Consider the following 49221-nt stretch of genomic DNA (forward strand, 5'->3'; position numbering starts at 1 on the left):
TGGTGGCTGCGAAGAGACTTGAACTCCTGACACTCCGGGTATGAACCGAATGCTCTAGCCAGCTGAGCTACGCAGCCATATATATGGAGCTGATAACCAGATTTGAACTGGTGACCTCATCCTTACCAAGGATGCGCTCTACCGACTGAGCTATATCAGCATACCATGCTTTGGTTGCGGGAAGAGGACTTGAACCTCTGACCTTCGGGTTATGAGCCCGACGAGCTACCGACTGCTCCATCCCGCGATGATAAGATTAAGATGGTGGGCAGGGATGGATTCGAACCATCGTAGCCTACGGCGACGGATTTACAGTCCGTTCCCTTTAACCACTCGGGCACCTACCCAATCTTTACTTTAACAGCGCACTTCAGGACCCGTTTGATGTCCTTCGTGTTTCCCGCTGACAGGTATAGATAATACCATCATTTTTTTTATTTGTAAAGCACTTTTTTAAAAAATTTTATTTTTTCCCTTTAGCCCGGTCCCGCAGGCGACGGCTTCTGGTATTACGCCCCTTGTGGCTGCTCCCCTTCCGGTTGGCATATTTGCTCTTGGCCTGTTTAGCCTGTTTCTTTTCCTCCTGCTGCCGTTTCTGAGCCAGCTGCTGCTCCCGTTTTTCCCGCTTCAGTCGTGAAGCCAGGCTACGGGTAGACATATCCTTTTGAATATGATTTTTGATCCCCGCCTCTATCTTGCGCAGCATATTATACTGACGAGCATTGACGAAGGTGATGGCCACTCCCTGCTGACCGGCCCGGCCGGTTCTCCCTATGCGGTGAATATAGCTTTCCGTATCCTGAGGAATATCGTAATTGAATACATGGGTAACCCCTTCAATGTCCAGGCCCCGGGCGGCTATATCAGTGGTTACCAAAATCTGCAGCTTGGCCTGACGGAACTTTTTCAGCACATTGGTGCGCTGCAACTGGGTCAATTCACCATGCAGTTCATCCGCCAGATAGCCCCTTTTGGCCAGAGCCATAACCACCTGAGACACCCGGCTGCGGGTAGAACAGAACACCATAGCCAGATAGGGCTGCTCTTCGTTGATCAACTCGCACAGTTTATCCAGCTTGGAGCTTTCCACCGTGTCAATCACTCGCTGCTTGATGGTATCCAGCGTAATATGCTCTGCCTTGATTTCAATATGCTGTACCTGAGTCATATAGCGGTGGGCCAACGACTTGATCCGATCCGGCATAGTAGCCGAAAAGAGCATAATCTGCCGATCCTTGGCCATGGTGGATAAAATTACCTCCACATCCTCAATAAACCCCCGCCGCAGCATTTCATCCGCTTCATCCAGAACGATCTTATTGGCAGTGGTCAAATTCAGGGTACGACGCCGCAGATGGTCCAGCAGACGGCCTGGGGTTCCAATTATTACCTGGGGATCCCGCCCCAGCTTCTGCTTCTGCCGTTCAATATCCTGTCCCCCGTAAATGGCCAGAGAACGAATGCCGCTGACCTTATCCAATGCACCGGCCACTTTGGCAATCTGCAGAGTTAATTCTCTGGTTGGGGTAATGATAATAGCCTGCACATTATTGGCCTGAGTCTTTATCTTGTCATACAGCGGCAACAGAAACGCCAGAGTTTTTCCCGTACCGGTCTGGGCCTGCACAATGGTATCCCGCCCATTTCTAAGGGCTGGGATAGCTTCTTCCTGTACACGGGTAGCCTCCTTTATGCCCATCTTCTGCAGAGCACCGCACAACGCCCCAGAAACGCTTAATTCTTCAAAGGTTTTCATAACTTATCCCTTCCGATTATCTTTCTAATACAAAAGGGGATGTGACAAAATGATTTCTCACTTTATCCCATCTCCTTTCATTAAATTATTTATTCGCGTACATTTCCTTCAGTCTGGCCTGCAGCTCTTCATCCGCCAGGAAATCATCATAAGTAGTAAACTTATCAAATACCCCACCAGGAGTAAGTTCAATTATGCGGTCAGCAATAGTCTGAACAAACTCATGGTCATGCGATGTAAAGAGCAGGGTTCCCTTGAAGGCAATCAGGCCATCGTTAAGGGCGGTAATTGACTCCAAATCCAGATGGTTGGTCGGTTCGTCCATCAGCAGTACATTGGCCCCGCTGAGCATCATCTTGGACAGCATACAACGAACTTTCTCACCACCGGAAATTACTGAAGCCTTTTTTAGGCTTTCCTCACCGCTAAACAGCATTCGTCCCAGAAAACCGCGGACAAAGGATTCATCCGGGTCCTTGGAATATTGCCGCAACCAGTCAGTAAGGCTCAAATCACAGTTTTCAAAGTATTCGGTGTTATCATTCGGCAAATAGGCCTGAGAAGTGGTCACGCCCCACTTGAAGGTCCCCTCATCAGGCTCCATTTCCCCCATCAAAATCTGGAAAAGAGCTGTCTTTCCAGCACTGTTAGGCCCGGTGAAGGCCACCTTGTCACCCTTTTTCAGGGTAAAGCTTACATTGTCAAGAACCTTTTCTCCCTCTATAGTCTTGGAAATGCCCTCAACTATGAGCAGCTGGTCGCCAGCCTCCCGATCCGGAGAAAAGGCAATGTATGGGTAACGACGGGAAGACGGCTTGATGTCGTCCAAGGTAATTTTTTCCAACAGCTTCTTACGGGAAGTAGCCTGCTTGGACTTGGAAGCGTTCGCCGAAAATCTGGCAATAAATGTCTGAAGTTCCTTGATTTTTTCTTCCTTTTTCTTATTGGCATCCTTGGCCATCTGCAGGGCCAACTGGCTGGAATGGTACCAGAAATCATAGTTGCCTACATAAAGCTGGATTTTGCCAAAGTCCACATCCGCAATATGGGTGCAGACCTGATTTAGGAAATAACGGTCATGGGACACTACGATTACTGTATTTTCAAAATCGGCCAGAAAATCTTCCAACCATCTTATGGAAGCCAAATCCAAATGGTTGGTCGGCTCGTCCAGCAACAGGATGTCCGGATTGCCAAACAGAGCCTGGGCCAACAAAACACGCACCTTCAGATCAGGGTCCATTTCCGACATCATCTTGTTATGGAATTCCTCCGTAATCCCCAGTCCGTTCAGCAGCTTGGCCGCATCGGCTTCTGCATCCCAACCGTTGAGCTCGGCAAATTCAGCCTCCAGCTCACCAGCCCGTATACCATCCTCATCAGAGAAATCCGGCTTGGCATAAATAGCATCCTTTTCTTCCATAATATCTACCAGATGCTGGTTACCCATAATAACGGTCCGTAAAACATCATACTGATCAAAAGCAAAATGGTCCTGCTTCAGTACGGACATCCGCTCACCCGGAGTAATGTCAATGGAACCCTTGGTCGGTTCAATATCACCAGCCAAAAGCTTTAAAAAGGTGGATTTGCCGGCCCCGTTGGCCCCAATCACGCCGTAGCAGTTCCCCGGAGTAAACTTAATGGAAACATCCTTAAATAACACACGCTTACCGAACTGAAGTGTAACACCACTTGTTGTTATCATTGTAAATAAAAACCTCGCTATCTTCTTTCTATCTTAATTTATTCTATTATCTATCATGATTCCAAAATGGCATGATAATAATCCAAAATACTCTGGCCATAGCCAACACCCGGCACTGCCCAACGGCCATTCAAATCCTGCCACTCATCAAGGGTATTTTCCCCATAGGAGCTCCTTACCATCTCATAGCGGGGATCCACTACAGGCGTTGTGGGGCTCTTCGTAGACGCATAGGCCAATAAATGCTGAATGTGGGCCCTTACCCCTACTTGAGGAGTTTCAAAAAAAGCCCCCTTTACTGACGCACTGGTGGTACCAAGGCCACAATAATTGTTTTGAGCCGGAATAACTGTACCGCCATACCGGAAATAGCCGGTTTCCTTCAAGGCCTGGGCAAAGGCAATGTCCGGCCGTACCCCTTCCCGGGATGCCTCTTCATAATAGTAATCCACCAGCTTTTCCGGAGAAGTATTCAACAACGGGTGGGGATTATGCTTTAACAAATAGCGAACACACTGCTCACGGGTAGCCACAGCACCGCCCATAATGTTCATTTCATTATCGTCAGCCACCTGGACCGGCTGTTCAACAGGTTTGGCTTCCACCACTGGTTCCGGAGTTACTTCCGGCTGGGGATAAAGAATGTCGTGTATTCTCTCCTCCAGACTTTTTCGGCCGTTGGTATTAACATGGGTTGTCCCCCCCTTGGCCGTCCTTTCCACGGAAACCACCGTTTTATCCTGCGTATCCTTGGCCATGGCACTATGACTGCCAGTCAATATGGCCAACACACCTATGGCACAGGCTATGCCTAATCCCTTCTTGCTGAAATTCACCCCAAAGACCTCCCAATAGCACTATATTTTATATATTGTAGCAAAAATAAATTGCAAACATTCCTATGATGAGCCAGAACAATTTAGATAATTCCCGCCCCCGACCGGCCAAAACCATCAAAAAGCTGTATAATACAAGGCCAAAGCCAATCCCGGCAGTCAGATTCCCCCAAAGTGGAACAAGAATTATTGTAAATACCCCTGCTAAGATTGATATATTATCATTAAATGGAAAAAATTTCAAATCCATGAGGAGATAACAACCGGCCCCCATTACCACAGCCCCGGTAATTACCGGATATTTGGCCAATACCATAGCCAGGGGCGCACAAAACAGCAGCAATAACAATAAACCAGCTGATACCAAAGCCGGCCGGCCCGGATTATCGGCCTTAAATCGACAGGCTGCTGTAACCTCCGCCACGCTCAATGCTCCGCCGGAAATCATTCCCCCCAACAGGGCAGCCAATCCATTGATTTTGAGCAGTTTTTCCTCGCAGTTACCGCCCATTACCTTGCCCAAAGCCAAGCCTTCAAAAACCATGACCAAAAACACTACCAATATAGGACCAGATAAGCGAATCACTTCATTAAAGCTAACCTGAAATGCGGTATCCAACAGGCCTTCCGGCAAAGAAAACAAGTATTCCGGCAGGGAAAGAAGACCATATAAAACAGCCACCAATACCGCAGTCAGCAGTCCAGCTGACAGACCGTACTCTTTCTTATGGGAAAGAAGCCCTGTTACCACCAACAAGGATGGCAAAGCGACCCATATCAACGGATCATTCAGACTCCCCATACCGGTTATCTGGTCCGGTGCTGCAATTACCAAATGACTCATTATAAGCCCGCGGTATATCAGAAATACACCCAGCGTTGCCGGGATCACTGCTGCCAGATAATCCGGCAGGGACTCCTTCAGCCATCGGTATCTGCCACTAAAGCTCAGCAACAATACAGCCAGACCAGCCAACAATGGAACCGCCATAACCTCCTGCCAGGAAAACCCTTGCGAAATAACCAGATCGTAGCAAAGAAAGCTGTTTAAGACAATACCGGGAGCAACAACCACTGCCAGACGATAATAGGCCGCCGCAATGGTTCCCAGCAAAGCGCAAAGGACAATAACGGTAAAGGTCCCATTGTAGGGTACTCCGGCCATTTGCCACATTACCGTCGTCACCAGCACATTCACTAAAATCAGTGAAAAATTTATTATCCCGGCTATAACGCCATTGTCTATATGCTTGTCTGCAAATTTCTGAAAAGTTTTCATTGCACGCCTCAAAAATGGAAAGGAGTCAACCTACGCTGACTCCTCTTCGTCCAAATCCTTGTTCAGCACACTCTTGCCAAAGACGGTAATGGTGTAATAAAGACCAACAAAAAACGGCAGATATTCCGCTATAAAGCGCCAAGAAACGGCCAATATGCCCACCGTACCCGATGGCACACTGGAACTGAACAGATAGACAAAGCCGCCTTCGGCAATGCCGGATCCACCCGGTGTTGGCGAAAAATACAGCAGAATGTTCAAAAACATCATGCGTCCCATTACTGTCAGCCAATCCACATTGACACCCAAGCCCAGCATAAGAAACGGCACTATCATATAGATAAAAATCAGACTGAGACCTGATTCAAAGAACACCCTTACCATGGACAACGGAGATGAGGCCAACAGCTTAACTGCCGCCTTGCTGTCCCGATACATTTCTACAAATTTGCGGCTCCATTTCCGTGGCAGCTTCTTGGTAATTTTTACAGCCAGGTAATCAAAGGCATTTTTCTTGATGCCGTAAGCCAGCAATACCATCAGCACAGCCACTGAACCAGCCACATAAACCATCAGGTCGTTGGATACTCCCGGCAAAATCCCCTCGTCGTGAAGAAAAATAAACGGCAGACAACAGGCCAAAAACATTATAGATACCAAGGTTCGCACCAAAGCCAATACCGCGGCCTTTCCCCCAGGTATCCCTGCCTTACGCAAAAACATCACCTGAGCAATGGCCCCGGCCGCTGCCCCCGGCCCCAGCATAGCCAGAAAATAATTACCAAACACCACTTGAACGGCTTGTTCCAGAGTAATATTTTCGTCTGATATCCGCACCATATGCATCAATCTTGTGCCGTCCAATACAAGCCCAATAACCATGGCTAATATGGCCATAATAACCGACCATGGTTTAAACATATACAAGTTGGTAATGGTATTTATGTCAACAGTGAAATAAATAACTGCACTTGATATGAGCACAATCAGCAGGAAAAGTCCTACTATTCGTCCATAAACCTTATTCATTCAGCAACTCCTTAAAAGAGATAAGCTTTATATCATTATTCCGAATATACTCCATAACTTTAGGTGAAGTAACGGATGCCAGTTCATCCTCCCAATGATACTGCCAATCATAGCATTTATCCAGCTCGTGATTGTCAGCACCGGGATGAACCATAATCTCCGAAACGCCCTCCGGCAGACTGCGAAGGATATTTAAAAAATACTTCTCCTGCATATTGCCCCCGGCCAGCATTCCAAAAAAACAATCCGGCATATGCATATTATAGCATTTTCCCTTCCGTCGTGCCAAATGAGAACACATAGTAAGACCACATTTGGCCACCATGCGAAAGGCCTGAGTTGGATAACCACCAGTAAACAGGCAGTTCTCTCCCGGAAAACGCATTTTATCAATGTTGTATTTTCGGGCCAATTCCATACACATATCAGTAATCCCAGGCAAGGTATGCAAATGCTGGTGACTGTCAATATGGGTAATATTTAGGCCACAGGACACGGCCTTACTTATCTGGGCTTCGCACTCAGCATAAATCTGAGCCTTATCGATTTTGCCCAGCACAAAATTCTTGATAAATTCCACATGATCCCGAAAGAATTTTCCATCAGATCCCACCAAGGTAGAAACCTTATCCAAAGGCAACAACGGCCGTTCAGCCACCAATGTGAGATGAATCCCCACCCCAAGCTCCGGATTTTCTCTGGCCAGCTCACAGGCCTCCTCCACGGCGGCTCCCGTTGGCATCAGGGAAGTACTCCTAAGGCAGCCTGTCTGATAGCCTTTGATTATTGCTTTATTAACTTCGTGATGCAGGCCAAAGTCGTCTGCATTGACAATCAATCTTTTCAAATCAATTCACCTGAATTTAATCCAAATATTCTTCGTGACTGGCATAGGCACTATGGTTATGAATACTTTCAAAATTGTCACAGGCCAGTGAAAACCAGCGGAGGCCTGACAGCTTTCTCAGGGCTAGCACACCATCCCGGAGAATGTCCTCCACAAATTTAGGATTATCATATGCCTTTTCCGTAACATATTTTTCATCCTCCCGCTTTAACAGGGGATAAACCTGACAGGAAGCCTGCTGCTCCATCAACAGTACCAGATCCTCGATAAGAATGCAGTCCTTGCTGTCATCAAACCGAACCTGAACATCCATGACGCCCCGCTGATTGTGGGCACCATACTCCGATATTTCCTTGCTGCAGGGACAAAGGGAAGTATATGGCACCTTTACCCCAAGGGTAAACTGCAAACTCTCCCCTTTTTCCATATGACCGTCAAAAAAGCAATCCACATCCAAAACGGATTTCCCCCGGCTCACCGGGGCAACCCGTTCCACAAAATACTTAAAGTCAATGCGGATATCCGCTGCCTCGGCCTGCAACCGTTCCATGGCTTCCTGCAGTATTTCCGCCATTTCCGGCTCAGCAATCGGTGAGCTGGTCCATTTATTCAATATCTCCTGGAAACGGCTCATATGGGTGCCTTTGTATTCCATCGGCAATGATATGGTAAAGCTGATATTGGCCAATACCTGTTGGTAAGCCCCTTCCTTTGTCTTAATCTGAAAGGGAATATGCACATCCCGTATTCCAACCCGTTGAATGGCTATACCACGGGTATCAGCACTGTTTTGAACATCCTTCATAAAATACACCCTACTACATATTTTCATACTCAACCGGGTCAACAACCCCGGCCTCCGCAAAGCCCCGCAGCCGCAGCTTGCAACTATCACATACGCCACAAGCCTTGGCCCCACCCTTGTAGCAGCTATGGGTAAACTGTAACGGGGCTCCCAGTTGGCTCCCCAGCTGAACTATTTCCTTCTTGGACAAGTTCTGCAGTGGAGTAGCAATGCTTATAGGATGGGCATCCGCCGTACCGGCCTTGGTGGCCAGATTGGCTGTTTTCTGAAAGCTGGCAATAAATTCCGGGCGGCAATCCGGATAACCGGAATAATCCACCGCATTTACACCAATAAATACTTGATTTGCCCCAATTACCTCAGCATAGCCCATGGCATAGCTCAAAAAAATCAAGTTGCGGGCCGGAACATAGGTTATGGGTATATCCTCTGCCCCATGGTCAAAGTCACCATCCGGAACAGCAATCTTGTCATCCGTCAAGGCAGACCCACCGATTGCCTCCATATTTGTTTCTATAATTAGGTGCTTTTTAACATTATAAAATGCAGCAACCTTTTTGGCACTTTCCAACTCAATACTATGTCTTTGATGATAATTAAAACTGATGGGGTAAACCTCCAGCCCCTTGGAGCGGGCCACCGCCATACAAACAGTCGAGTCAAGTCCACCGGAAAGTAAAACTACCGCCTTTTCCATTATATAAACGACCTCCTAACCAACATATCAGTCGCAATGCAATGCCTTTATGGCCGCTGGGATATCCTGGGCCCGGTATACAGCTGAACCGGCTACCAGTACATCAGCCCCGACCTGAACCAATGCCTGACAATTATCTACAGTAACCCCGCCGTCCACTTCAATTTCAGCATGACCACCTTTTTCCACCAGCATTTTCTTTAAACGGGCAATCTTGTCCAAGGCCCCGGGGATAAATTTCTGTCCGCCATAACCTGGATTGACTGACATAATAACCACCATATCCAAATCAGGCACCAATTCCTCAATCATGGCCAACGGCGTACCCGGATTAAGGCAAATTCCCCCACGGCAGCCAGCTGCCTTGATAGCCTGAAGAACCCGATGAGGATGCTTGGCCGCCTCTACATGAAAGGTAATTATGTCCGCCCCAGCTTTGGCAAAAGACTCTATCTGGGTATCGGGATGCTCCACCATAAGGTGGACATCAAATACGGCCTCAGTAACCGGCCGCAGGGATTTTACCACTGAAGCGCCCAAAGTTATCTCCGGCACAAAGGTGCCATCCATTACATCTATATGAACATATTCTGCCCCGGCTGAAACCACTTTTTTCACTTCTGCTCCCAAGCAGGAAAAATCAGCCGATAAAATTGATGGGGCCACTTTTGTCATCAATATGCCTTCTTTCTTTCCAAAATAGTCTGTAAAATATTCAAATACGCCTCATAGCGCTCCTGACTGATAAGTCCCGCCGACAGGGCATTTTTTACGCCGCAGTCCGGCTCATGGCTGTGAGTACAGGTATTATAATAACATTTTTCCACCAAAGGCCGAAATTCCGGAAAATACTCCGCCAGCATATGTTTATCCAAATGATCCAGCTCTGCTGCACTAAAGCCCGGCGTATCAACAACTATCCCACCGGTGGATACCGGCAGCAGACAGGCCACTCTGGTGGTATGCTTCCCCCGCTTAATCTTCTCACTGATAACACCAGTGCCAAGACTCAGATTTTCATCAATGGCGTTAAGCAGGGAGGATTTCCCTACTCCGGATGGACCGGCAAATACTGTCACCTTGCCCTTCAGCAGGTCCCGTATTTCACCTATCCCCTGCCCATTATGGGCCGAAGCAAAAATCACCCTATAGCCGGCTTCTATATAAGGCTTAAAAAAATCATTGGCAATATTGGCCTGAAGGTCCAGCTTATTTATACAAATCACTATTTCCGGAATATTGGACCACTCCGCTAACACCAGAAAACGATTTAAAAGCAGACTGTTAATATCCGGGGACTTTACCGCAAAGGTAATAATAACCTGATCAATATTGGCCACTGCCGGCCGGTGAAGCATGCTCTTGCGGGGCAGGCATTGTTCAATGACGCCGGTTCCATCCCCCAGCAGGGCATATTCAACCATATCACCGGTCACCACTGCCCCCTTTTCTCTTTTGATACGCCCCCGTAAACGGCAGGAAAGAAGCTCCCCCTCTACAGTGAGAGCCTCTTCTTCTTTTTTTACATAGTAAAATCCGTTATATGTCTTTATTACTTGACCTATTGGCATATTTTATCCTTTTTCCTCATCACTCTGGCTTAAGGACCTGTTCCGGCGATGTTTTCTTGGTTCCCTGGCTTGGTGCCGTAGGCGATGTTGTGGTAGTAGTTGTAGCTGCACCACTGGAAACAGTGAGATTTACTGCCTCCCCTTCCTTGACCTCTGCCCCTGCCCCCGGGGACTGGCCAATAACCGTACCGCTAGGCTGGGAGCTAGGCTTCTGGGTTATGGAACCCAGCTTCAGCTTATTGGCCTCCAGATTGGCCTGAACACTGTCCACTGACATACCGGAATAATCCGGCAGAGCCACACCGGCCTTTTTAGGGCCCTTGCTGACTGTCAAATCCACACTCTTACCCTTGGCGATCTTGGAACCACTGCGCGGGTCCTGTGAAAGTACCGTTCCTGCCGGTTCTTTGGATTCTTCCTCATATACAGCACCAATTTTAAGGCCCATTTTCTTCAGCTTGGCTTCCGCATTGGCCCGGGACATACTCTTCAAATCCGGCATAGTCAGTTCTTCGCCACCCCGGCTTATATATATAATAACCTGTCGTTGTTCCTTAACAACAGCCCCTGCCTCCGGATATTGTGAGACAACTTCACCCACCGGCACATCAGCATCGTACTTGTCAGCAATTTTTACTCGGAGGTTTTTATCCTCCAGCATCTGTCGGGCAATTTCCTCCGAGCGGCCCACTACATTTGGTACCTCCACCTCAACGGAACTCCAGAAGTTACCATAGGACATAAATGTTCCGGCGAAAAAGCCCACAACCAAAATCAGTACCAAACCAATCATAAACTTACGGGATTTTATAATACCCTTGGAGGACTGATCGTCATCAGCCAGTGGCTCATAGCCATATTCAGCTCCTTGACGGTTATAGGTTGGTGGCGGATTATTCTGCAGCATATCCGGCGTCACCCGTGGTATCACCTGGGTGGCAAATGGATCTGGTGTCTGGACGGTGTTGGCTGCCATAGGTGTTTTTCCCCCCAGCATAGCTTGGGCCTGTTCCAAATCCATATACAGCTCGGTGCTGTCCGGCCGCATCATCGGCTCCTTATTCATAGCCTTTTCCACAATAGCCTCCAGTACTGGCGGCACAGACGGCTTTATCTGACGAATGGAGACCGGTACCTCCTGCAAATGCTTCAAGGCAATACTAACCGAGGTTTCACCATTAAATGGCAAAGTGCCGGTAAGCATTTCGTAGAGAACTACCCCCAATGAGTACACATCCGACTTGGTGGTAATAGAAGACCCCTTGGCCTGCTCCGGTGAAAAGTAATGGACTGACCCCATTACATCGCCACCATAGGTCATGGTGGATGAGGATACGGCTCTGGCTATGCCAAAATCCGTTACCTTTATATGACCATCATCCATAACCAGAATGTTATGCGGTTTAATATCACAATGAACCAGATTATTTTTATGGGCAGCTTCCAGCGCTCCGGCAATTTCCTTGGCAATGCGAACCGCTTCGGCCGGATCCAAAAAGCCCTGCTGCTGAATATATTCCTTCAGGGTTTTCCCCCCTACATATTCCATAACAATAAAATGGCTTCCCTCGTCCTCGCCTACATCATATATATTAACAATATTAGGATGGGTTAATTTTGCTGCACCCTTTGCTTCCCGATGGAATTTTTCAATAAACTCCTTATCATTGGCAAACTGTGCATGAAGAACCTTAACGGCCACAGCCCGATCCAAAAGCTGATCATGGGCCTTATAGACATCAGCCATGCCGCCACCGCCGACATTTTCCAGAATTTTATACCGTCTTGCTAAAATCCGGTCTATCATGCCATATCCTCCTATCTGTTTTTCAAAGCTATTATAATCTGACGGGCAATTGGTGCCGCTACAGCTCCACCGCCGCCACTATTTTCCACAATCACACAAAAAGCGATTTTACGCTTTGGCAGCTCTGCGGTTCCGATGAACCAGCCATGATCTGCCCCCGCTGCATTCTCCGCTGTGCCGGTTTTGCCGGTTACCCGTATGCCAGGTACCGCTGCAGCTCCGCCAGTGCCATTTTCCACTACATTTTCCATAAAGCTGCTGATAATACCAGCTCGCTGTGGTGATGTCACTTCACGCCACTTCTGTGGTGATGCTTTTCTGAGCACCAGTCCCGTTGGGGAAATCACTTCCTCCACCAAATAAGGAACCATTACTTTTCCTTTGTTCACATAGGCACTGGCCAACATTGCCATCCGAAGGGGTGTGACCAGAGTCTCCCCCTGACCGATGCCCACCTGAGCTGTATCCCCATCCCCCAACTTTAAGAACTGAGGCAGATGACACTTGCTTTCATGAAATTCACTTTCTATCGGCTCAAAAAAACCAAAGCGTTCAAAGGCATTTTCCAAGCCTTTGCCATGCATCCGCATAGCCAATGTACCAAAGGTAACATTACAGGACTGAGTCACAGCATCCTCCAGGGTTACATGATCACCGTGGACCGCTCCGTGACTTTCCCCAATATATTCATTGCCAATTTGCAGCTTGCCGGTACATTTAAAGACTTCATTCAAATCAGTCACCTTTTCATCCAAAGCTGCATCAGCAATCAAAAGCTTTATGGTAGAGCCAGGTGGGTATAGCCCTTGAGTAACACGGTTCAAAAGCGGGCTGTCTTTGCGTTCCTGCAAATCCTTCCAGCTTGATTCCACCTCAGCCGGGTCAATTGCCGGCTTGCTTACCATGGCAATAATTGCGCCGGTATCCGCATCCAGTACCACTACGGCTCCTTTATTACTCCCCAGTGCTTCATAGGCCAGCTCCTGAATATCAGCATCCACGGTCAGCTTGACATTATTGCCACGACCTGCTTGAATAGCCTGCCCGATAGGGCCTAACATCTGTAACTGCCTGGATTGACCTGTAAGATCACTGCCGGCGATATCCTCCAAACCGGCACTGCCAATTTCCTCACCCAGATAGCCGGTAACCGGGGCCGCTATTGCCCCATAAGGATAGCTGCGCTGTCCTGGTTGACTGCTAGTGGCCAATTCCTTGCCATTTATGTCCAATATATCGCCCCGAACTATGCTAAGAGCCGCATTTCCACGGGTATTCAGCGGATTGGCCAATAACGACGGCGCTGCCACAACCTGCAGATAAACAATATAGCCAAAAAGGCACAGGAAGCAGCCCATCATAAACACACTGCATTGCAGAATATATTTTTTTATATCTTTATGCCCCATTAACTCTTTCCTTCTTTGATAAAGCCAACAGCAGGCCAATCATAATGAAGCCTGAAACCATGGAACTGCCGCCGTAGCTGATAAAAGGTAAGGTAATACCCGTGAGCGGCAAAAATTTGGTGACTCCGGCGATAATGATAAACGCCTGAGTAAACAACGCAATAGAAAAACCAGCTGCCACCAGAGTGTGCAATTCCTTTTTGCAGTTCAAGGCCACCATAATGCCCCGATAAAACAACAGGACATATACCATCATTATTACAGTACAGCCCAGCAATCCAAATTCCTCCCCAATGGCAGAGAAAATGAAATCTGTATGCACCTCGGGAATGAGTCCTGGATGACCGTGAGTAAAGCCGGTTCCCCAGACGCCACCCGCGGCAAAGGCAAACAATGACTGCACCACCTGATAAGCCTGGCCCACAGCGTCCTGCCATGGATCCAGCCAAATATTAAACCTCACCTGAACATGGGAGAAAAAGGTATAACTTACCACCGCCCCCAAGCAGATAAAGCACATTGCAATAAACACATAGGATTTGCTGCCGGTGCCCATATAAGTCATAAACACCGCCATGCAGAAAAACAACAGGGCTGAACCTAAATCCCGCTGCACCACAAACATCAATATGGCTATCCCCCAAATGACCAGCAGTGGGGCAATAAATCGCAGTGGTGGCAAATCCAAAAAGAGAAACTTTTTTCTGGCTTCCTTTAACATATCCTTATGGTCGGACAGAAACGCCGCCAGAAACAGCACCAGCAGAATCTTGCCAAATTCCGATGGCTGAACGGAAAATGGTCCCAGCACCAGCCAGTTTTTGCTGCCGCCGATTTCCACTCCGAACAGCAGGGACAGGCACAATACCACCAAGGTACATATGCCTAAAATGTACTGGTATTGCATCATATTTTTAAGTTGCCGGGAAAAATACAGCACCAAAACCATGACCAGCATACCGATGATCAACCAACGAAGTTGTGGCACACAAAGTATAGGTTTTAACCGGGCCAGCATTATTATCCCAACACTGGAGAAAAACAATACCATGGGAAAAATCCATATATCATCATTAAACCTGCCCTTTATGAGAAACAGCTGAACAGCAATCCCAAGTACAGCTGCTCCCAAAGCCCAGGGTATCGGTGAATAATCTACTTTAGGGTACTGACCCAGCATAATAATTCCCAGGCCGGCAAACATAATCAAAAAATCCACTGCTATCAACAGCAGGCTTTTACTCCTCATAATATTCCACCACTATAACTGATATGTTATCCTGGCCACCGCCAGCCTTGGCTACATCTACCAATGCCCCGGCCTTATCCTGGCAGTCCGCTGCCTCAAGGATAGTTTGAATGGCCTGTAAGGTTACCATATTGGTCAATCCGTCGGTGCACAGCAAAAATACATCACCGGACTGCACCTCCAGTCGGCCGGTATCCACATTTACATCCTTGTCTACCCCAACTGCCCGCATCAATTTATGCCGATCCGGATGCTCCATGGCTTCGGCGATGGAAATGGCGCCTCTGGCCAGCAACTCCTCCACATAAGTATGGTCGACGGTAATTTTCTCCATCACTCCATTGCGCAGCCGATAAAGCCGACTGTCGCCCACATGGGCCCAAAAAGCCGTTTGCTCCTCAATATGCAGCATAGTGGCGGTAGTGCCCATCCCGTTCCGTTCCGGATATTCCCGGATACTTTCCAGAATTGCCTCATTTCCCTCCACCACAAGGGACTTCAGCCCAGTTTCATCCAGTGGCCCATAGCCAGATGATAGCTTTCGCTGAACCGTTGCCGTAAAAATATGGCTGGCTACTTCCCCGGCCACATGACCGCCCATGCCATCTGCTACCACAAACACATCCGGTGAAGCACACAATATGCTGTCTTCGTTTAGTTCTCTGACCAGACCAATATCGGTATTATGACTAACCTTTAGCAAAACTATCACCTCCCAAATTCAAATGATACAGAACCAATGGTTATTATGTCGCCGGATTGCAGATATTGCCTTCCGGTAATCGCTTGACCGTTCACATAGGTCTTGTTGACGCTGCCCATATCCTCGATGACATACAAATTGTTCAACAGGGCTATCACCGCGTGATGGTGGGATGCAAAGCTGTCGTTCAGGATAATATCATTGTCGGTTCCCCGACCGATGGAAATTTCATCGGAAAAGGCAAACCGCTGCCCTATCATGGTTGCATCCGCAGCCTCCAATACAGTCAGCACCGCTTCTTCATTGGATATTTCCGTTACAGCATATATATCCTCCCGAATTTCCCGGCTGTCTTTTGTCATAAACTTAATCAGCTTGTAGACAAAATATAGCAACAACGCCAACAGGCCATACTGGAGGATAATCCCCAGCAGCTTTATTACTATTGCAGTTCCCTGCATATCAAATCACCTCATACAGAAGCACCGTTTCCCCCACGCCGATTTCATCCCCGGGATGAAGGAGCTGGGGCAAAACCACCCGCTGTCCATTTACATAGGTGCCATTCAGACTTTCCGCATCATAAAGAATATGCCGGTGCCGCTCATAGGTAATATAGGCATGTACCCTCGATGCATTGGTATCCGTCAAAATGAAATCATTATTCACCCGACGGCCAATATAAATATTCTTCTCACCAAATTCCAAATAAGAGTCAATATCCTGTCCCTCGATAGCCAACAAACTTACTGTTTTATACTCCGTTGGCAGGTTGAGGGGTGGATTAAATTCTGACTTGTCCAATACTATGGTGTGGCACTCCATTTTCTCCGCCGGCTTTTCCTCATAAAAATCATCTTCAAACCGGCCCAAAACCTCGCAATTCCCCCTGGAAAGCTCTTCGTTGGAGTTGACAGTTATTTCCAGATGGCCATCCATAAAGCAGTCATTATTTATAACTGCCTTTTCCACCATAATATATATTTCGTCCAGGAACCGACGGGCACAAAGCCGCTGATAATCCTCCGGCGCCATTTCAATATAATACGAATTAGGCACAATAACGCCATTTTGGCTCTTGCGCCGTCTTCTGAGTATTTCCCGCTCCAGCTGCTTCATGACCTCACTAGGTTCCAAGCCACTGCTTAACTTGCGGTTGAAAAAGCCCTCTATTTTTCTTTCCAAAAAAGACTCCAAATTGCCAATAGACATATGAAAAGTCCTCCTATTCACCGTGCCAGTACACTAGCTGCCCTAATTTTACAACTTAAACCATTGCAAGTAAATACAATTATCAGCCTTCCCCAGTCAGATGCCGATTCCGCAGCTGACCACAGGCCGCCTGTATATCATTGCCCATCTCCCGCCGGACAGTAACAGTAATATGGTGCTGGTCCAAATATTGTTCAAAAGCGTTTATCCGGGCCGGAGACGGCCGGTTCCAGCCCCGTTCTGCCACTGGATTTATGGGAATTAAATTCACACTGGCCAGCTGGCCCTTCAAAAGCCCGACCAATTCCTTGGCCTGCTTCATATTGTCATTAACTCCATCAATCAAAATATATTCATAGGTAACTCTACGATGAGTGGTATCGCCATAATCCCGGCCAGCCTTGACCACCTCACTAAGAGGATATTTTCGGTTGATTGGCATAAGCTCACTTCTCAGCGCATCCTCCGGTGCATGCAAAGAAATAGACAGATTAACCGGTATCTCCTCTGCTGCCAGCCGATAAATATTTGGCACAATCCCGGAAGTGGACAGAGTTATACTGCGATAACTCATACCCAGGCCATAATCCTCATGAAGAAGCCGAATATATTTAAGCACATTATCATAATTAGTCAACGGTTCCCCGGAGCCCATGATTACGATTGTGTCTACCTTTTCCCCGGTTTGACTGAGCAGGTCGTTTATATAATAAGTCTGGGCCAACATTTCGCCAGCCGTCAGATTACGCACCATGCCATGCAGTGTAGAGGCACAAAAAGCACACCCCATATTGCAGCCGGCCTGAGAGGATACACAAATGCTGTTGCCGTATGGCTGTCGCATAAGCACCGTTTCCACACCCACGCCATCGGCGAAATTCAGCAGAAATTTTGAGGTTTTCCCATCAACCGAATCCAACTGGTCCACCCGACTGGCCCGGTCAATAACACAGCTGGCCGCCAGCTTTTCCCGCATATCTTTGGGCAGGTTCTGCATAGCATTAAAATCCGTAATGCTTTTTTTATACATCCAATCCGCCAGCTGCTTGCCCCGGAACTTGGGCATTCCCCAAGCCACAAGCATCTCAGTCAGCTCCTGTAGTGTTTTGCCAAATAAATTTTCCATTTCTATTTATTTTCTCCTCATACAGGCGATGAAAAACCCATCTGTTCCATCCCGCTGTGGGTAAAGCTGTACCATATCCTCTGTACGGGGCACCGGCAATCTTTCGCCGGCATTTACCAGTGAAAACTCGCTGGCCACCTCCAAAAAAGCCTTTACCACATCCTGATTTTCCTCCCGGGCAATGGTACAGGTACTGTACACCAACAATCCTCCAGGCTTTACCGCCGCTCCGGCGCTTTTTAAAATTTGCAGCTGAAGCTTAGGTAATTCTGTCAAAAGCTCCTTGGTCTTACGCCATCGGGAATCCGGTTTCCGCCGCAGGACTCCCAATCCGGAACACGGCGCATCCACCAGCACCCGGTCCGCCTGTTGTGGAAATTCCTGCCAAATTTCTCTGGCGTCAATCAGCATAGGCTCAATAATAGATATTCCCAACCGATTGGCATTGTCCATAATCCGGTCCAGCTTATGCTGGTATATATCACCTGCCACGATCCGCCCCCGATTGTCCATCAATGCCGCCATATGGGTAGTCTTGCCCCCAGGGGCACTACATACATCCAAAATCAGCTCATTAGGCTGGGGATCCACCACATGAGCCACCAGCATAGAGCTTTCATCCTGAACCTGGCAATACCCTTCCTGCAGCACCTGCAACGAATCCAGCGAACCGTGAGATTTTATAATTACCCCTTCATTAGTAAAGGAGGACTTTTCACATTCCAGGCCGGCTGCCACCAGCTGCAGCATAAGCTCTAAACGATTGGTTTTTAGGGTATTGGTCCGAACCGATAACGGTGCCTGTTGATTGTTAAATTCACAGAGCCGGGTTGCTTCTTCGTAGCCAAACTCCTTAATCCAGCGGCGAACCAGCCACTCCGGATGCTGCTGAGCCAAAGCCAGCTGCACCGTAGCCTTGCCCTTTCCTTCCGGAAATGCCCCCTTTTCCGGTTCCCTAACCATAGTACGCATTACACCATTGACAAATTTAGCCAGTCCGGCATGTCCACAATGTTTGGCCAGCTCCACCGATTCATTGCAGGCGGCTGACGCCGGCACCTTATCCATATAGCGCAGCTGATAAACTCCCATGCGGAGAATATCCCGAATTATCGGCTCAACCTTGCTGAGAGGCCGGTTAATATACTGGCGGATTATCCAATCCAGCGTTTCGCCCGCCTTTACCGTTCCATAAACCAGCTCAGTAACAAAACGACGGTCCATATCACTCAGACCGCCTTTTCTAAGCTCCTTGGCCAGAGCTACATTGGCATAAGCCTCCTGTTCATGGACCGCATTTATAATCTTTAAAGCCCTTGCCCGCGCTTTATCCATTTAATTCTCCTTACTATTGCCTGACTTTTCAGCGTCAGGCAAATCAATTATCTCCGTGATGACCCGCCTAAAATCTTCTATATCAACTTTGGTATTGTAGCAAGGTCCATTGGGACGAATATTCATAATGCCCACTGTCGGCAACGGATATACATCCTGTATGCCACTGGTCAAATCCCGCTCACAGGCAATGGCCACCACAGCCTTGGGGCGAATTTCCTTCACCTTCTGCCGGGCCAAGGTACCACCGGTCACCACAAAGAAATGAAAACCTATTTCCTCGGCCAGCTGCACCAAATCACCGATATTACACCCACCGCATCGTTTGCAGTTATTATGGTCTCGGGTAATTTTGTGAGGACAGGACGCCAGTTGTAAACAATGGGGTGTTACTACCAACAGCCGATCTGGTAGGACCTTTAAATGACGGTTTCGGACAATGGCATTGCTCACCGCCACAAAAGATGATTCAATCCGTCGCCGATCAATTCCCAACAGTTTTCCGGAGTCCAGCACCACATAAAACAGCATATTTAACAGGGAATAGGTCTGCCGTTTAAATAGCGACGGTAACGGCCAACCCAAAATGCCAAATACCATTCCCACAATGCCAAACCCCATAAGGAACAGCAATCCGCACAGAATAACACCAAATATCACCGGCAAATATTCATTTATATTGTATAGCCCAGGATAAGTTATATACCATACCATCCAAAAGGTAACGAGCATCACGGCATAGCTGCCGGAAATCAGCTCGATAAACAGGCGTTTCTTGGGCTTTTCTGCCATACAATCCATAACCGTCAACATCCTCACCTAAGGCCTGTTGCCTCATATATCCAGAATATAATCATTCAAACACAGCACCTGTAGCGATACCATTCCCCCGGACGAAATCGCCGGCGGCCATGCGCTTCCTGCTAGGTGGCTGAATTTCCAAAATCTCCACTGCACCTTGGCCTGCTGCCACCACAAAGCTTTTCTTGGTTGTTTCCAGCACCTCACCCGGCTTACCAGCTTTATCTGCCAATACTCTGGTCCGCCAAATCTTATAATTCTTACCATCCAGCATAGTCCATGCCACTGGCCATGAGTTTAATCCCCGGACCAGGTTATGTATTTCCCGGGCCGATTTGTTCCAATCAATATGGGCCGTCTCCTTGGTAAGCATGGAAGCATAATTGGACAGGCTCCCATCCTGGGGCTCTCCCTGCAAAGTACCAGCCGCCAAACCATCTACCGTATCCGATAATAAAGCACTACCCATGGCTGACAGCTTGTCATGCAGCTCCGCCGTAGTCATATCAGGGGTGATTTCCGTCTTGCTTTTAAGAAGCATATCCCCGGTATCCAGCCCGGCATCCATCATCATAGTGGTAACGCCGGTTTCGGTCTCCCCGTTGATAATAGACCAATGAATAGGTGCTGCCCCCCGATACCGCGGCAACAAGGAAGCATGTACATTGACACAGCCTAATCTTGGGATATCCAAAATCTTCTGGGATAAAATCTGGCCAAAGGCCACTACCACAATCAAATCAGGCTGTAATTCCTCAAGCTTTGCCACACAATCAGGTGTCTTAATTTTTTCCGGCTGCCAAACCGGCAGGCCATATTCCAAAGCCCGAACCTTCACCGGGGAAGGAGTAAGTTTTTGTCCTCGTCCTTTCGGCCGGTCCGGCTGGGTCACTACCATGACCACATCAGTCTTTTCCGCCATTACCCGCAGGCAATCCACGGCAAAATCTGGCGTTCCCATAAAAACTGTTTTCAATTTACTCATTTCTTATCACCCTGTCTTATGGACTTGGCCACATCAATAAAGAGTACCCCCTCCAGATGATCCAGCTCGTGCTGGATGCACCGGGCCAGCAGGCCGCTGGCTGTAAGGCGTTTTTTCTTCCCCCAACGGTTGAGGAATTCCACTGTAACCTTTTCAGCCCGTTCCACATCGCCAAATACATTTGGCACACTGAGACAGCCCTCCTGGTCAACAATGTTACCCTCTTTTTTTATAATCTCCGGATTAACCATGGTCAACAGACCATTTTCATCCTCCACATCGATTACCACCAAACGGATGGACTGACCAATCTGGGGAGCTGCCAGGCCAACACCATTGGCCGCGTACATAGTTTCCGCCATATTATCCATCAGCTTACGCAATTTAGCATCTACTTTTTCTATCGGCTGAGCCACCTGCTTTAAACCTGGGTCACCAGCCTTAACAATATCTAACAGTGCCACTAAAACACCCTCCTACACTCATATATAACCATTTAATTTTATCACATATTATATTGAAAGTCCAAACCGCACAACACAAAAATGGGCACGCCAACGGCTCTCACCGATAGCATACCCATCTTCTAATCCCTTACCCAATTGTTATACTGTTTTTTCCATTCTGATTTTTCGACTTATACATAGCCATATCCACCCGCTGGAACAGTGACAATACCGTGTCCCCCTTCCGGGTGCCGGCCAAGCCTATGCTGACCGTAATCTGGAAATCATTATAGTCCATGGCCGTGTTCATAATCTTCTCCCGTATGCGCATGGCAATTTGCTTGGCCACGCTAATATTGGTCCGGTTGAAAACAATGATAAATTCATCACCGCCCCAGCGACCAGCCCTATCTGACGCCCGGATATTCTGGCGTATTATCTCCGCTACACCCTTGAGCACCCGATCCCCAGCATCATGCCCGAAGCTATCATTGATCTGCTTAAAATTATCGATATCAAGCATAAGTACGACGGAACCTGTGTCACTGAACTTATTGTCGTACAGGATGTTTTCCATCTCGGCCTCCAATTCAGCCCTATTTAAAAGGTTGGTAAGAAAATCGGTGTGCGCCAATGCCTTCAGCCGTCGGTTGCTTTCCTCCAGCTCGCTGGACACTGCCTGAACAAAGTGCATCAAATAGCTTAAGATACTATTACTCCGTTCCAATCTGATAGGTTCCATTGACCTGCTTTCGTAGAAGCTGTTCGTCACGCCACCTTCCCTGAAGCCAATAATCGACAAGCTCATATTATTTATATAAATGTCCCCAGTCTGTGACCGGATATACTCGCCTAAAGCGTAAATCCCTGTAGATGGAGCCGATTTCCGGCAAGCCTCCAGTTCCTGGTTCACATCGATGTTCAGCATAACCTGTCTGGCCCAGCAGCTTACCGCAAAAACTCCCTCTGGCTGAAATCTCACCATATCATGCTGGAGATTTCTTGCCTCGTGAATAATAATTTCCGGATTGCCGTAGCCCAGTCGCACTTTCTCCCCTAATATAAAATCCGCTCCATAATTTGCACTGCCATCACCATCCACAATGCGTGGCAATCGGGAAAGGGAGGTTCCTTTTCGCATTACAACAAATGGGAACATTACGGCTTCATTTAAAAAATCTTCATTCCATTTGGAAATCCCCAAATATTTTTCATAAATAGATTTCACCGGAACATCATCAATTTCGCATATGGTGTGCTGATTGCTCAGCCGGGTAACCGTCATAATCTTGCCCAATGGCTGCCAGCCACTGCTATACCCTACATTTACCTGCAGAGACCGTCCTCTGAACACCACCATTACATGTCCGCGGTAAATAATATCACTGCCTGTAAAAACAAAGCCCTGCCCATCAGCAGTACCATCATCCGCTACTCCACCAAAAAAAATGATGTCAGAAGGCAGCTTGGATAACTCCTTAAAAAACGGCACTATGTTTATGGCATAGCCGGACGAGTACATACCGATTGCCACCAGCTGTTCCATACGCATCAACCGTCCGGTTAGCTCCCGGCCGATTTTCCCACTTTCATCATCATCCCAATAAACCGGCAAAACCTCCACCATGGACTCCTCAAACACCGAAAATGTCACAGAAACACCATAATAGTTAATGACCCCTGCCGTGATATTAGCCGACACCGTACCGCCTATTATTTTCACCTTAGGCAAAGTTTCCCGCAGCTTATTGATAATTTGCCGAGCTTTCTTTTTCAGCTTAATGTCAACAAAAACAGTAGCCAAAATGCAGGAACATTTCCCCAGTTCAGGCAGCATATTGGCAAATTCGTCCACAATGCGCGAAAAATCATTTACATCATTACACAGATAAGGGATATGTTTCATCGCATACACCTCACAGCCGTTCTCGATACTACCTCGTGGTATATTATATCACAAACTGTCAGAATTTTATCCCTAATCTGTAGGAATATGTAAAAATTACATCACTTTATGAAAACCGCAGCCATCAAATGGGGCCCGATCGTTTGGTGTCGCCTGTGGGCAACGGCATTTGCCGGTTTCCTGCTCATATTCAATCATTGTTTCATAGGTATCAATATAGTGATGCTCCCCACCCCAATAACGGCAACTTGCACAAACATTGGTATCCTTGGAAATTGTAGCCATATAAATTCCTCCTAAAATCATTTCTTATGATTATATAGCAAATTCTATCATTTTCCTTTACCACAGAATGGACAGAATTTGAACTCGTTATTAACCGGCCTGCCACAACAAATGCAGAATGACACCTTATCTCCCGACGAAGAATCTGAGGCAGTTGCCGGAGATGCCTGCATAGACTGCTGCAACACACCGGTCATCTGTGGGGCCATTACATTGCCTAGACTGGCCATCATACCAATGCCGATACCGGCGTTACTGAAGTCCCCTATCCCTTTATTGGCCGCCAGCTTTTCCATTATGTCAAACTGCCTTTCCTGCTGATAGGTATATCCTTCAATAACCCGTTTTTCCGCCAGTCCTTTGGCCTCAATCACCAGTTTTTGCGCTTCAGTGTCTTCCTGAATAAGTTCCAATTTCTGGTCTACCAGGGCATTATCCACCGCCACCCGTTGCCGCAGCATAAGATCCTTTATCTTATTATAACCTTCACAATTTTGTGGCCGGACAAAATTAGTGGCAGTCAAAAACATTAACTTGAAACCATAATCAGCAATTATAGGGCCCATATCCACCTGAAGGGCCGTGCTCATATTCTCTAGCTGGGTATCCATATTAAAAATACTGATCCCCGGCTGCTGCATATAATTGGCAATGTAGGCCTTCAGCTTGGACTGGCAAATATTCTTCAGCCAGCCAGTTATCCCCTTCGTAGAAAGCAATTCCTCGGTTCCAACTAAATGCTTCAGAATAAATCGTCCGTCATGGACCTTAATGCTCATAGTTCCACTAAGACCAATGTTCATAACCACATTATAGGTCGGGTCAATATACTCCACCGCCTGGTTGGTTCCCCAGTTTACATTCAGCTGCTCGGTAAGGTTGACAAAATAAATCTCGCAGTGAAACGGGGTCTTATGATCAGCAAAGGGGATCTGCACCACCTCCCGCAACAGCGGGATATTTTTTGTATCCATAGTATAACGCCCCGGCCCAAAGGATTGCAGCATCCGACCATCCTTCATCAGTATCGCCTGCTGGGATTCATGCACCACCAGTTGGGACATAGTATTAAAATCTGCTTCCGGAAACTTGTATATCAGGGTACTACTATCCCCTTCATAAGAAATGACATCCAAAAACACTCTGCTCATATTTCCAACTCCTTTTACCAAGTAGCCAAGTAATCATCAATGATTTGGCAAACCAGCCACATAATAGCCAGCCATATAACGATGCTTACAGCCCATCCCAATTTTTCCAATCTTTTTTCGTCAAAATCATTGGTGACAAGCTTTATGGCATCGTATAAAGGGCGACATGATTTATACAATGTCATTATTTGCCACCCCCTTTTCCCGGGTCTTTACGCCAGCATTCCAGCTGCGTTCCCTTGTTTTGTGTTTCCATAAGGACAATGGAATCCTGAGTCCAGTTTAAATTTACCGTACCATAAAACCGCCTTTTCGGATGACTGCTTATTCTGACCTTGTAGGCACGGTAAATCTTGGTTTTCGGTTCGTACTTGTTATTTCTGGTCTCACCTAGATAGGTACCTACCACCGCCGTTACCTCATAAGTCCCCTTCCCCAAATAGACCGTCCGGTTCTGCAGAGCTTCCTTCTCAGACTCATCCTTATTTTCAATGATATATACCTCATAGTATTTAAGATCTCTTTCAGCAGAATATCCCAGCCCCTCCCAGTATTTCCTTTCCTGGGATGCTGCCATTTCATGGGCCTCATCAAAAGCCTTTTGCCGATAACAATCCTGCATATAATCCTTGGTAGTAGGCATGGAAAAGATCATTCCCACATGCTCCAGGCAGGTAAACAAAAATGGTATTACTATCACTAACATTATCAGGCACCCACAGCCGGAAGCCTCATTATTCATAACCGTTCCCCCTCTCCCGGGCTGCTTTTCACAGTCTATTTAACCGATTTTTTATTCCAGCATAATGATTGTAAATATCTTCCGTGGTGCATTTTATGGCCGCAACCTGCGGTTCCAGGGCCGCAATTCTATCCTGCAAATCCTCTTTCCGACTTTGCCGCAAAAAGATAAACTCATATGGATAGTTAAGACAATCCAACTTATTTTTTAAATCCTGCAATACTTTAGAAAACTCATCATATTCCCTTTTCTTCTGTTCCCAAAGCATGTATAGCTCATTCTTTCTTATCTCCATAATTTTTTTGACCAGGGTCTTATCCGGTAACTCCCACAGGCTGATATGCCGGCCACAAGCATCACATTCAACCCCTTCCTGACGGATTATATCCTGGGTTATTTCAACAATATATCCACAACTCTGACAATTAGTTGAGTAATGTATATTTGATATATCCATAGTGGGAGCCTCCCTTTTCGTTAAATACTAGGCTACCAGACATTCATAGGCATCCGTAAGCTTGGCCATGGCCCGATGATCCGATTTCAGCTTCATCATAGCCCGGGAATAGATACTATAAAACTGGTTTTTCGTTAAAGCACGGGCTTTTCTAATAAAAGGGCTTAAATCATACCGGGCAAGCATCGCTGTCGGGTTAAGATCCATTTTTATACAAATAACCGCCTGCTCCAATTGGCTCAATACAGCCAATGACTGATAAAGGAATTCACTGCCCAAATTATGTGTTGGCGAAAACTTGGCTGAAGAAGCTATCATTGTCAGTTCATCTCCATCAAGGGATAAAATCTCATAAAAGCGGAAACGGTTTTCATTGCCAAAGCAGTAGCTTATCAAACTATTATGAATGGCTTTGTAAACAAAGGTAGAAAACCGTCTCCCCCGCTTAGGGCTGAACTTTTTGATACACTCATAAAACTTGATCAAACCAATCTGGAACAGTTCCTGCCTCAAACTATCATCCTGCCAAAAGTTTCTTACCTGATATCTGGAGTTAAATTGGTAAATAACACTCCAGATTAAGGTTTCATTTTTAGATATAAAATAATTTAGAAGGTCTTCATCGTCGGCCAGTCTGGACAGCAATTCTTCATTACTGCAATCAGCCAGCTGTGAATGCGCCATACGAACATCATTGAAAATGCTATTAGCAGTCTTGTCAAAAACTTCTCCCATACGAGCCATCTCCTTTACCATTTTTTATCTTTGGTAATATTATACCAAAATTTTACCAAAAAGTCAATGGTAAAAAAATACCCCACAACATCACCCGGATGTTATGGGGTATCAGAAAGGCTGTTATTCTGTAATTATATTTTCAAAATTTCATCCGCCGATTTTATGTAACCATCAATCAGCTGCTTTGCGGCCTGAATTTGGTGCCACTTGTCCGTAACTTCCTTTATGATGGTTTCATCCGTCGGAAATTTCAGGGTCAACATTTTTTTCATAGTCAAAAGGTTAATCTCCCATCCGTCAGTAAGACTGTTTAATTGACGCTTGCCTGCCTTGCTCCGCAGGTACATATACATAAATCGGGTATTCATGATCAGTGACTGGTTTTCCATTATTTCCGGTGTGCAACGGATAATATGCAGCGAGTCGGCTGCCACCAGCACCCGGCCAGCTATATCCGCCTCGGTGACCAACGCCACATCAGCCGCCCCAATCCGGGATACCAGCAAGTCGCCGGGCTGCAAGATATACCGCTGTATTTTTTCCATCTTTGTCGGGCCAACCCATATGCTGTCCAAGGATTCATCACCCGCCAGCAGTTCACCCTTTTTTATATGCTTGGCCGCTACAATATACACCAGTGTCTTGTTCTCCTGGGAACCTTCCTGCCCCATTCCGGTCAGACTCTTCTTAACAATCCCCAACTGGCCCATGGACACCGGCCGGAACACTGACATCATATCCGGGGCAACTATCCCGTCTTTCACCAGCTTATCCGCTATTGGCGCTTTTCCCACCAGCTGCTCCAGGGAAACATATTTACCCTCCTGCTGCAACCGCTCCAGATACAGGACACTATTGCAATAATACGGATCATAGGCATTGGCCTGCCTCAAAAAGAACTCCTTATCCACCCAGGCAGCATTTTCTCCATCCGCCTGAAACCGCTTTTTAATAGTGGTTTCCAGTGCCATCAGCCGTTGTTCATCAGCCAATGCTCTGTATTCCTTCCCCGTCAGCAAATCTGACAGGTCAACTACCTTCACCTTGTCATTGCTGCTTTGCCGGGAAAAGACCACACATCTGAGTTCCACCAGCCGTTGACCTTCCGTCTTATCCCTGGTGTGCTCCGTTCCCGGAATGTTAAAAATACACTTAATCTGCCCCTTGGCCATATACTCATCAATAAGAGGCTGAACTATCTTATTGTCAGTCCAACTGCCATCCAGGATAAGGGCCACTTCTCCGGTATCACCTATTTTTTCCAGGTGCTTCCCCACCAAAGCGTCAAACCATTCAGCTATCTTTTTTTCCAGCTTCAGCCGACGATAATGACCGTTATAATCCGGGAACACGGCCAAAGAGGCCGTTTCGCCCCCGGCCGTTAATTCCTCTGGATGAATATCCAGCGCCTCCAGCACCAGCAAGGACTGGGCCAGGCTATCGCCCGCCTCATTTTCCACCATGCTGGCCGGCTCTGGAACATCCATATAGTAAAACCGTTTTCCAGCCCACTCCGGCTCACTGAGTGTCTCCAGCATAGCCAACAGGCAGTCCAGTGACATAGCATTCACATTTAACGGCAAGCCGTTGACCGTCGCCAAGGCGGCCTTCACCGTACAATCCACCAGCCGGTTGCGGAAACACACCATAGTCGAGCAGCTCAGCCGGAAGTTGTGGATAAGCACGCTTTCCTGCTCCCGCCGCCACCGGCTGTACCACAGCATAATGGTGATCAAGTCATTTACCGACAGTCGATTGGCAATTTTTTGTATATTTTTGTCATTACACCACTCCAGCTCACTGTAGCCGGCCAAAAAATTATCCATTTCGGCCATGGGATATTTGGCAGCCAACTCCGCCTTCAGTTTTTCCCAGCTCCCATACCGCCTGTGAAGCAGCACAATTGCGGCCAGAACCCGGTAGTTATACTTCTCCTGCTCGTCATATATGGAAAACTCCAAAGCATCATCATTGGTAAGCTTGATAAAGAGCTCACGCCACCCCCTTTTGTCCTTGGACCGCCCCTGTGAGGCCAGCTCCTGAAAATCTTCATAATCGATAATCATATATATCTCTCCCCGTCAACTACATAGCTGCAATCATTCATATGATATTGATAGCTTTTACTGCAAATCCATAATATGAACGCAAAAATCTTCGTCAAAAGCCTTATTGCCATCCTTTTTATATACATACAAATCCTTTAAATCACACCTGAGCAGATAGCAAAGGGCCAGCAGGTGGGCGGTCTTTGGATATGCTTCCCCACGGATATATTTATAGATGGTCTGGGGAGACACCTTTAAGTGCAGGGCCAAATCATTTACCGAATATCCATGGTCCCGCATCAGCTCACCCAGACGGTATCCGCTGGCCACCGCATCAATTTCCGGGATATAAACCATTTTATACATAAGCCACACCACCTTCAGTCTGTATGTATTATCATTTAACCCATAAAAATTTTTGGTTATATTTTACCACAAAATCCATAAAATGTAAATCCCATATCCACTCCCTAATGCCCCCTCATGCAGTATGTACCCAGCTTTAACTTGTGTCTTACGGCCCATTCCAGCACCGCTGTTGTGGCATCCTTATCCAACCTGCGGTTGCATGGGCCGGAAGCCTGCATTATCATCTTGTCCCTGACTTCAAGACAGGCTCTGGCTTTTCCCTGTTGTACAAGATAGTAGATTGTGCACATTTTATTATTCATCATTTCAGTATAACTGAACACACAATTATGAAATAATGCACCTACCTCCTTCAATTCCGCCCCGGAGTGAGCGATACGAAAGGTTCCATCCTTCGTTTCTTCTACCCGGCTCAGCTCCGTCTTAGTAAGTTCAAACTCAATGCTCATCATTCGACGGCAATGTGCTTCATAATCGAAGGTCCTTTGCACAACACGATTAACAGGCTGAGGCTGGGGCGGAAAAGCTATATCATGGGTTTCCCGTGTGAAGCCGTATCGGTGGATAGCCTGAACGAAGTTCTCCTGAAGCATTTCATTCATATAATTGTTTTTCCACTTATTCAATGTATCCCGTACCATAGGGTCCATATCGACTATCACCTGATAAATTATTTCCCCAGCCCGCTTGGTTCCCCAGCGTTCTGAAAGCCAGTTTACCAGCAGATGCCACTCTTCAAAAAAAGATTCCCGCTCAATGTTATACAGCAAATGGTTCCAAGTATCCCCCCACCAGACATGATCGTATCTATGTCCACTTTTAATGTACAATTCACCATATTTATCCAATCCCAACCGGCCAATATCCACCCCCATTATTTCCGTCAAACTGTAAAACTGCTGCCAGGCATTAACATCCCTTAGCCCAACCCGGGTAAGGAAATAACACAGAAGCAATACCCGTCCATTGCTATGATAGGCCTTTTTAAGGCTCTTAGCACTGGGCAGATTCAGATAATCACAGACCAGTTCAAAATTACTGTCATTATTACGATGAACCTTCCGCTTAAAATCATACCCAAAAAGGTCAACATACCATCCTACATTAACATCCAGGGGAAACTGGACAAAGTACCTCAGCAGGCGATTCACGGGAATATTCTTTGGCACCGTTGGTACAAAACCGAACTCCGCCCTGGCCAGTTTTTTCAGAAAATCCATAACCCTGTTGCCAATATTCTCCGGCAGACGGGGATAGGCAGTATAAGAATAGTTATACGAGCCAATATCATCCACCCAATCCCATTTGTTGGAATAACTATTGCCTCTGTACAAAACCGAAACCTCATCAGTTGGTACCGCCGTATATTTCCATTGACCATAATCAAGCCGTAAAGATAACTGCCTGTAAGACCTTCGTATAATCACTCCTTCATCCAAGACATAAACATCAGCAATGATAATGGCTGTCTGCTGCTTTTCAAAAAGCTGAACCCGCCACCGGGCCACGGCATATTTGGAATATTTCCGTACTTGGTAGTAAGGTTTTTTTGATTTGTTTCCTGAATAGGCGAAAAGAGTGTGCTCTTTACTTTCCGTCAGTAACCGGTCTATATCATCCTGATTACTGTCAGCAAATACCGGCTCTACGGGTATTTTTTCAATGTCATCCTTCACCCACTCCGCCTGGGACTCCTGCCAGGTGCCGGTTTCACAGTCATATATATAGTAAAGCTGCATTTGTCCCACCTCATTTCAGGCAATAAAACCTATACTTAACCGGTCCTGTTTTTTATACCGTTCCACAGCATTTACATCAAAATCTTCCATCTCAAGTTGACGCAGTTCTTTGTCTGTAATTGACTCCTTATTGCGATTATGTGCTGTCAAAAGGCGTCTGGCCTGATGAAGAATGGCCTGTTCCAATAAATTCCTGGCAAAACGGCCATTGCCAAACTCCTCGTTGGTACATGCTTGTACAAAAATTTCATGACACCGCTGAATTGCCTTGCCACTAATTACATAGTTCTGCTTGGAAGCCATCAATTTGATAATTTCCGTCATCTCATCTGCATTATAATCAGGAAAATCAATATGAAAGCCAATACGGCTGCGAAGGCCTTCATTAACCTGAAGGAGCTTCTCCATTGGCTGCTTGTAGCCGGCCAAAATCACAATAACTTTATTTCGCATATTTTCCATTTCCTGCACTATGGTAGCAATGGCCTCATCACCATATAGTCCCCGGCGGTCATCCACCAGGGAGTAGGCTTCATCAATAAACAGCACTCCCCCTTCGGCCTTTTCAAAAAGCTTGCGCACCTTATCTGCTGTATGGCCCACATATTTTGCTATAATATCCCCCCGTCCACATTCCAGCAGACGCGGATTGGTAGTAACACGCCTATCATACAAAATTTTAGCTAAAAGCCTGGCCACAGTGGTTTTGGCACTACCCGGATTACCGGTAAAAAGGATATGGTGGGATCCCCGGTTGGTAGTGAAGCCCCTGGCTTCTTTCAGTATTCTAAGCTCCTGTCCCATAAGAATATCATCAACCAATGCTTTAGCCCTTTCCAACCCTATCATTTCCTGCAATTCAACATATGGGTCGTTGTCCATTTCATTGTGCTTTTTTATCTTCAACTCACTTTTAGACATTATTTCCTTATAGCAGATGAAGGCTTTATTTTTCATTACATTGTCATTCCAACACTCAAAAGCATTATATATTTCTGAACAGGTAATCTGATTTCCCACAGGCAATACTTTTTCAAATTCAGCATCATCCATGTACTGAGGGAAATCACTGGTAGCGGCCAATTCTTTTAAATACTCTTTTGCAGTGGCCCGATTGGCATATCCTTCAGAGAGCTTAACAATATTCATTCTTTCTCTATCATCTGATAAATCATCCTCTATAATTGTCTCTTCAAATTTGTGTTTATAAAATATAAACATTACATTCTTGAAGCTTTCCATGATTTTTTCATTTATATGCTCACTGACAGTATCTTCAAAATACCTCAATAATGTACCGTTAATATCCCTTATGTCCCGCTCCAGTACGATAACGCCACCATAAAAACCATTCGTTATATGATGAACTATATCTACATCTTCCGAGGACATTCTTCTGCACTTTGGACTAAGTCGAAGATGGGCAATCTCATCCGTCAAAAGGCGTTTTTGGTTATATAAGGCTGCCACCAGCAAATCAATATATTGCTCAGCCACCTGCTGATTTTCCACTGTAATTTGATAATGTACTGGGATACCACAGAATTTCTGTGGATTTGACTCATCATAAATCCTATCAATTTCAGCCATAAAGCTGTCATCCACTGCCAGCCTGGCAGCACGCTTTAAGGCAGCGTCTTTATTGTCTATCTTCAGGCCACACTTGCGTATATTCCACTCAACAGCTACTCCTGTACGATTCCTAAATCTGTTACCAACTACAATTTCAAGACCATAATCCTTCACCCTTCTGTACCCATCACTTAGAAAGTCATCCTCATGGCCACCAAAAATTCTATTACCGGTTTCCTGCCAGGTAATTCTTTTTATAGTATTTTCCATTACTTCAATAATGTGATTTTTCCATTCCCCGGCATCATTTTTCCCGTCATAAGAAATCTGCAGTTCTTTCCATATCCACTCAGTCTCCTTATCCAAAATTTCCTTCATGTTGACTACATCAGTGCGTTGTTTAAATGCAACAATCATATCCAAAGTACCTGGATCCTGCGACCCCAAACATATAATGTCATAACCATGTTTATCATGCCGCATGATATTATTCAGCTTTTGTATACACTTTCTTCTTTCGTATTTATCATTTTTATCAATATCTTCAAAAAAAGTATATTTTTCCGGATTATTATCTTCAATTGCCACAGATGGCCGAAATCTTGCCTTGAAATAGATGTAAATCATATCTATCCCCCCATATATTTAATGCTTTATTGTTTTTCACCCTATTGTACGCAAAAAAATACTGCTGGTTTTAAACCAGCAGTTTAAATTCCAAATAATGCAAGTTGCCTTATCTGACCTACTGTAGTAGGATGATATTGATATATCGAAACAGACTTATACATTATGGGTGATATCATGAGCTCAATTGTTAATTTACCGGAAATAAAAATAGAATACTCAGCCTCACCCCAGCAGAAACAGCTGGTGCTGATCGGAGGTGGCCGGCAGCCAAAGGGCAGCTGGTTACAGCAGCTGGTCGTGGGACGGAAAATCTGGTGCATTGATCACGGGGTGGATATATGCTGCCAAAATAATCTGATACCGGAGCTTGTGCTGGGTGATTTTGACAGCTGCCAGACGGATAGCCTAATTTGGGCCAAAAAAAATGGTGCATCAACTGAACAATTTAACTCGAGAAAAGACTTTACTGATACTCAGGCAGCCCTGGCCAAGGCTAAGGAAGTAAATGCCTACACTATTTTGACCGGTGCCTTAGGCAAACGGTTTGACCACACCTACAGCACCATCTTCTCCTTTGGATACACAGGAAACAAGGGCTGTATTACTGACGAACAAGAAACAATTATTTTTATTTATCCTGATGAAGAAATTACCATCATTCCTGATTTCATCCCCAAGGCGATTTCCTTGCTCCCAGTCACCGATACTGTGCAGGGAGTCACTACCCGGGGACTATATTGGGAGCTGAAAAACGCTGAGCTGAAGCAAAATGCGCCATATGCGGTCAGCAATGAACTAAAGCCGGGAGAACAAAAACTCCACATTGCCATATGTAACGGCATTTTGGCAGTATATATACTAAAAGACGAGATGTGACCAATGATTTCTCTGGTCACATCTTTTTCATTATTAAGTAATATTTTTTAACATAAATGTACTCTGTAAGCAATACATTCATATCTCAATTTACATTTTTTCTTTTAATATTTTTTATTTTTTTACATTTTTGTCTCATTTTTTCACTTTTTTACTTGACATAAAAATTTTTTATTATATATTTATAAACATAGCATATTGATATGTTTTTAATTTCTTTAAGGGGAGTGTTTTTATGGATATCAAAATTCAGCGTACAACCAAGCCAAAAACCAAGCCGGACCAAAAGGCCCTGGGCTTCGGCAAATATCTGACTGACCATATGTTTTTGATGGATTACAATCCGGAACAGGGATGGCACGATTTCCGAATAGTTCCCTATAGGCCTATTCCAATGGAGCCGGATGCCGTTGCCCTCCACTATGCTCAGGAAACCTTTGAGGGCTTAAAGGCTTACCGTTATCCGGATGGTTCAGTCCATCTGTTCCGGCCGGATATGAATGCCAAGCGGTTAATCAACTCCAACAAGCGCCTTTGCATGCCGGAGGTTCCGGTGGATTTGTTTGTCGAGGCTTGTAAGGCCATTGTCCGCGTGGATGAGGACTGGGTACCTTCCGAGCCAGGCACCTCCCTGTATATCAGACCGTTTATGTTCACCAGCGAGGGCCAGATTGCCCTGCACAACTGCACCCGTTTTACCTTTGCCATTATTCTCAGTCCAGTAGGCGCTTATTTCGCTGAAGGTATAAATCCGGTAAAGATTTTGGTAGAGGATGAATATGTTCGGGCCGTAAAGGGTGGTACCGGTTTTGCCAAGTGCGGTGGTAACTATGCCGGTGCCATGATTGGTCAGGAAAAGGCAGAAAAGCTGGGCTATTCCCAGGTACTGTGGCTGGATGGTGCTGAACGAAAATATGTGGAAGAAGCCGGCGGTATGAACTTTGTTTACTCTATTAACGGCGAATTCTGGACCGCGCCAACGGAAGGTACTGTTCTGCCGGGTATCACCCGTGACTCCATTCTCCACATACTGCGGGATTGGGGCGTTACGGTCCGGGAAGAGCGTATGGATATTGACACCCTGATGGCCGCTGGCCACGATGGTTCCCTAAAGGAAGCCTTTGCCTGTGGTACAGCAGCTGTAATCTCCCCGGTAGGGGCCCTGAACTACAAGGGTGACGAGGTGACTATCAACAATTTCACCATTGGTGAACTTACCCAAAAGCTCTACGATTACCTCACCGGTATCCAGTGGGGCAAGGAAGCTGATAAATATGGCTGGACAGTAGCCATTGACTGACAATAAATAATTTTTTTAACGATGCAAGAGGCTTTTCCCCCCTGTGCATGATTTAAGGAGGAATAACTATGGCAAACAATGAATTATGGAAACTGGTATCTGATTTAAAGAGTCCTAAATACAAGTGGGTAGATCTGACCCATGAGCTGAGCCCGGAAACACCCCATTGGTATGGGTTTAAGCCGCTCCAGCAGGATTTGCTCTTTGATTATACTGACGGCACACCTGAAGATAAGCTGGCACCAATGCGGGTTTATCAATATAGCGTAGCTGGTCAGTATGGCACCCATGTGGATGCACCAGTCCACTTCCATGGTAACGGCCGTTCTCTTGGTGACATCGAGGTAAATGAGCTGGTATTCCCATTGGTGGTTATCGACAAATCCGCTGAATGCGCCAATAATCCTGATTTTATCCTAACCATTGATGATATTAAGGCTTGGGAAGAACAGTATGGCAAAATTCCTGAGGGTTCTTTTGTAGCCTTCCGTTCCGACTGGTACAAGAAAAGCAATCTGGACAATCCAGACGAAAATGGTGTTCCTCATTATCCGGGCTGGGATGTGAAGGCTATCCAGTGGCTGGTAGAGGAGCGTAATATCGGTGCTATTGGTCACGAACCTGCGGATACTGACCCTGGCTTTGTAACTACCAAGGAAGGGGCCTACCCATATCCTGGCGAGCAGTACATCCTGTCGGTGGACCGGTTCCAGATTGAAGTAATGCGCAATCTGGATCAGCTGCCACCAACCGGTGCTATTATCGTAACCAGCTTCCCTCGTTTGAAAGATGGTCCAGGCTTCCCGGCCCGTGTTTTCGCCATTGCACCTGTTGAATAAAGCATTATCCTGTTTTGTAGGAGGAGATTTGATATGGCATTAAAATTTGATGAGCAGCTTTCCCGGCTGCAAAAGCCCGACCGGGCCGAGATGACCGATGAGGAATACAAGCTCTTTGACAAAAATGTCAAAGCCATGATGAAAAACTGGGGCTTTATAAATAACCTGTTTAAAATCTTGCCGCTAAACGCCAAGGAATACATCGGTTTTTTAAATCTTAAGCAGTCACTTTATAATGATACCTGCTATCTTACCGATGCCCAAAAAGAAATGATTGGCGTTGTGGTATCTTCCTACAATTGCTGCCATTATTGTCTCACTACCCACGGTGACAATCTCCGAGGAATGTGGAAAAATGCCCGGCTGGTAGATACCATCAGCCACAATTTCCGGGCCGCAAAATCAGAGCTGTCCAAGGTTGACTACGCTCTGTGCGAATATGCCTGGTATGTCACTGTTCATCCCCAGGAAATAGGTCAGGAGCAGGTGGACAAGCTACGGGCTGTTGGTTTAGATGACCACCAGATTTTGGAGGCTGCCTTTGTGGCCGGGTTCTTCAACTACACTAACCGCTGGGTAAGTACCATTGCTCCGGTGGCCAACCCGGGTCATTTCAACCATAACCGAAATTTTGATGAATAACACTCCCTAAAAAAGGGACTGCCGTATCTGATATCATTTCATCAGACGACAGTCCCTTTTTAATGTGCCAATATCCTGACACACCATTAAAAATATTAAATCTTAGTTTCTAAATAATAGAGCCACTACCCTTTCCCAAGGTATAGCCTGCCTCGAATCCATCCCGGATGGCATCTCCAATGCGTCCACCACGGCGGGCATCTCCTACCGCTCTTATTTCAATATCCGGGAAAGCCTGTTTCAACTCATCATATATCTGTTTTCGTGGTCGCACTCCTAAAGCCAGCACCACGCTATCCACCTCAATTTGCACTTCTTCACCGCTGGACATATTCTCCATGGTAATGCTCCTAACATCAATGGCCAACAATTTATGGCCCGCATAAACCGTTGGCTTATGGGAAAGCAACCGGCCCAACTCATCATTGCGGATCGCAGGAAAAATCCCCGGGCCAATTTCCGGAGCCATTTCCACCAAAGCAACCTCGTGGCCAGCACTGCATAGCATTTCCGCCGTTTCAAGGCCAGTCAGTCCAGTGCCCACCACCGCGATTTTGCCAACAGGCTGCGCCTGACCGGCAACAACTTCCTCCGCCAGATAGACATTATTCCCATCCACCCCTGGCAGCTTAGGTACCACCGGCTCTGCGCCACAGGCCACCACAATGGCCACTGGTTTTATCCCCCGAATCGTCTTTGCATCAGCCAGCTGATTGAGTTTTATAATAACCCCCAATTGGTTCAGCTGTGCCGTCATGGTTCTGGTCAATTGAGTCAGCTTTTCTTTAAACGCTGGTTTATCAGCAATATTTAGAGTTCCTCCCAGCTGCTGTGTCTTCTCAAATAAGTGCACCTCAAAACCACGCAGGGCTAGGACACGGGCCGCTTCCATTCCGGCTGGCCCTCCGCCGATAACAGCCACAGTCTGCCCGTTACCATCCTTTTCCAGCTGGTCAAATTCAACTTCCCGGGCTGTCCGGGCATTGACCGTGCAACGAATTGGCATAGCATCCCTAAGTACCCGCTCCCGGCAATATAGGCAACCGATGCATTTCCGGATTTCTTCACTCTGCCCGCTGGCTGCTTTCAGCATAAAATACGGATCGGCCAACTGGGAACGACCTAGTCCCACAAAATCGCAGACGCCTTCTTCCAGCAATTGTTCAGCAAACTCGGGATCCTTTATGGTATTAGTGGCAATCACCGGTATATTAAGGGCCTCTTTATAGGCCTTGGCCACATGTTTTTTCCAACCAGACTTATAGGAAAATGGTTCGCAGTTGGCATCACCGTTGCGGGCACTGCCGTTACTGATATTGATGGCATCAATACCGGCTTTTTCCAATATACGGGCAATTTCAATGCCTTCCGCCAGGGTCAAGAAGCCATCCACCGGAGTCATTTCATCACCACACATCCGAACCAGAATCGGATAATTGCCGTATCTTTTCCGAATCCCGGCAATAATCTCGGTCAGAAAGCGGGCTCGGTTCGTGGCACTTCCACCATACTGATCCTGCCGCCGATTATAGTATTTGCTGAAAAATTGAGCAATAAGATAGCCATGGGCCCCGTGGAGTTCCACCGCATCGTACCCAGCCTTCTTGCATCGACCAACTGCATCAATAAATTTCTCCTGCACCCGTTTTATGTCTTCCAGAGTCATCTCCTTAGGCATGGGGCGACCATCCGCAATGGGCACTGCGCTTGGGGCCAGATTCTGCCGCCCAGTGAATTGGGGATTGGATGTGGCTCCACCATGGTGTAGCTGCGCCACAATCTTGCAGTCATACATGTGCACGGCGTCCACCAATTCTTCCATAGCCGTAGTATGATAATCTCTGGCAATACGTAAATTATGAATGGACGGGATGCTATCCACATCATCCACGCCCGTGTATTCGTTGATTATCATGGCCAATCCACCTTTGGCCCGTTCCTGATAATACCTTATCTGCCGTTTGGTTACCAATCCATCCTTATCGGCCAGGTCAGTCGCCATGGGCATCATAATACCGCGATTTTTTAACACCAATGGACCGATTCGTCCTTCAGAAAACAGCTTGGGATAATTCACACTTACTTCCTCCCCATCTTACAGCCATCCTTACTTTCTAGCAGTTGCCCCGCAAAATATCATTATCAATATTTTTCAGTACCTTTCGCTCAACTGCCCTCAATGATGATATGAAAGTATCAATATCCTTCCTGGTATTAAACATACCAATACTGATTCTTACAGTACCATCATACGCCTTATTATTCAAATACCTATGGATAAGGCCGGCACAATGATGACCGGCCCTGACCGCTATATCATATTTGTAATCCAGTATAGCCGCCACTTCATTGGCTCTAAACCCTTTTATATTAAAGGAAATAACCCCAGCCTGACCGTCAGCGTCAGCAGGGGCCCCATAAATAGTAATGTCCGGAACTTTTTTCAATTTGGTTAGCAGATAGGCTACCAACCTGCTTTCCTGCTCCCATGGCTCCACCTTTTTGAGCCATTCCAAAGCGGCTTCCAGGCCGGCAATAGCCACACTGTCCATGCTGGCACTTTCCAGTTTGGCCGGCATATATTGCGGCATCTCGGGATTTTCCGATTTAATACCATTGCCTCCGACAATAAACTCCTGTAAATCCACTCCGTTTTTGATATACATCCCGGCGATACCAAAGGGGCTGTACAAGGTCTTGTGCCCAGCAAAGGTAATCACATCTGCCATAGTCTGAGCAAAACGAATTTTCAACAGGCCTACCGCCTGGGCTCCATCCAGCAGAGTGAAAGCACCATGTTGCTTGGCTAAAAGAAATATTTCCCGAGCTGGCAGTACATAGCCTGTCACATTGCTTATGGCTGTAACACAGACCAGCTGGGGTGGTTCCTGCTTAAAGGCCTGTTCAGTGGCCACCAGATCGATGGCCAAATCATCAGTCAGTGGTAATTCCCGCACCGTAATGCCAATCCGCTTTTGCAGCAGATGCAGGGGCCGTAATACCGCATTGTGCTCATAGGGTGAAACATATACCACATCACCGTGGGTCAGTCCCACACCATTGATAACCATATTCAATGCAATGGTCACCGAAGGGGTAAAGGCCACTTCCGCCTGTTCTCTGGCATCAATCAGGCTCAGTAGCATATTTTTTACCCGACCAATCATTGCGGTGGCCTCCCGGGCGGCCTTATAGGCTCCCCGGCCAGCATTCACTCCCGCCGTTCTGGCAAACCGGTCTACAGCCTGATAAACCACCTCAGGCTTCGGGAAGGTGGTTGCCCCGTTATCCAAATAAATCATACGCAGTCTCCTACTATCTTTCCCTTGGGTAAACTGCCCACTAAATTACAATATTGACCGCTGCCGGTATGCCTCGTACAGCAAGATGGCCACTGCCGCCGATACATTCAGTGACTCAGCCTGACCGGACATTGGAATATATACCTTTTGATCTGCATCAGTTAACATACGGTCTGATACACCATTCCCCTCGTTGCCAAACACAATGGCGCAAGGGCTTACATAGTCCGCCAGATAATGTCGTATGGCCGTTTCCTCCAGTGCCGTTGCCACCAGCGAAACTTCATTGTCGTGACACACATCTATTACTTCTTCATGATGAGCATTAGTGATAATAGGAATATTAAACACAGCTCCCATAGAGGCTCTTACAACCTTATCGGAAAAAACATCCACGGTATTTTCCATACAAACAATTCCAGTACAGCCCAGTGCCTCCGCAGTACGAATAATCGTACCGGCATTACCCGGATCCTGTATCCCATCCAAAACAACGATAAGTGGAGCCGTGCCTTCCTTGGACCGCAGCAGTTCCTGCCACGAAAAAATACGGTTTCTAACTACCAAAAGCAACCCCTGAGGAGTAACCGTATCAGCAGCCTTGTCATATACCCTGTCATCTACCTGATATACACTGCACTCTCTTTCCTGTAGCGCAGTAACAATTGCCATGGCCCGCTCATTTTCTGTTGCTGTATCGGAAATGAGGGCATATTCAACTGGCCACTCAGCCTTCAGGGCCATCTCAGCCAGCCTTATTCCCTCTGCCACAAACATATTCTCAGTCTTACGATGCGTACTGGAATGCAGCTTTGCTGCCAGCTTTATTTTTGCGTTAGCAAGGCTTTCAATGCGCTCAAGCTCTGCCATCAAATCAACTCCTTCCACTCCTGTTATTATAACGCAATTGTTCAAATTTTTCTTCCAGAAAGACGAAAATATTCCTCTCTTTTTCAGTATGTTAATGGCAATTTAAATTTAGCACTTTTGTTTGAAAAATACTTGCAATAGAACATATATGTGCTATACTAATACTAGATAATTTACATAAGGGGTGTGAAATATGGGTCGTAAACGCTGTGCAGATGAACGCATGGATCAGATCTACAAGTACATCAAAGAGTTTTTAATCGAAAAGGGCTACCCACCATCCGTTCGTGAAATTGGCAAGGCAGTTGGCCTGAAATCCAGTTCTACTGTTCACGGTTACCTCAATCAGTTGGAGGCAGCCGGCCTTATTCGCCGTGACCCAACCAAACCTCGTGCCATTGATTTATTGGAAGACAAGCCTTGGGAGCGCACAGTAAATGTTCCTTTGATTGGGACGGTTACTGCTGGTACACCTATCCTGGCCCAAGAGAATGTTGAGGAGGTATTTGCATTTCCGCAGGGACTGCTGGGTACCACCAGCGAAACATTCATGCTGAGAATCGATGGTGACAGTATGATAAATGCCGGTATTTTTGATGGAGACTACATTATGGTCCGCCAACAGAATACCGCCAACAACAGTGATATAGTTGTAGCACTGGTGAACAACGAAACCGCCACCGTAAAGCGGTTTTTCAAGGAGAAAAATCAATTCCGTCTCCAGCCGGAAAACGACTCCATGGAACCATTCTACGAAAAGAATGTCACCATTCTTGGCAAGGTCATCGGCGTTTACCGTCAAATGTAATAATAAACCAAAAATGCTGCCGAATAATCGGCAGCATTTTTTTCTTTTTTTACCAGATTCAAACCCATATTTCTTCCACGAAACCTGGATTAACCTCGTTCAGTATTTAGCTTCTGCTATCAGCAGATTATTTCTGCCAATAATCAAGGCTATCTGTCAAACCGATATTCTCGGCATAGAAAACTGGATTTTCGCCATTATTACGCTGAGCTTCATAATCCCTGAGACAGGCCATTGCCTTATTGCCCAGCAGTACGATTACCGGCAGGTTGATAATGGTCATGCAGCCCATCAATACATCGGCCAAATCCCACAACAGCCCCATGCTAAGGCCAGCACCTACGAAAATTACCAAGCAGGCCAGTAACCGATAGATAGTCATAAACAGCTTGCCTGGCACAGCACCATTTACATAAGCCAGACAGTTATCTACATAATAGAGATTACCCAACAGGGTAGTGAAGGCAAACATCAGCATGGAAATCGTCAGGAACGCACCAGCACCAGCTCCGATAGTTGCATCCAAAGCCGCCTGAACAAATGGTGCACCGGCCAACTCCTTGGTAGGCTCTACACCGGAGCTCATGCACATAAAGGCAGTTGCCGTACAGAGAAGCATGGTATCAATAAATACTGAGAACATCTGTACAAGGCCCTGTTTAACCGGATGGGATACATCCGCAGCCGCAGCAGCGTTTGGTGCAGAACCAACACCGGCCTCATTGGAATACAGACCACGCTTAATACCATACATTACGCAGGAACCAGCGAAACCACCAAAAATTGCCTCAAAGTCAAACGCCTGATTTACAATAGTGGAAAAAATGCTTGGCAGCATACCGGCATTCATTACAGTTACTATAAAAGCAACCACAACATATAACAGACCCATAAGCGGAACCAAAGCGGAAGTAGCCTTGATTATTCTCCGGCCACCACCGAAAATGCACCAACCTACCGTCAAAGCCAGCAGACCACCGATGACCCAAGGGGTCTGGTCAGGATTATAGAAACTAAAACCGGAAAAAGTAGATTGAAGATTGTAGGCACAAAGCATATTAAAGCCCACACCATAAGTCATAATCAATGACAGGGCAAAAATAATCGCCACAAACCGGTTCTTCAATGCACTTTCAATGTAGTAGGCCGGACCACCATAGCTACCATGCTCGCCCCGCTTCTTGTAAATCTGTGCCAGGGTACTCTCGACAAATGCACTGCCGCCACCTAAAAAGGCTGCAACCCACATCCAGAACATCGACCCGAAACCACCAAGACAAAGAGCGGTGGATACACCGATAATATTACCGGTACCAACCCGGGAGGCGGTAGAAACCATCAATGCCTGGAAGGAAGAAACACTCTGCTTATCGTCCTTCTTCTCCATAATGACCTTCAGTGTTTCCCCAAACAGACGGACCTGAATGAACCTGGTACGCAGCGTGTAATACAAGCCAACGCCCAGCAGCATGACAATCAACAATTTGCCATACATAAAGTTTGAGATCTCACCAACCAACATTTCCAACATTTTCTTATCATCTCCTTATAAATTTATGATTATTCCTCAGGGAAAAAATCCGCCAACACTTCCTGCTTTTCCGGTTTGCCCAAATAGGTTCCCAGCAGGAATAAAATCAACGACACCGTAATACCAATGGTAATTTGGTGTAATCCCATAATTTTAAAACCAATACCCTGAGCCACACAATATATCAAGGTTCCGCCGCCCATAGACAGCATCGCACCGGTCTTATTGGCCTTCCGCCAGTAAAGTCCCAAGAGCAAGGTCCAGAAAAAGGCTGTTTCAAGGCCGCCAAAGGCAAACATATTGATAAGCCAAATCAGGCTCGGTGGTGTCAAAGCAATTACAAACACAACTGCACCTAAAACTGCAGTCGCCATCATGGACAAAAAGCGCAATTTCCTGTCTGATGGTCTGCGGTTCTTCTTCTCCTGCCGATGGAGATAAACATCCTTTATTATGGCTGATGACCCCACCAACAACAAACTGCTTATAGTTGATATGCTGGCCGCCAGTGGCCCGATAATGGCGATACTGGCCAAAGTACTTGGCATAGCTGTCACCACAATACGGGGAATAATATTATCTGCTCCGCCATAATCAGTTAAAGTACCGGTTAACACCCCCTGGCCAAGAATGCCGGAAAGGTTGATACCGATATTCATAAAGCCTACCACAAAGGTGCCGATAAGCATAGCCCGTACCAAGCTCCGATTGTCCTTGAAAGCCAAGCCACGCACCACTGACTGGGGCAGGGCAATAGTACAGATTCCTACCAAAATCCACTGGGTCAGGTACAATCCATATGGCATTTTCCCACCAGATAATGGCTCCAGCATCTCCGGATGCCTAGCTTCAATATCAGCAATGATGGTGTCATAGCCACCGCCGAACTGCAACACATAATAAAACAGCAAAACGATACCAAACATCATCATTAACGCACAACAGGTATCGGTCACCGCTACCGCCCTAAAGCCGCCAATAGTGGTATAAACCACTACCATAAGGCCAAAGAGTACCAATCCCATCACATAGCTGTAACCAGTTACTGCCTCAAAAAGCTTGGCTCCGCCGACAAACTGTGCCACCATGGTAGCACAAAAAAACAAAACGATAATGTACGCGGAAAGCTCCGCCAGCCAATCTGAATTATACCGGCGCCGGATAATATCAATAACTGTTACTGCATCAAATTTGCGGGCCAACAAGGCCACCCGCTTGCCAAATATTCCCAAAACCAGAAATACCGCCGTTACCTGTACAACGGCCATATAAACCCAGCCGAAGCCAATATTCCAAGCCACACCCGGTCCACCAACAAAGGAGCTGACAGAGCTGTAGGTCGCTACTGTGGTCATAGCCAACACAAAACCACCCAGGTCCCGATTGCCAATAAAATAAGTGCGGACAAAATTATTCATCAGCCCGGAATGCTGTTGCTGATACCGAATAAATATGCTTACACCAATCATGAAGGCCATATAACCTAAAAGTGGCAGCAGCTGACTCAAATCACCGTTCATGGGCGGTCCTCCTCTCCGGCTTCATCCAAAGGGAAGTCCTTAAAAATAATCGTGGTGAGCACTTTTACCAACACCATGGCAAATAGCCACACTCCAATGGTTCCACCCACAGCCCATATCGGCAAACCAAACAGCTTAACCTCCGTACCAGCTAACCCAAAACCAGCTGCTATCCAAAACAGGATAAGCACCACCAGAGTTATACCGGTCCACATAGCTTCCTTGCGTATCTGAAGATACTTTTCTTTTTCTGTCATAAATTTCCTTTCCTGTAGAACCCAGCCCTGAACTTGTCAAACCTGACTAACTGGTGTCCTCATTCCACGGTAAATTATACTATCAATGAAGTTTTTAAGCAATACTATTCATTATAGAAAGTATACCGCAATGATATACTAAAAAATTTCTGTAAAATGCGACTTACTCAGTGGGCGCTTTAAACTCCAACTGAATATAGCCGAATAAAGCGCAGGGTCAATAATATACTTTATCCAAATAAAGACCTTGCGGTGGTGCAGTAGCCCCGGCCTTTTGCCGGTCCAAGGACTCCATAATGAGCTTAAAATCATCGACGCTTTTCCAGCCCAGTCCCACATTGCCTAATGTTCCCACAATGTTCCTTACCATATGATACAGGAACCCATTGGCATGAAACGACAGGACGACTATCCGGCCATCACCTTCCACTCTGAGCCCTGCCTCATAAATATTCCGCACCGGGCTTACCGGTGGTCCACCAGCTGCCCTAAATGCGCTAAAATCGTGCTCGCCCTTTAACAGCTCCAAACACTGCTCAATGGCCGTAATATCCAAATTCTTTCTGATATTCCAGCTATAGTTTCGCTCAAAGGGATCGGGAATATCCCCTTGCAATATTCTATATTCGTAGGTCTTGCTTATCGCACTGTGCCGGGCACTAAAATCCCGGTCCGCCTCCATGGCCTCCAATATCACAATATCTGGTGGCAACAAGCTGTTCACCGCCCGTGGCACCCGGTCCACAGGGATAGTGCCATCCGTAAAGAAATTCACTACCTGCCCCCGGGCATGCACCCCGGCATCAGTCCGCCCGGCAGCCGCCAGCTCCACACTATCACCAAATACCTTATGTAGTTTGTCCTCCAAAACATTCTGTACCGCCACCACCGGGGGAGTCTGACGCTGAAAGCCATGATAATTGGTCCCATCATAGGCTACCGTCAATCTAATATTCCGTTTTCTGGCCTTCATAATGTCTTTATGCTCTGGCTTCATTCCATCTTCCTTCATCCATCAGGCGGTCCACAGAACCTGTACAGCCACCAAAATAGCAATAAATACGATAAATACTCCTGCAGCAATATAATCTATTTGATGAACCCTTTGCTGCTTCATTCTGGTTCGTTCCTCGCCACCACGATAGCATCTGGCCTCCATGGCCACTGAAAGCTCGTCAGCCCGCCGAAAGGCCGAAATAAACAATGGTACCAATACTGGCAGCATGCCTTTGGCCCTTTCCAGAAAATTACCATCACCGATATTGGAACCCCTGGACTGCTGTGCCTTGATAATCTTGTCCGTTTCCTCCAACAAGGTAGGTATAAACCGCATAGCAATAGTCATCATCATAGCCAGTTCATGGGCCGGAAAACCAATATGCTTGAGGGGCGACATCAAAGATTCCAAGGCATCCGTCAGTTTCAAGGGTGAAGTTGTAAACATCAAAAGCGATGACACCACAATCAACAATACCAGACGCAGACTGATAATAAAGCCCTTCAATATCCCTTCCCCGGTAATATCAAACAGCCACAGTTTAACCAAAGATTCCCCTGGAGTACTGAATATATGCATCAAAAATGAAAACAAAATAATCCACCACAGTGGTTTGACGGATTTCAGCACCATATTTACCGGCAATCCGGACATAAGGACCAATATAACGGCCCCGCCGGTCATAATAGCGTAATTAAGATTATTATCAAACAAAAAAACCGCTACTATGTAGAAAAACAACAGAACAATTTTAACCCGGGCATCCATTCGGTGAATAGGTGAGTTGCCTGGAAAAAATTGACCTAATGTAATATCTGTCAGCATTTTCCCTGCCTCCTTATTCCCTCCAGCACCTCAAGCACTGCATCATTCATTGTGTATGAGGTTGCTTCGATTCCCAGGCCATTTACCTTTAGTTGTTCCAAAATAGTCTTTATTTCCGGCATTTCCAGTCCCGCCTGAGAAATGATATCCTCCCGGGCAAAAGCCTCAGCCGGAGAAGCCGCCAGCAACAGCTTTCCCTTATTTAAAATAATCACATTATCCGCATACTGAGCAATGTCGTCCATATTATGGGATATAAGGACAATGGTGGTTCCCTCTTCCTTGTGCAGCCGCAAGAAACGGCTCATCAGGGAATCCCGTCCCTTTGGATCCAGGCCAGCCGTCGGCTCATCCAACACAAGATATTTGGGCTTTAATGCCAGTATACCGGCAATAGCCGCCCGGCGCTTTTGTCCGCCACTAAGCTGAAAAGGGGACCGATTGGCATAGGCATCATAGTCCAAGCTGACAAAATCCATGGCATATTTCACCCGTCTATCAATTTCCTCCGGGCTACAGCCCATATTTTTCGGACCAAAGCCAATGTCTTCCGCAATGGTTTCCTCAAACAGCTGATGCTCCGGATATTGAAAAGCAATTCCCACCTGTCGTCTGGCAGCCTTAGCCTCATCCTTTTTGCTGCTGATATCCACCCCATCCACCAAAACGGTGCCTGAATCCGGCTTTAACAAACCATTAAAATGCTGAATCAGTGTAGATTTGCCGGAGCCGGTATGTCCGGCAATGGCAGTAATTTTCCCTTCCGGAATGGTAAGGGTAATATCATCCAAAGCCAGATGCTCAAATGGAGTTTTTTTCATATATGTATAAGAAACATTTTTCAATTCTATCGACATAATGCCTTCACCAAATCTTCTGTATTGATTATTGAATCAGGAATTGTTACGCCCTTCTGCTTCAATCTATGTGCCAAATCAGCTGCCATTGGTACCGCCAATCCCCGCTGTTTCATAACAGCAATATCCCGGAATATCTCCCGCGGAGTTCCGGCAGCCACAATGTGTTTCTTGTCCATTACCAAAATGCGGTCTGCCAGGGCTGCCTCCTCCATAAAGTGAGTAATATATATAATGGTAATTCCTTTATCCCGGTTCAGCATGGCAACCGTTTCCATAACCTCACGACGCCCCCGTGGATCCAGCATAGCTGTCGGTTCATCCAACACCAGACACTTGGTATTCATGGCCAAAGCACCGGCAATAGCCACCCGCTGTTTCTGCCCACCACTTAAATGATGGGGCGAAAAATGACGGAATGCCTCCATATCAACCATACGCAAGGCTGCTGTAACATTGCGGCGAATTTCATGGGGGTCCAACCCGATATTTTCCGGACCAAATCCCACATCATCCTCAACTATGGCGGCAATAATCTGGTTATCAGGATTTTGAAATACCATGCCTATTTGCCGACGGATTTCCCACATAAGAGTTTCATCCTGAGTATCCATACCATTTATCAGGCATTTGCCGGAAGTGGGCAGGAGCAATCCATTAAAGTGCTTGGCCAAGGTTGACTTGCCGGAGCCATTGGTACCTAAAACAGCAACAAACTCGCCAGGCTTAATGTTTATATTTACATCTTCCACTGCCAGGTATTCATTGCTCTGTCCCTGGTTGTAGATATGCGATAGGTTTTTACACTGAATAAACAAATTCAACACCTCAATGAATAATTATAACCCAGTTGTGGTTTTTTTCCCATAATTATATAAAAAAGATACAGATAAAAACGGATAAAGCATGAGTGGATAATTGGGGAGCTGATTGATGATAACTAATTATGAATTTGTAATTAGGAATGATGATTTAGGAATTTCTCCTCGGCTCCCTTGGGGGAGCTGGCATCTTTAGATGCCTGAGGGGGTTGTAATAGAATTAGGAATTAAGAATTGGGCTGGTGACATGCGGGTGCTTCCAAGAAGCCCAATTTAGTATCGGCACTAGCCTATATACAGCTTCTATACTAATGGACCGGAGGGAAACTTTTCGCCTGCAAGCAGCGAAGTCCCGCCGCCGGCAGGCTCATCATGGGCAGTACACCTATTTACGCCTAGTGGAGGAGCGGCTCCGCCGCCTGCGAAGAAACCGAAGTCTTCTTGCATGATGATTTCGGACGCAGCAATGAAGCCGAAAATGTTTTCCGCAGGGCCTGGATGAATACTACATCCCATGGCAGGACCCGCGAATTGCCGC

At 46.5% G+C, this 49221-nt stretch carries 47 protein-coding genes and 4 tRNA genes; 5 read left to right on the forward strand and 46 right to left on the reverse strand.

Translation table 11 applies throughout. From position 1 onward, the window contains the following. The 36 genes from QZV24_RS02525 to QZV24_RS02700 form a co-directional block, all read right to left on the reverse strand. Positions 1 to 77, reverse strand: a tRNA-Met gene (locus QZV24_RS02525). Positions 78 to 84: 7 nt separating this feature from the next. Further along, a tRNA-Thr gene (locus QZV24_RS02530) sits at positions 85 to 160 on the reverse strand. A gap of 11 nt (positions 161 to 171) precedes the next feature. Next, positions 172 to 247: transfer RNA gene (locus QZV24_RS02535), tRNA-Met, on the reverse strand. 15 nt (positions 248 to 262) lie between these two features. Then, a tRNA-Tyr gene (locus QZV24_RS02540) sits at positions 263 to 347 on the reverse strand. A 116-nt stretch (positions 348 to 463) separates the two neighbouring features. Further along, positions 464 to 1756, reverse strand: coding sequence for a DEAD/DEAH box helicase (locus tag QZV24_RS02545; protein WP_294519689.1), 1293 nt, complete (start codon positions 1754 to 1756; stop codon positions 464 to 466). A gap of 85 nt (positions 1757 to 1841) precedes the next feature. After that, the gene (locus tag QZV24_RS02550; RefSeq protein WP_290657771.1) at positions 1842 to 3464 is read right to left on the reverse strand and encodes an ABC-F family ATP-binding cassette domain-containing protein; all 1623 of its coding nucleotides are present in this window, start codon (positions 3462 to 3464) and stop codon (positions 1842 to 1844) included. A gap of 53 nt (positions 3465 to 3517) precedes the next feature. Continuing rightward, positions 3518 to 4300 carry a glucosaminidase domain-containing protein gene (locus QZV24_RS02555; protein ID WP_294519692.1) on the reverse strand — a complete coding sequence of 261 codons (783 nt, stop codon included), beginning with the start codon at positions 4298 to 4300 and terminating at the stop codon, positions 3518 to 3520. 28 nt (positions 4301 to 4328) lie between these two features. Then, the gene (locus QZV24_RS02560; RefSeq protein WP_294519697.1) at positions 4329 to 5579 is read right to left on the reverse strand and encodes a hypothetical protein; all 1251 of its coding nucleotides are present in this window, start codon (positions 5577 to 5579) and stop codon (positions 4329 to 4331) included. Positions 5580 to 5609: 30 nt separating this feature from the next. Further along, positions 5610 to 6608: a lysylphosphatidylglycerol synthase transmembrane domain-containing protein gene (locus tag QZV24_RS02565; RefSeq protein WP_294519700.1), complete on the reverse strand. Its 999-nt coding sequence runs from the start codon at positions 6606 to 6608 to the stop codon at positions 5610 to 5612. After that, on the reverse strand, positions 6601 to 7455 hold the full coding sequence (gene hpnK / locus QZV24_RS02570; protein ID WP_294519703.1) for a hopanoid biosynthesis-associated protein HpnK: 855 nt from the start codon (positions 7453 to 7455) through the stop codon (positions 6601 to 6603). Before hpnK ends, QZV24_RS02565 begins: the two co-directional genes overlap by 8 nt. A gap of 16 nt (positions 7456 to 7471) precedes the next feature. Further along, entirely contained in the window at positions 7472 to 8260 is a 789-nt protein-coding gene (gene folE2, locus QZV24_RS02575; RefSeq protein ID WP_294519705.1) for a GTP cyclohydrolase FolE2, read from the reverse strand. Between the two features lie 13 nt (positions 8261 to 8273). Then, a complete protein-coding gene (gene queC / locus QZV24_RS02580; RefSeq protein WP_294519712.1) occupies positions 8274 to 8957 on the reverse strand; it encodes a 7-cyano-7-deazaguanine synthase QueC in 684 nt (227 codons plus the stop codon). A gap of 27 nt (positions 8958 to 8984) precedes the next feature. Next, positions 8985 to 9632, reverse strand: a complete 648-nt coding sequence (gene rpe / locus QZV24_RS02585; RefSeq protein ID WP_294519717.1) for a ribulose-phosphate 3-epimerase — start codon at positions 9630 to 9632, stop codon at positions 8985 to 8987. After that, positions 9632 to 10528: a ribosome small subunit-dependent GTPase A gene (rsgA, locus tag QZV24_RS02590; protein ID WP_294519720.1), complete on the reverse strand. Its 897-nt coding sequence runs from the start codon at positions 10526 to 10528 to the stop codon at positions 9632 to 9634. The genes rpe and rsgA overlap by 1 nt, the downstream gene beginning before the upstream one ends. A 19-nt stretch (positions 10529 to 10547) precedes the next feature. Then, positions 10548 to 12335: a Stk1 family PASTA domain-containing Ser/Thr kinase gene (gene pknB, locus QZV24_RS02595; protein WP_294519723.1), complete on the reverse strand. Its 1788-nt coding sequence runs from the start codon at positions 12333 to 12335 to the stop codon at positions 10548 to 10550. Positions 12336 to 12346: 11 nt separating this feature from the next. Beyond that, a complete protein-coding gene (locus QZV24_RS02600) occupies positions 12347 to 13744 on the reverse strand; it encodes a penicillin-binding protein 2 (RefSeq protein ID WP_294519724.1) in 1398 nt (465 codons plus the stop codon). Further along, positions 13734 to 14993 carry an FtsW/RodA/SpoVE family cell cycle protein gene (locus QZV24_RS02605; protein ID WP_290657751.1) on the reverse strand — a complete coding sequence of 420 codons (1260 nt, stop codon included), beginning with the start codon at positions 14991 to 14993 and terminating at the stop codon, positions 13734 to 13736. Before QZV24_RS02605 ends, QZV24_RS02600 begins: the two co-directional genes overlap by 11 nt. Next, positions 14983 to 15705 carry a Stp1/IreP family PP2C-type Ser/Thr phosphatase gene (locus QZV24_RS02610; RefSeq protein WP_294519728.1) on the reverse strand — a complete coding sequence of 241 codons (723 nt, stop codon included), beginning with the start codon at positions 15703 to 15705 and terminating at the stop codon, positions 14983 to 14985. Before QZV24_RS02610 ends, QZV24_RS02605 begins: the two co-directional genes overlap by 11 nt. Continuing rightward, a complete protein-coding gene (locus tag QZV24_RS02615) occupies positions 15702 to 16157 on the reverse strand; it encodes an FHA domain-containing protein (protein ID WP_290657747.1) in 456 nt (151 codons plus the stop codon). The genes QZV24_RS02610 and QZV24_RS02615 overlap by 4 nt, the downstream gene beginning before the upstream one ends. A gap of 1 nt (position 16158) precedes the next feature. Continuing rightward, entirely contained in the window at positions 16159 to 16908 is a 750-nt protein-coding gene (locus QZV24_RS02620) for an FhaA domain-containing protein (RefSeq protein ID WP_294519733.1), read from the reverse strand. Between the two features lie 82 nt (positions 16909 to 16990). Further along, positions 16991 to 18034 carry a 23S rRNA (adenine(2503)-C(2))-methyltransferase RlmN gene (gene rlmN, locus QZV24_RS02625; RefSeq protein ID WP_294519736.1) on the reverse strand — a complete coding sequence of 348 codons (1044 nt, stop codon included), beginning with the start codon at positions 18032 to 18034 and terminating at the stop codon, positions 16991 to 16993. A gap of 6 nt (positions 18035 to 18040) precedes the next feature. Then, positions 18041 to 19369, reverse strand: coding sequence for a 16S rRNA (cytosine(967)-C(5))-methyltransferase RsmB (gene rsmB / locus QZV24_RS02630; protein WP_294519739.1), 1329 nt, complete (start codon positions 19367 to 19369; stop codon positions 18041 to 18043). After that, positions 19370 to 20170 carry a DUF116 domain-containing protein gene (locus tag QZV24_RS02635; protein ID WP_294519743.1) on the reverse strand — a complete coding sequence of 267 codons (801 nt, stop codon included), beginning with the start codon at positions 20168 to 20170 and terminating at the stop codon, positions 19370 to 19372. It lies immediately after the preceding gene. 52 nt (positions 20171 to 20222) lie between these two features. Next, positions 20223 to 21155, reverse strand: coding sequence for a methionyl-tRNA formyltransferase (gene fmt / locus QZV24_RS02640; RefSeq protein ID WP_294519746.1), 933 nt, complete (start codon positions 21153 to 21155; stop codon positions 20223 to 20225). Continuing rightward, a complete protein-coding gene (gene def, locus QZV24_RS02645; RefSeq protein WP_294519748.1) occupies positions 21152 to 21619 on the reverse strand; it encodes a peptide deformylase in 468 nt (155 codons plus the stop codon). The genes fmt and def overlap by 4 nt, the downstream gene beginning before the upstream one ends. A 130-nt stretch (positions 21620 to 21749) precedes the next feature. Beyond that, positions 21750 to 23507, reverse strand: coding sequence for a GGDEF domain-containing protein (locus QZV24_RS02650; RefSeq protein ID WP_294519751.1), 1758 nt, complete (start codon positions 23505 to 23507; stop codon positions 21750 to 21752). A 96-nt stretch (positions 23508 to 23603) separates the two neighbouring features. Next, complete coding sequence (locus tag QZV24_RS02655; protein ID WP_294519754.1) at positions 23604 to 23792, reverse strand: hypothetical protein; 189 nt, start codon at positions 23790 to 23792, stop codon at positions 23604 to 23606. A gap of 47 nt (positions 23793 to 23839) precedes the next feature. Then, the gene (locus QZV24_RS02660) at positions 23840 to 24943 is read right to left on the reverse strand and encodes an SPFH domain-containing protein (RefSeq protein ID WP_294519757.1); all 1104 of its coding nucleotides are present in this window, start codon (positions 24941 to 24943) and stop codon (positions 23840 to 23842) included. A gap of 14 nt (positions 24944 to 24957) precedes the next feature. Further along, on the reverse strand, positions 24958 to 25128 hold the full coding sequence (locus QZV24_RS02665; RefSeq protein ID WP_294519761.1) for a hypothetical protein: 171 nt from the start codon (positions 25126 to 25128) through the stop codon (positions 24958 to 24960). Further along, positions 25128 to 25685 (reverse strand): hypothetical protein, encoded by a 558-nt coding sequence (locus QZV24_RS02670; RefSeq protein ID WP_294519766.1) that lies wholly within the window; start codon positions 25683 to 25685, stop codon positions 25128 to 25130. Before QZV24_RS02670 ends, QZV24_RS02665 begins: the two co-directional genes overlap by 1 nt. A gap of 28 nt (positions 25686 to 25713) precedes the next feature. Beyond that, on the reverse strand, positions 25714 to 26142 hold the full coding sequence (locus QZV24_RS02675) for a hypothetical protein (protein WP_294519771.1): 429 nt from the start codon (positions 26140 to 26142) through the stop codon (positions 25714 to 25716). A 27-nt stretch (positions 26143 to 26169) separates the two neighbouring features. Next, on the reverse strand, positions 26170 to 26877 hold the full coding sequence (locus tag QZV24_RS02680; RefSeq protein WP_294519775.1) for a sigma factor: 708 nt from the start codon (positions 26875 to 26877) through the stop codon (positions 26170 to 26172). Positions 26878 to 27011: 134 nt separating this feature from the next. Next, positions 27012 to 28946, reverse strand: a complete 1935-nt coding sequence (locus QZV24_RS02685; protein ID WP_294519780.1) for a hypothetical protein — start codon at positions 28944 to 28946, stop codon at positions 27012 to 27014. Between the two features lie 57 nt (positions 28947 to 29003). Continuing rightward, positions 29004 to 29294 carry a helix-turn-helix transcriptional regulator gene (locus tag QZV24_RS02690; protein WP_294519787.1) on the reverse strand — a complete coding sequence of 97 codons (291 nt, stop codon included), beginning with the start codon at positions 29292 to 29294 and terminating at the stop codon, positions 29004 to 29006. A gap of 104 nt (positions 29295 to 29398) precedes the next feature. After that, positions 29399 to 31036 carry a PcfJ domain-containing protein gene (locus tag QZV24_RS02695; RefSeq protein ID WP_294519792.1) on the reverse strand — a complete coding sequence of 546 codons (1638 nt, stop codon included), beginning with the start codon at positions 31034 to 31036 and terminating at the stop codon, positions 29399 to 29401. Between the two features lie 15 nt (positions 31037 to 31051). After that, positions 31052 to 33235: an AAA family ATPase gene (locus QZV24_RS02700; protein WP_294519795.1), complete on the reverse strand. Its 2184-nt coding sequence runs from the start codon at positions 33233 to 33235 to the stop codon at positions 31052 to 31054. Between the two features lie 177 nt (positions 33236 to 33412). Between QZV24_RS02700 and QZV24_RS02705 the strand changes: the two genes are divergently transcribed. The 4 genes from QZV24_RS02705 to QZV24_RS02720 all read left to right on the forward strand — a co-directional run bounded on the left by QZV24_RS02705 (position 33413) and on the right by QZV24_RS02720 (position 36895). Next, positions 33413 to 34114, forward strand: a complete 702-nt coding sequence (locus QZV24_RS02705; protein WP_294519799.1) for a thiamine diphosphokinase — start codon at positions 33413 to 33415, stop codon at positions 34112 to 34114. Positions 34115 to 34349: 235 nt separating this feature from the next. Further along, positions 34350 to 35414 (forward strand): branched-chain amino acid aminotransferase, encoded by a 1065-nt coding sequence (locus QZV24_RS02710; protein WP_294519802.1) that lies wholly within the window; start codon positions 34350 to 34352, stop codon positions 35412 to 35414. Between the two features lie 68 nt (positions 35415 to 35482). Further along, positions 35483 to 36253, forward strand: coding sequence for a cyclase family protein (locus tag QZV24_RS02715; protein ID WP_294519804.1), 771 nt, complete (start codon positions 35483 to 35485; stop codon positions 36251 to 36253). 33 nt (positions 36254 to 36286) lie between these two features. Beyond that, positions 36287 to 36895, forward strand: coding sequence for a peroxidase-related enzyme (locus QZV24_RS02720; protein ID WP_290657706.1), 609 nt, complete (start codon positions 36287 to 36289; stop codon positions 36893 to 36895). Between the two features lie 109 nt (positions 36896 to 37004). On the opposite strand, the gene QZV24_RS02725 is transcribed toward QZV24_RS02720, so the two are convergent. Genes QZV24_RS02725 through QZV24_RS02735 form a run of 3 tightly spaced genes read right to left on the reverse strand, consistent with a single transcriptional unit; the run spans position 37005 to position 41067 of the window. Then, a complete protein-coding gene (locus tag QZV24_RS02725; protein WP_294519807.1) occupies positions 37005 to 38972 on the reverse strand; it encodes an NAD(P)/FAD-dependent oxidoreductase in 1968 nt (655 codons plus the stop codon). Positions 38973 to 39009: 37 nt separating this feature from the next. Further along, positions 39010 to 40197 (reverse strand): aminotransferase class V-fold PLP-dependent enzyme, encoded by a 1188-nt coding sequence (locus QZV24_RS02730; protein WP_294519810.1) that lies wholly within the window; start codon positions 40195 to 40197, stop codon positions 39010 to 39012. Between the two features lie 45 nt (positions 40198 to 40242). Continuing rightward, the gene (locus QZV24_RS02735; RefSeq protein ID WP_294519813.1) at positions 40243 to 41067 is read right to left on the reverse strand and encodes an RNA methyltransferase; all 825 of its coding nucleotides are present in this window, start codon (positions 41065 to 41067) and stop codon (positions 40243 to 40245) included. Positions 41068 to 41260: 193 nt separating this feature from the next. Here QZV24_RS02735 and lexA point away from each other — a divergent pair, with 193 nt between their 5' ends. Then, complete coding sequence (gene lexA / locus QZV24_RS02740; RefSeq protein ID WP_290657699.1) at positions 41261 to 41875, forward strand: transcriptional repressor LexA; 615 nt, start codon at positions 41261 to 41263, stop codon at positions 41873 to 41875. A 127-nt stretch (positions 41876 to 42002) separates the two neighbouring features. Here lexA and QZV24_RS02745 read toward each other — a convergent pair whose 3' ends face one another. The 7 genes from QZV24_RS02745 to QZV24_RS02775 all read right to left on the reverse strand — a co-directional run bounded on the left by QZV24_RS02745 (position 42003) and on the right by QZV24_RS02775 (position 48674). After that, positions 42003 to 43406 carry a sodium:alanine symporter family protein gene (locus tag QZV24_RS02745; protein ID WP_294519818.1) on the reverse strand — a complete coding sequence of 468 codons (1404 nt, stop codon included), beginning with the start codon at positions 43404 to 43406 and terminating at the stop codon, positions 42003 to 42005. A 29-nt stretch (positions 43407 to 43435) separates the two neighbouring features. Further along, a complete protein-coding gene (panF, locus tag QZV24_RS02750; RefSeq protein WP_294519821.1) occupies positions 43436 to 44926 on the reverse strand; it encodes a sodium/pantothenate symporter in 1491 nt (496 codons plus the stop codon). Beyond that, positions 44923 to 45183 (reverse strand): YhdT family protein, encoded by a 261-nt coding sequence (locus QZV24_RS02755; protein WP_290657694.1) that lies wholly within the window; start codon positions 45181 to 45183, stop codon positions 44923 to 44925. Before QZV24_RS02755 ends, panF begins: the two co-directional genes overlap by 4 nt. Before the next feature lie 217 nt (positions 45184 to 45400). Next, complete coding sequence (gene truA, locus QZV24_RS02760) at positions 45401 to 46180, reverse strand: tRNA pseudouridine(38-40) synthase TruA (RefSeq protein WP_294519824.1); 780 nt, start codon at positions 46178 to 46180, stop codon at positions 45401 to 45403. An 18-nt stretch (positions 46181 to 46198) separates the two neighbouring features. Further along, on the reverse strand, positions 46199 to 47005 hold the full coding sequence (locus tag QZV24_RS02765; protein ID WP_294519827.1) for an energy-coupling factor transporter transmembrane protein EcfT: 807 nt from the start codon (positions 47003 to 47005) through the stop codon (positions 46199 to 46201). After that, on the reverse strand, positions 46999 to 47862 hold the full coding sequence (locus QZV24_RS02770) for an energy-coupling factor transporter ATPase (RefSeq protein ID WP_294519830.1): 864 nt from the start codon (positions 47860 to 47862) through the stop codon (positions 46999 to 47001). Before QZV24_RS02770 ends, QZV24_RS02765 begins: the two co-directional genes overlap by 7 nt. After that, positions 47853 to 48674, reverse strand: a complete 822-nt coding sequence (locus QZV24_RS02775; protein WP_294519832.1) for an energy-coupling factor transporter ATPase — start codon at positions 48672 to 48674, stop codon at positions 47853 to 47855. Before QZV24_RS02775 ends, QZV24_RS02770 begins: the two co-directional genes overlap by 10 nt. Positions 48675 to 49221 lie beyond the last annotated feature (547 nt).

Source organism: uncultured Anaerovibrio sp. (assembly GCA_902786545.1).
Classification (GTDB): Bacteria; Bacillota; Negativicutes; order Selenomonadales; family Selenomonadaceae; genus Anaerovibrio.

Coding starts and splice junctions, on each gene's coding strand:
- QZV24_RS02545 (WP_294519689.1), bottom strand. CDS start 1,756: ATGAAAACCTTTGAAGAATTAAGCGTTTCTGGGGCGTTGTGCGGTGCT.
- QZV24_RS02550 (WP_290657771.1), bottom strand. CDS start 3,464: ATGATAACAACAAGTGGTGTTACACTTCAGTTCGGTAAGCGTGTGTTA.
- QZV24_RS02560 (WP_294519697.1), bottom strand. CDS start 5,579: ATGAAAACTTTTCAGAAATTTGCAGACAAGCATATAGACAATGGCGTT.
- QZV24_RS02565 (WP_294519700.1), bottom strand. CDS start 6,608: ATGAATAAGGTTTATGGACGAATAGTAGGACTTTTCCTGCTGATTGTG.
- folE2 (WP_294519705.1), bottom strand. CDS start 8,260: ATGAAGGATGTTCAAAACAGTGCTGATACCCGTGGTATAGCCATTCAA.
- queC (WP_294519712.1), bottom strand. CDS start 8,957: ATGGAAAAGGCGGTAGTTTTACTTTCCGGTGGACTTGACTCGACTGTT.
- rpe (WP_294519717.1), bottom strand. CDS start 9,632: ATGACAAAAGTGGCCCCATCAATTTTATCGGCTGATTTTTCCTGCTTG.
- rsgA (WP_294519720.1), bottom strand. CDS start 10,528: ATGCCAATAGGTCAAGTAATAAAGACATATAACGGATTTTACTATGTA.
- pknB (WP_294519723.1), bottom strand. CDS start 12,335: ATGATAGACCGGATTTTAGCAAGACGGTATAAAATTCTGGAAAATGTC.
- QZV24_RS02600 (WP_294519724.1), bottom strand. CDS start 13,744: ATGGGGCATAAAGATATAAAAAAATATATTCTGCAATGCAGTGTGTTT.
- QZV24_RS02605 (WP_290657751.1), bottom strand. CDS start 14,993: ATGAGGAGTAAAAGCCTGCTGTTGATAGCAGTGGATTTTTTGATTATG.
- QZV24_RS02615 (WP_290657747.1), bottom strand. CDS start 16,157: ATGCAGGGAACTGCAATAGTAATAAAGCTGCTGGGGATTATCCTCCAG.
- QZV24_RS02620 (WP_294519733.1), bottom strand. CDS start 16,908: ATGTCTATTGGCAATTTGGAGTCTTTTTTGGAAAGAAAAATAGAGGGC.
- rlmN (WP_294519736.1), bottom strand. CDS start 18,034: ATGGAAAATTTATTTGGCAAAACACTACAGGAGCTGACTGAGATGCTT.
- rsmB (WP_294519739.1), bottom strand. CDS start 19,369: ATGGATAAAGCGCGGGCAAGGGCTTTAAAGATTATAAATGCGGTCCAT.
- QZV24_RS02635 (WP_294519743.1), bottom strand. CDS start 20,170: ATGGATTGTATGGCAGAAAAGCCCAAGAAACGCCTGTTTATCGAGCTG.
- fmt (WP_294519746.1), bottom strand. CDS start 21,155: ATGAGTAAATTGAAAACAGTTTTTATGGGAACGCCAGATTTTGCCGTG.
- QZV24_RS02650 (WP_294519751.1), bottom strand. CDS start 23,507: ATGAAACATATCCCTTATCTGTGTAATGATGTAAATGATTTTTCGCGC.
- QZV24_RS02655 (WP_294519754.1), bottom strand. CDS start 23,792: ATGGCTACAATTTCCAAGGATACCAATGTTTGTGCAAGTTGCCGTTAT.
- QZV24_RS02660 (WP_294519757.1), bottom strand. CDS start 24,943: ATGAGCAGAGTGTTTTTGGATGTCATTTCTTATGAAGGGGATAGTAGT.
- QZV24_RS02665 (WP_294519761.1), bottom strand. CDS start 25,128: ATGACATTGTATAAATCATGTCGCCCTTTATACGATGCCATAAAGCTT.
- QZV24_RS02670 (WP_294519766.1), bottom strand. CDS start 25,685: ATGAATAATGAGGCTTCCGGCTGTGGGTGCCTGATAATGTTAGTGATA.
- QZV24_RS02675 (WP_294519771.1), bottom strand. CDS start 26,142: ATGGATATATCAAATATACATTACTCAACTAATTGTCAGAGTTGTGGA.
- QZV24_RS02680 (WP_294519775.1), bottom strand. CDS start 26,877: ATGGGAGAAGTTTTTGACAAGACTGCTAATAGCATTTTCAATGATGTT.
- QZV24_RS02685 (WP_294519780.1), bottom strand. CDS start 28,946: ATGATTATCGATTATGAAGATTTTCAGGAGCTGGCCTCACAGGGGCGG.
- QZV24_RS02690 (WP_294519787.1), bottom strand. CDS start 29,294: ATGTATAAAATGGTTTATATCCCGGAAATTGATGCGGTGGCCAGCGGA.
- QZV24_RS02695 (WP_294519792.1), bottom strand. CDS start 31,036: ATGCAGCTTTACTATATATATGACTGTGAAACCGGCACCTGGCAGGAG.
- QZV24_RS02700 (WP_294519795.1), bottom strand. CDS start 33,235: ATGATTTACATCTATTTCAAGGCAAGATTTCGGCCATCTGTGGCAATT.
- QZV24_RS02705 (WP_294519799.1), top strand. CDS start 33,413: ATGAGCTCAATTGTTAATTTACCGGAAATAAAAATAGAATACTCAGCC.
- QZV24_RS02710 (WP_294519802.1), top strand. CDS start 34,350: ATGGATATCAAAATTCAGCGTACAACCAAGCCAAAAACCAAGCCGGAC.
- QZV24_RS02715 (WP_294519804.1), top strand. CDS start 35,483: ATGGCAAACAATGAATTATGGAAACTGGTATCTGATTTAAAGAGTCCT.
- QZV24_RS02720 (WP_290657706.1), top strand. CDS start 36,287: ATGGCATTAAAATTTGATGAGCAGCTTTCCCGGCTGCAAAAGCCCGAC.
- QZV24_RS02730 (WP_294519810.1), bottom strand. CDS start 40,197: ATGATTTATTTGGATAACGGGGCAACCACCTTCCCGAAGCCTGAGGTG.
- QZV24_RS02735 (WP_294519813.1), bottom strand. CDS start 41,067: ATGGCAGAGCTTGAGCGCATTGAAAGCCTTGCTAACGCAAAAATAAAG.
- lexA (WP_290657699.1), top strand. CDS start 41,261: ATGGGTCGTAAACGCTGTGCAGATGAACGCATGGATCAGATCTACAAG.
- QZV24_RS02745 (WP_294519818.1), bottom strand. CDS start 43,406: ATGTTGGAAATGTTGGTTGGTGAGATCTCAAACTTTATGTATGGCAAA.
- panF (WP_294519821.1), bottom strand. CDS start 44,926: ATGAACGGTGATTTGAGTCAGCTGCTGCCACTTTTAGGTTATATGGCC.
- QZV24_RS02755 (WP_290657694.1), bottom strand. CDS start 45,183: ATGACAGAAAAAGAAAAGTATCTTCAGATACGCAAGGAAGCTATGTGG.
- truA (WP_294519824.1), bottom strand. CDS start 46,180: ATGAAGCCAGAGCATAAAGACATTATGAAGGCCAGAAAACGGAATATT.
- QZV24_RS02765 (WP_294519827.1), bottom strand. CDS start 47,005: ATGCTGACAGATATTACATTAGGTCAATTTTTTCCAGGCAACTCACCT.
- QZV24_RS02770 (WP_294519830.1), bottom strand. CDS start 47,862: ATGTCGATAGAATTGAAAAATGTTTCTTATACATATATGAAAAAAACT.